Raw genomic sequence first — 57,671 nt, 5'->3', positions numbered from 1 at the left:
GCGCCGGGCGGGTAGGACATCTGCGCTTCGACCTGATCGCGCGGCGGCAGTGTCGCCAATGTCAGGCCCTGGCCGATCTCGCCGCCGCTGCCGCGGGCGATGTCATACCGCCCCGCCACTGCCTGCACCGTGGTCTTGTCGTGATGATAGACCAGGGTCGACCCGCAAATCCCCATCTGCGGGTCTTCGGCCAACCGCGCGCGCAGCGCCTGCAGGCTGTCTGCCAGCACTTCGGTATCGTTGTTGAGCAGCCAGACCGCCTCGATACCCTGATCTGCCAGCGCCAGCCGGATGCACAGGTTGTTGCCACCGGCAAAGCCCAGGTTGCGCTGCGAGGCGATGATGGTGAGATAGTCGCGCGGCGCCGCATCGCCCAGATCGCTCTCCTGCAGCACGCGGAAGGTCCGCCCTGATTGCGCAAGCGCCCCTTGCGCCCAGTCTGCCAGCTTTTCCACCGACCCATCGCCCGAACCGTTGTCGCACACGGTCACCGCAACATCCGGGTCGGCCAGATGCTGCAGCGATTCAAGGCAGGCAATCGTGTCGGCTGCGTTGCGCCAGTTGACGATCGCGATGGCGACGCGCGGCGCAACCGCCATCCGGGCGGCATCGGCGCTCACGCTATTGCCCCTGTCGGCAGCAGGCCCGGCGCAGCGCGCATCAATAAGCCGGCTTCACCGGCGCGCCATCGGCGACATCTGCGAGCAGCATGCGGTATTGGCCCAGTACCTTGTCCCATTCGAAATCCCGGGCATAGCGCGCGCGTGCCGCAGCGCGTGCGGTGTCGGCGGCATCGGGGTTCGCCAGCAGATGCTCCATATGTACCGCGCACTCTGCCACGGTCGAAAAGTAGAACTGGCCTTCGCCCGCGGTCCACAGGTTGAAACGGTTGTTGTGCGCGATCACGGGATTGCCCGCACCCAGCGCCTCGACCAGCGAGGGATTCGTGCCACCCACCTGATGGCCGTGCATATAGGCCAACGTATAGAAACGCAGCGCCGCGAGCCGATCAGCATCATAGATCGCCCCGGGGAAATCGACCTCGGCGCTGGCCGCCGCCTTGACCCGCTGATGATACGCGTTGCCGTCCTCAAGCTTGCCCAGCACCACCAACTTCGCGTTGCGGGGCTTGAGCGAGAACGCCTCGACGATCTCGAGAATCGAATTTTCGGGCTCGATGCGCGCAATCGACACGAAATAACGATTGGGAACCACACCCAGGGGTTCGAGCAGGCGCGCATCGGCACCGATGATCAGATCGGCCCCGTAGGGGATCACCACGGATTTGATACCGCTGACCGAACGCAGGTGATCCGAAATCGACGGGTGGTCGGCAATCGCGACCTGGCTGAGGTACGATCCGGCGCGCTCGTTGAGATAGAACCAGGCCTTGGCGGCAGCCGACCATTTGGCGCGCTTCCACTCGATGCCGTCCATGTTCATCACCACCTTGCGGCGCTTGATGCGGTTCAAGGCCGCAAACACCGCAGTGTTGTAGCCCAGCACCAGATCGACCCCCGGGCGCGACAGCACATCGCGGGTTGCCTTAAGATCGAAGCTGATCGTGCCGACGGGCCCTGTCCGCGCGATCGGGATATGGCGGCGGTGGACGCCCTGCCAGTTATCGTCATGCATCGCCATGTCCGCGCCGGGCGCTACATCCTCTTGGCAATAGACCGTGACGTCCCAACCATGCTTGACCAGATAAGGCGCCAGCCTTGCGGCGAAGGTCTCGAACCCGCCATGCGCTGCGGGCACACCGCGGCAGCCCAGAATGTTGACGCTACGGCGCGCAGATGAGGGGGGAGTGGTGTTCACGGCGGGGCCTTCCGGCACGATCAACGCGCGTTCAGCCGCGCACGTTCCAGTAGCGGCTGCCACCAGCCCTCGTTGGCCAGATACCAGGCCAGCGTTTCGGCAAAGCCCTGCGGGAAATCGCGTGCGGGCTCATAGCCCAGTTCGCTGCGGATCTTGGTCTCGTCGATGGCATAGCGCCGGTCGTGGCCCTTGCGGTCCTCGACATAGGTTTTCAGGCTGGCAGTCGGCTTGCCCTGTGCAGCAGGCGCATCGGGGAAGCGCTGCGCCAGCGAGGGGTCCGCCGCGAACGCCGCATCGACGCCTGCGCAGATTTCCTCGACCACTTGCAGGTTGGGCAGCTCCTGCCCGCCGCCGACATTGTACACTTCGCCGACACGGCCGTTCCTGATGATCAGCTCGATCCCCAGGCAATGGTCTTCGACATGCAGCCAGTCGCGCACGTTCATGCCATCGCCATAGATCGGCAGGCTGCGGCCCGACAAGGCATTGAGCACGAACAGCGGGATCAGCTTTTCGGGAAACTGGTAGGGCCCGTAATTGTTCGAACAGTTGCTCGTCGTCGTCTCAAGCCCAAAGGTATGGTGATAGGCGCGCACCAGATGGTCCGACCCTGCCTTCGACGCCGAATAGGGCGAATTGGGCGCATAGGCCGTGGTTTCGCTGAACGCGGCGTCGTCGGGGCCGAGCGATCCGTAGACCTCATCGGTCGACACATGGTGGAACCGGTGCGGCATGCCGCTGCCTTTGTCGAGCCACGCGGTCTTGGCGGCCTTCAACAGGCTGTGCGTGCCGATGACGTTGGTGGTGACGAACGCGTCGGGCCCGGTGATCGAGCGATCGACATGGCTTTCGGCAGCAAAGTGGACGATGGTGTCGATCGCATGGTCGGCCATCAGCTTCGAGACCAGATCGGTATCGCAGATGTCACCCTCGACCAGTTCGACCCCGTCAAGCCCGTCCAGATTGGCGCGGTTGCCCGCATAAGTCAGCGCATCGAGCACGATAATCGTGTCGGCCGGCGCCACCTTGCGCCAGCGGTGCACGAAATTCGCACCAATGAACCCAGCTCCGCCCGTTACAATCAGATTGGCCATCAGTTGATCTTTCCTGCTTGCGTCAATTTACGGCGGGCAACGGGGATTGCTGCATTGCAGCATGGTCGCCTGCGCTAGCATGTTGCCTAGACAGTCTCAACATCCGTTATCCACGCCCGCCACTGCCGGCTCAGCCATTCGCGGCGATTTCGCCCAGCATCATGCGCAGGTTGGTGCGCCAATGGGGCGAGGGAGCGCCGAGTGCGGAGATGGTCGAGGTCTTGTCGAGCACCGAATAATGCGGGCGGCGCGCCGGCGTAGGGTAGTCGGCGGTGCGGATCGGTATCACCGGAACGGACTGCGTCAGCAGGCCGTTCGCCAGCGCCTCTTCCTGGATCGCGACCGCAAAATCGTACCAGCTCGCCACGCCGCTGTCGGTATAATGATGGATGCCGGTCACGCCGTTGGCGGCCAGCGCCCACAGTGCACGCGCAAGGCCGGGGGCATAAGTGGGGGTGCCGATCTGGTCGGCGACTACGCGCACCTCGGGCCGCTCGGCCATCAGCCGCAGCATCGTGCGGACGAAATTGCCACCGGTCGGCGCATAGACCCAGGCGGTACGCACGATCAGTGCATCGTCGCCTGCGGCCTGCTCGCCCGCCAGCTTGGTGCGGCCATAGGCGCTAACCGGGTTGGGGGTGGCATCGGGTGCATAGGGCACGCCCGAGGTGCCATCGAACACGAAATCGGTCGAGACATGGACGAACCGTGCGCCTGCCTCCCGCGCGGCATCGGCCAGCGTTCCGACCGCGGTGCCATTGACCAGCAGAGCGGCATCCTCGTCGCCTTCGGCCTTGTCGACCGCGGTATAGGCTGCGGCGTTGAACAAGATGTCGGGCCGGACCTGTGCGACACAGGCCCGCAGCGCATCTGCATCGCCGATGTCGAGCGTGTCGATGTCATGGCTGACGATCTGCGCGTCCAATGGCGCTGTTGCAGACAGGCCCCGGCCCAGCTGGCCCTTGCCGCCGACGATGAGGATTTTCATGAATATGCCTTGATCTGATCGAACGCGGTGCCTTCGCGATCCTTTTGCGACAGCTGCGGCGTCATGTCGCCCAACGGCCAGTCGATTCCGACCGTGGGGTCATTCCATTGCAGCGACTGTTCGGAGGCAGGCTCGTAAAGCGAAGTGCACTTGTAGAGGAAATCAGTACCGTCCTCGAGCGTTAGAAAGCCGTGACCGAAGCCCGGCGGCACCCAGAACATGCGCTTGTTGGCAGCAGATAGTTCGATGCCGAACCACTTGCCGTAATACGGCGAGGAGGCGCGCAGATCGACCGCGACGTCCCACACCGCGCCTGCGACCACGCGCACCAATTTGCCCTGCGGATTGGGGTTCTGGAAATGCACTCCGCGCAGCACGCCCTTGGCTGAGCGGCTGTGGTTGTCCTGCACGAAGTTGAGGTCGAGCCCGGCGTCCTTGAAGCGCGCCTCGTTCCAGCTTTCGAGAAAGAAGCCGCGCTCGTCACCGAACACCTTGGGCTCGATCACCAGGGGCCCTGGGATATCGACGGGGTTAATGATCACCAGACCTGCCCCTTGGTGGCGAGCAGCTTGAGCAGATAATCACCATAGCCGCTCTTGCGCAGCGGCGTTGCGATCTTCTCGAGCTGGGCATCGTCGATAAAGCCGTTGCGCCACGCGATTTCCTCGGGGCAGCAGATCTTGAGGCCCTGACGCTCTTCGGTGACGCGAACATACAACGCGGCATCAAGCAGCGAACCATGTGTGCCGGTATCGAGCCAGGCATAGCCGCGGCCCATGATCTCGACCGACAGATCGCCCTGTTCGAGGTAGATGCGGTTGAGATCGGTGATTTCCAGCTCGCCGCGTGGCGAGGGCTTGAGGTCACGCGCCAGCTCGACCGCCCGGCCATCATAAAAATACAGCCCCGTCACCGCGTAGTTCGACTTGGGATGCTCGGGCTTTTCCTCGATGGTTTCGGCCTTGCCGTTGGCATCGAACGAGACCACGCCATAAGCCTTGGCATCGCTGACATGATAGCCAAACACGGTTGCGCCATCGGTGCGCGCATCGGCCGCAGCCAGCAGCTCGACCAGGCCGTGGCCGTAAAAAATATTGTCGCCCAGCACCAGCACCGACGGATCGGTGCCAATAAAGTCCGCGCCGATATGAAACGCCTGTGCAAGGCCGCCGGGGTTGGGCTGGATCGCATAAGTGAGCGCGATTCCCCAATCGCTGCCATCGCCGAGCAGCGCCTTGAACGACGCCTGGTCGTGCGGGGTGGTGATGATCAGGATCTCGCGAATGCCCGCCAGCATCAGCGTCGAGAGCGGGTAATAGATCATCGGCTTGTCATAGACCGGCATGAGCTGCTTGGAGGCAGCCCGGGTCAGCGGATGCAGGCGAGTGCCTGCGCCTCCGGCCAGAATGATGCCTTTTCTATTGCTCACCTTGCCCAAACCTCAATCTCCTCGTCGCATATGTGCGAACCCTCGCCAACGCAGGCCTACCTGACGCCGGGACCAATTCCCCCGTTTCATCATGCTTGCCAATGCTCGCGTTGCTTTGCCTCTCGGCCAGGTCCCTTGATCATTCAGCGCATGTGCGCCGGACTGTTGCCACCCGGTTTGGGCGATCGAGCTATACAGCCATGGCAGGGCCTTGCAAGTGGCCCAAAACCGGCGGGCTTTGGGTGCAAGGCCCGGTTGTTAGCGGACCTTGGCGATGTATTGCCCGCCCCAGGGCAGCACGCGCGCGATCATCTGGCGCAGCTGCAGCGGGGCGATCCACAGCCCGATGCCGGTTGAAACCAGTACCATCAGCGCGCCGATGGCAAGGTTGATGGTCAGCGAAAGCGTGCTGATTTCCGATACCGCAAGGCCCGTCAGCAGCAACGCCATACAGACCAATGTCGACCAGGGCGCCGCGATCTTGTCGGCCACCAGCGACAACAGCACATAATCGACGGCGATCCGGACACTGAACGTGACCGCTGCGCCGACAAGCCCAAAGGTTGTGACGGCAAAGTACAACGCTGGCAGATAGATCGGCAGCTCGGCCAGCAGCACTTTGGTGACCAGATCGGGACGTCCTGTCGCCTGCAACCGCGCATAAGGCACCAAGGCGAGCGAATTGATCCAGTACCCCGCAAGCAGGATCTTGCCGACGAACCCGACCTCGCGGGCGATCTCTGCGCCCACCCAGACCGTCAGGAACGGATCGAGGATGAAGACCCCGGCGACCATCATCGGAGTCATGATCGCAAGGATCGCGGTGATCGCGCTGGCCGACAGGCGGCTAGCCTCCTCGCCGGTCACCGTGGCCAGCCGCGGGAACATCGCGTTGGCCAGCGCCAGCGGGACGACGGTGATCCGCTCGGCCAGCTGGAACACGACGGCATAATAGCCCACGACGACCGCGCCCAGAATGGCACCGATCAGGAACCGGTCCGAGACCACGAGCAGCGGACCGATTATCGAAGTCAGCATCACCCAGCCACCATAGCTGAGCAGCGGCCGCACCAGCTTGCGATCGGGCCGAACCGGCTGGCCCCGCACCAGATCGATCTGGCAACGATACCACAAGACAACCAGCGCAAGCGCCCGCGCACCCAGAGCCGAAAGCAGGACGATCGGTAGATACGGCCCGTAGAGCCAGGCCACTGCCAGTGGCAGCAGTTGGAACAGCGTGGTCGACACGACCGAAATGATATTGACTTCGAGGAAGCGCTCGCGCCCCTGGAGCGCTCCGGTGAGTACGCCCGTGGTCGTCGCGATTGGTACAGCGAGCGCGAGCAGTGGCGCTGCCGCAATGACCTCGGGACGCAGCGCTTCATCCACCCGGAAGAACTCGCCGAACAGATAAGAGGACACCGGCCAGAACAGCAGCGCCCCGACCGCGCCCATCACAACGTTGACGCACAAAGCTGTCCAGAAGGTCGCGGCACGGTCCGACGCCGGCGCATCCCTGAGCGCAGCAATCCGCTGCGACGTGGCACGCCCCAGCCCCAGATCGAAAAGCCCGAAATAGCCGAGCAACAGCCAGGCGATCGCCAGCACGCCATAACGGTCTGGACCGACAAGCTTGAGGTAAACGGGTACCGTTGCGAGCGCGAGCACGATAGGGATGGCAGAACCCACCACATTGTAGGCGGAGTTACGAGCGAGGCTCTTCATTGGTTAAACGTTCCAGCACTGGGGCGACGCGGTGCTCTGTCTAATATCAGCCTGTTGCTCGACCACCCGCTGGTCACAGGCCAAATCATCGTCGAAAACACACGTCTCACAGGGGGTAAGAGCCAATCGCAGACTGAGCCAACTAATCGGCGGCAGTTGAACCGACCGGGTTGCACTGGCCAATACCCCGACCTTGGTGCCCGGACAAGGGCCGCAAAAACCGATTTTGATCAGGAATTCGCTTGTCACTCAAAAGCTTTAGAGGCAAGAAATGCGGAGTTGACTGCAAGCGGTCCATGCTTGCGATACAGCAGCTGGCACGAAGACGTCACATAATTTTTTTGCGCCAATGGCAGCAAATATACGAAATTTAGGGGCAAAATGACCAATAGTTTGTTAAGGAGTAGCCAGCTAGATGGCTACCGCCCGAAATTATAAACTATTGTCATCATGTTGTTTTTTAAGTGGGGGCAAATAGAATGTCATCTTGGTATGCCTTACTTCGTCCTATGTTGATCAAATTCCGAAATAATCGAGCTCAATTGATCAAAGCGCAATTCCCCGAAATCCAACAGTATAATGTGCTCGATTTGGGAGGATCGATACATTTCTGGCAGGAGGTGGGGGATGTTCTCAAGCCTAAATCCGTGACGATAATGAATATCGCAGCAGACCATCAATCAGTGGGCGATGACGCGTCTCATGATCATATCAATTCGATTGTACTTTATGATGGTAAAAACATACCGTACGGCGACAACGAAATCGACCTGTTAATTTGCAATTCAGTGATGGAGCATGTCCCGAAGGATGAAAGATTAGCGCTTGTCAACGAAATTGAACGTGTTTCCAAGCGATATGTTGTGCAGACACCGGCAAAGAGCTTCGTGGTCGAACCCCATTTTGTGATGCCCGTTGTCCACTGGATCCCACGGCCACTAGGACGAGTTATGGTAAACCTGAGTCCGTTAGCTATTTTCAACGGACCACGTTACGCCAAGGCGATGTTTGATGAGGTAAACCTTTTGAACCATCGTGAAATCACCTCGCTCTTTAAACAGAGACGGATTGTTCGTGAAATGTCGCTCGGCATGACGAAGTCATACATGGTCTTCAAGGACTGAACCAAGGTTTCTATGGCAATCATATTTATTGAAGCCGGGGAAGAGATTTCTCGGCCGAACCTCTCGACTTTTGCGAACGCTTTATTTTCCGACCACTGAGACTTTCGTCATCCGCGACAAAACCAATATGGCAAGCCCAGTTTCAGCCGTCGCATGGCGATGCGATTGCAGCATTTATAGGATAGCGCCTTAAAGGGTGTGCACACAAAAATGCCCTCGCGCATTTGCCACTATCCCGGCTATGGAACACCGGAACCGGCGACCGGCCAGAGCAAAACACTGACATGATAGTCGCTTCAGCGGCGGGTGAGTCAGCATGTCAGATGGCCCGGACGATCGCCACGACAGCAGGAACGCATGTTGAATAATTTTGCACCAGGCCGTTATCGAGCCCCCCATCAAGCCCAGCGACCGCAAGAAAAGCATCTGCTTGCGATCGGTGGCAATGCAGCAGCCTATTTGACATTTGCGGCCCTGTGCACGGCCTCGTTTGTCTATGCGTTTTTTGCTGACTTTTTGGGGGGCGCGGGAGAGACCGCTCGTGTTGTTGCGATTGTCAGCACTGCGGGATTGACAATGACAGGCGCTGCAATTTGCCTGTTCAGAGGCTTAATTTTGGCATCACTGATATCTGTTGCCGGCCTCATGTCTGTCTTTCTCTTTTTATACATATTTTCGATCAACTCGGGCGTTCCATTTACCCTTAACTCGGGGGGAGAATACATAGGCCTTACGTTCACCGGTTTATTTGCGCTCACTTTACAGGATCGAACTTATAAGAAGCTTATGAAGTGGTTTTATACGCTTTGTGTTGCATACGCGTTTTTTTACCTTGCCGCTTCTGCTGCGGTGAGAATTGGACTGATAGATACCGGTGGGGTAGCGCGGGCCATTGTGACCGCAGACGACGCCGGTCGTGGGAACCGTCTCCACTCAGCATCCCTGCTGCTTTTGTACGGTACTGGGTATTCGATTGCGAGCCTAAGAGCGAGATTTTCTGTCGGTGTCTTGCTTCTAACGGGATTGTTTACGTTGTGCTGGATAGCCACCGAATCAAGGTCGATTACGTTGCTGGTTCTCCTGACGATGCTTGGGTATGCACTTATAAGGAATGCTGCCCGCCTCGGGCGCATGACATTCATCGTCTTCGCTGCTGGTTTAGCGTTTTCTCTAATGCTGATCATCGACCCCGACTTAAACCCATTTTTATATTTTGGAGATCAGTCAGCATCAGTTCGCACAAATTCCATTGATATTGTCTCCCAATCGATACAGTACTACTGGCTTACCGGGGCGGGTATATCGTTCGGCGTAGAAAATTACAAACCGTTAACGGGAATTACCTACTTCTTTCCTGGCGACATTGGCTTAATAGGTATTTTTTATACCTATGGGGTTTTGGGATTATTGCTATACTCGTGGCTTTGCTATCTAGGTTGCATGAGCTATAGAATGGTGTGCGATGCCATTGGTGATTATACTATCGCTACTGCAGTCGCCTTGACATGCATCGTTTATGCATTGTACAGCCTACAATCTCCGCAATACAACGGAGGATCGTCTGGCTCTGTTTTTGCAATGATGCTGATTGCGTTAGTGCTACACTTACGCCGTGAGAGATCCTTCCGGAAACGACGTTAGTGATTGCAATCGCGGCGAGCGGTTGCGGGTATCACCTGCTCGTCACACGATCTCAGGTCAACCGGTCCAAACGCAGTGAGGCAATCGAAATCTCGGAGGCAGTCTGAGCATCGGGCCCTGCTACGTTAGCGATCAGGCGCATGAGATAGCACCCGGCTGGTATATCGATCAATGCTCCCGAAGCAGCCTGTCCAGGCTGTAGCTGGCTGGGAAATTCACCAAGGGTCGTTGACGCGGTCTCGTTAACGCACTCTGCCTTCCAGCGTAACTGGGCACTCTGCTGGCCTGCAGCGGACCGAAGTTTGTAACTGAACTGATAGCGCGCTGAGGGTGTGACCATAAATGTCCGCTGGGCTGCGCTTCCCGCGGCGAACGGCGAAACCACAATCGTCAGGTTGCCCTGGCGATCAAGCGATGATGATACATCAACCGACTGATTGAACTTCCATGCAAGCGGGCCCATCCGGCTATCTAGATTAACCTTTGACCACCCAGCCCGCTGAAACGCATTCTGGTCGAGGCCCGCAAAAGCCTCGCGGGCAATGGCAAGGGCCTGCGCCCCGTCGCCTCTTGCAGCAAGCCGATATACAATAGATGAAAATGCCTGATCAAACACGCCCCCTGCCATATCTGCAAGGACGGGTCGCACCAGGCTTGCCGCGTTATCCAGATTTGCTCCCGCCGCTGTTCCTACGAACGATGGGGTCCAAGACGCCCCTCGCACGATGTAAGGCCGTACAGCCGCCCGAAATTTTGCGCTCGCAAGCGCCGGGACCATCTGCGGGAACAGCACCTTCTGCAAGTCGGGTCGCACCAGCATCGCTGCGTCATAGTGGACCAGCGCCTTGACCGGATTATCCTGACGCCGATGGTATTCGGCCAGCCACAGTTCGGTGATGCTGTCACGGCGCGAGACGCGGTGGGCCAACTGCATGGAGCCAAACGCCGCCGGGGTCCTTCCGTTGACCTCCTCATGCACGCCCAGGGTTCGCAGCAGGACGCGGTTGAGGGGGTCCTGACGCAGACCCGCGCGGGCGTTGCTGGCATCGTCTGCGCTGGCGTTGAACTGGTTGCGGGCCACCATGCGGTCGGTCATCGCGCCGGCCACTGCGCCCGGATCGGTTGGGCGCGCGCGATAGGCTGCCTCAGGGTTGGCCCGGCGCATGTTGCTCGCCAGCGAATAGTCGAACGCCCCATACGCGAGCACCAGCGCAGCGAACCCTAAGGGCCAGCGCGCGGCCCGCGCTGCGGGCGAGGCAGCCTTAATCACAGGGCCACCATGCTCACTGATCAAGGTCCTTGCGGTCCTGGCCATAGCCATAGCCGTAACCATAGCCATAGCCGTAACCGTAGTTCATCGATCCTTCGCCGACCTTGGTCAGCACGACGCCCGACAGGCGAGCATTGGCCATGACCAGACGCTGGATCGAACTGCGAATGCCGCGCACCGCTGGTCCAACCGATTCGACGACATACACAACGCTCTCGACCGCCTTGGCGATCAGCGGCGCATCGGTCATGCCCAGAACCGGCGGCGCATCGATCACGATGTTGTCGTATTCGGTCAGAGCCTGCGCGATCAGCATCGACAGCCGGTCACCGCTGAGCAATTCAGCCGCACTCGGGGGCGACCGTCCGGTCGAGATGATCGACACGTTCTTGAGCTCGGTCGGCTGGATAAAGCTCCGCCATTCGTCCTCACCCGCGAGATAGTTGCTCAAACCTTTTTCGTTGGTCATCCCCAGCATGCCATGAACCGATGGCGAGCGCAGATCCCCATCGATCAGAAGCACCTTCTTGCCGGTGCGGCCCAGCACAATCGCCAGCGAGAGCGAGGTCGAGCTCTTGCCTTCGCTGGGACGCGTGCTGGTGATGGCCAGCGACTTGGGGAACCCGTGGCTGGTCGAAAACGACAGGTTCGAATGGATCGAGAAATACGCGTCGTAGAGCGCAGACTTGAGATCCTGCATCTCCTCGGCCGCGTTCCTGTCGACCTTCGGGGTGATACCCAGCAGCGGCAGGCCCAGCAGCGCATCGACCTGGGTCGGATCGCGAATGCCTTCATCGATCTGTTCAAGGCCAAAGGCGGTAGCACCGGCCAGCGCGATCCCGAGGAAGGTGGCCACCAACAGGTTCAGCAACAGATTGGGCGAAGACGGTCGATCGGGAATGATGGCGGGCTCGACCACGCTGATGTTGTTGACACCCACCTGGCCGGCAACGCCGATTTCCTTATAACGCTGCAGCAGCGCATCATAGATTTGCCGGTTGGTATCAGCATCGCGCAGGAACGCGGCATATTGGATGTTGGCCTTGTTCTCGGTGTCATAGCCTCGCTTGAGCGATTCGACCTGTGCGCGCAGCTCGGCTTCACGCCGCGATGCTTCGCGATACTCGGACTGGCGCGCGCGCGAAATGCGCTGGGTTTCCTGCGAAATGGCACCGTCGGCAGCCGTCAGCTGCTGCCGCAATTCCTGGACCGTCGGGTGTCCGTCTTCGAGCTGGACCCGCCTTCTGGCATATTCTGCCGCGATCGTTGAACGCTGCGATCGCAAATTGGAGAGCGTAGTGCTGGTAACGGACTCTGTGGTCGATTCACCGGCTGATGCACTGCGCGATTCTGCCGCAATCCGCGCCGCAGTGGCCTCGTTCAGCGCGGTTGCCATTTCTGCGAGCTGCGATCCTGCCAGTGTCTGGTTGGAAATTGTGCGCCCCTCGCTGTCCTTGGTCTCACCCAGCGTCACGATGCCGTAGCGCGAGGCATAATCGACCGCCAGCTTTTCGGATTCGTCGAGCCGCTGCCGGAGCGTAACCAGCCGCTCTTCGAGAAACTTGCGCGCATCGGCAGTGGACGCATACTGACGGTCCATGCTGGTCGAGATGAACGCAGCAGCCCATTCATTGGCAATCCGCGATGACAAAGCGGCGTCACGGCTGGTATATTGAACGTTGACCAGCTTAGAGTTGCGAATTGGGACAGTTTCCACATTATCGAGCAGCAGCTTGACGATCAGGCTCCTGTTTTTATCCCTGATCTGCTGCGCGGACAGGCCTGGCGCCTTTTCGGTCAGAACATCGCCATCGATACCATGAGCGGTCAGGAACGTCTCGTTTTCGTAAAGCGCCAGGGAGGCAGCAACACGCTCGGCCAGCGGCCGCGCGGTCAGCAGGTTGTACTGCGTCGCATAGAACTCCTGGTCCTGCGGCGTCGTCTGGGCCTCAATGCCCTCGACCATCGTGATCTGCTTTTGCTGGCGATCGACCTGGATCTGGACCTGCGCGGTGTACTGCGGTGACATGAACAATGTCGCGACCACACTCAGGACGATGCACCCCAGGATGATGCCGAGCATCAGCCAGCGCCACCGCATCACGGTATACCAATATTGCAGCAGCATCGGCGGCACCGAAGGACCGGTGCCGGTACCCGCGTTCGGATAGCCCTGCTGCGATTCTAGAGCGCCAAAATTTTCTGTGTTTTGCATGTCTTATCCAGCGCTTGCGTCAGTTTTGGCCGAGCAGGAAGATCAAGGGACCGACGATGGGCGGTACCACCGTGAAGAGGTCCTTCATGTTGCGCCGCGCCTGCGAATCGCCGACAACGACCGTATCATTGGGAAACAGTTCGGGGTCGGCATACTGGCCGCGCTCGATGGCCTTGGCATCGTACAACGCAGCATATTGCTGGCCGCCGACCTTGCGGAACACCAGCACCTCGCGCTTTTTGGAGAACTCGGTCCATCCTTCGGCCCGGGCGATCGCCTTGAGCAGGGTCATGTCCCCAACAATGGGATAGACGCCGGGCCTCTTGATCTCACCGCTGATCGCGACCACCTGGCTTGAGGTTTCCTTGAGGTTCACGGTGACCTGCGGATTGCGCAGATACCGGCCCTTGAGCATGGCTTCCATCGTCCGAGCGGCTTCGCCCGGGGTTTTACCGGCCACTTCGACTGTTCCGATCAGCGGGAATGTGATCCGGCCACCTGCGTCTACCTGGATTTCCTCCAGCCGCAGATCCTCGTTGCCGAACACGTCGATGCTCAGCATGTCATAGGGGCCGATGATGAACGCACGCGGCGATGCGGCGTAATCTGCCGCGCTGGGCACCGGCAGCGAATCCGCCTGAACCATCGAGAGGTTGGTAGCCCCGCCAACCTCTACCGGGCCGCCAGTCGCGCACGCTGCGCACGCAAGCGATGCGAGCGCCGGGATGAAAATCTTACGGGCACGTTCAAACATTGGCTTTTCTGCCCTTAACTTCGCGAATTGCGTGATTTGGCCGACAAGACCACACTGTCGCCAGTGCAAAAACCGCCGCCATGATGGGTGTCCTTAGCGGATAATCAACAGTGCTCGCAATGGCCAAAACCAGTACCATGATCAGCCCCAGACGGTTGAACTTGCTCTGTGTTCCCCGCGCTCCTCGGCAGCGCCAGACCGCGACGACAAACATGACCAGCGCAGCAGCGAGCAGAGCGGCACCCGGGACACCCGCCATCAGCGCCACTTCCAGCCAATCGTTGTGCACGTGGTTGGAATAGCTCGCGCTCAACAATGCGCTGGGTTCGTGAATCTGGTAGACCTCGGCATAGCTGCCGACACCCGACCCCCAGGGCAGATAGCCCGGCAGGAACGCCATAACCTCTTCCCAGACCGAATAGCGCAGATCCTCGTTGATCAGCGCCAACCGCTCGACCGCGACATTGCGCGACATGGTCACACCGATCACGCCGATCCCAGCGATGACCGCAGCAATCGCGGCCCCCGCCACGATTTTGGAACGCGAGCCCGAGCGGAACCAGCGCGACGGCAAAAGCCCCAGCTGCATCGCTGCGACGCTCAGAACCGCTACACCCGATACAACAAGCCCCATCCGCGACCCGGTGACAAACACGAGCGGTACAACAGCGATGGCCAGAGCGGCCGTCAGAATCCGAAGAAAACCGCCATCGAAACCGAAGCGGTCACCTGTTGCCGCGATCAGTGCCAGCATCGGAAAGAGCATCGCCAGCAGAGCTGCCTGATGGTTGCGGTTGGCAAACAGGCCCGGTGGGGTATCCGACATGATCGCATAGAGTTGGACATTGATACCGGCAGCCTGCATCACGCCGACCAACCCGCTGAGCAATGCTAGGCCCGTCAGCGCGACCAGCATCCAGAACGTATCCCGGTCATCGAGCTGAACGGCCAGGAAGAACACCGCAATCGGCGCGAACAGGGCATAGAAGGCATTCCACGCACCCCCTGGCACCATCGCCAGCGGCAACCAGATATCGGGCTGACCGGCGAGCGTTTCGATATCCAGGATGATGCCGCGCCCCGCCAGCGTTTGCCAGACCGATGGAGGCAACGGGACGAGATGGGCGATCGTCAGCACGACGATCGCCGCCATCATCACCAACGGTGCCCGATAGGTTCGCCATTGTTCAGCCGTGGTCGTCGCGATCGCGTAGAATGCCACGAGGATCGAGATCGGCCTCAGCAACAGCAGGCCCGGAATTTCCTTGCGCGAGCTGCCGCCGAGCAGAAACACCAGCGCCAGGAACGCCAACAACACCCAGAACGCACGGCTTCTGCGGTTACCGCGCTGCGGGGTCTTGGTTCTCGACAGTGACTTGGATTTGTAACGCCGACCATCGGCGCCGATCTTGGTCGTCGCCGGTTTCTTGAGAAAATCGAATGCCATCAGCGCGAAATCCCCGCGCTTGCGATGATCTTGCCACGTGTCCGAAGCCAAAGCACGGTGGCTGCAAAAACCAGAAGGGATCTTTCGGGCTGATCCGACGATAAGGCGGCGCGATTGCTGTGAAACTCGATTGCCACTGCGTGCTAAACTTTCTCAACCGGGTTACGCAACCTGTCACCAGCGACCGCCGGTCGCATATCGCTACGGCTTTGCTGGGAAGCATGGTTTTGCGCAAGTTTTTTGTCGTTAACGCCTGTGCCAATGCCCCATTGCCCCCGGGTCGGCGCCATAGTCACACGCTGGGCAAACCCGCTTGCCCAAATCGACAAGCCGTTTTCTCGTCGGGATCAAACGCATACACCGCGACCGATCCGCCACCCAGCCTTCCGTTGACGTGGCCCTGCCAACCAGGGTTGGTATTCATCGCCGCTTCGCCAAAGCTGCGGCCCGGGCTGCGCATGGCATAGCCGGCAACCAGGCCTGCTGAGTTGACAGCGACAATATGGTCGAACTGGCTTGCCGTGCCGCGCAGCATCCCACCGATCCGCCAGCCGCCATCGGGCAGCGCTACCGGCAGTCCGACCGCGCCCGAACAGCTGCGATCGCGCAGGTTGAAACCCGCAGGCATCGGCTTGCCCAGCAGCGCCGCCCATTCCGGGTGGAACGGCGCAAGCCTGCTGCGGCGCAGAAAGTCGAACGTGTTCAGCGTCGTGGCATCCGGCTCCAGCATGATGACGCGCAGCGCAGCGATATCTAGCGTACTCGACAGGATAGCGGTCCGCGCGCCCACCCGGTCGGCCTGATGGCCGCCGCCAAGGAACTGCTCACCCGACTTGCCGGTTGCCACCGGAGAGAGCCCGGGGCTGACGATCATCGCCTTGACAATGAAGGGCTGGCTGGCAGCGATGACCAGGCCGAACAGCAAGGTGCCGATTGCCGGGATTTGCCGCGCCCATGGACGATCCACCAGCGGCAAAGCCCCTACCAGCAGCACGATGGTCATCCAGAACATGTCTGCAGATGTGCCGTAGCGGCTGGTTGCTGCCGAATAGACCGGGCACTCGACGCCGCGGCCATACGCGGTGACCGCAGCCGTTCCGACCAGAAAGGCAAGCAGCGCCATCAGGAAGCCGACGATCGGTCGCTGCCGCTGCTGCGGATCGAACAATGCCCGCAATGACAGGAACGCGCCGACGAGCAGCCCTGTATACCCCAGCACGCCGGTGACAATCAGCGTCGCATCGGTGAAGCTGGCGGTACGAAAAACGATCCGCGCGATCGGCGCGCCCAGATAGACCCCAAGATACCCCAGCATCGATCCGATGCTCTGCAACGACAGATAGCTCTGCGCCTTTTGCGTGTCGTACACATCGGTGCACAGCACGTCCTCGCTGCCGGTTGCCAGCAGCAAGTAGACGCCGATGATCGCAGCGCCGCCGATCGCGGCCGTTGCAATCGCTTTGCCCGGCCGGCCCAGAATGAAAGCGAGCGGTGCCAGCAGAAACCCAGCCAGAATTCCGTTGGCCATGGTGAAACCGGCGGTCGCGGCGATGGCAATCGACAGCCACAACCCCTTGCTCCCCTTGGCGAACGCCATCGCGGCAAAGGCGAAGGTCGCCAAAACGAACACCCCGACGATCTGGACGTTAAACGCGCTCATGAAATTGGCCACCGGATAGGCCCAAAGCAGCATGATCACAGCAAAGCCCTGATACACCCACGACAGCCCCGACTTGCGGCAGACCCAGACGAGGAGCCACGCATCGGCGACCAGCAGCAGCACCGTCATACCCATGCTCAGCGCTGATGAACCCGACGCCAGCCAGATATCGGCCGCATAAATCAGCCGCGGTGCCATGCTGACATGCCCGTTAAGCGAATCGAAGAAGCCGCCGAGAACCTGTTGATTGGTTAGCAGCCCCCAGCTGTCCCAATGGGGAACGCCGATATACGTCCGCACAACCAACAGAATGAGAAGCAGCCCGGTGAAAGCTCCAACTCCAAACCAGGCCAACCGCACCAGTGAAAGCCAATTGCTCTCTTTATGGAAACGCCCCTTGAATAGTGAAACTTGCATCACTGCCCAACCAAACTTGTATAAAACCGCATAATCCACCCATGAATTCGATTTGCCGCCCCATGACTAGAGGCAAAATCGCTCGAACCGTTTAGCGTTCCAAACAAGCTACCTCACATATTAGGCGGTTGCCATGCATTGACGTTGCTCGCCCAGGGGCGGTGCGATGGCACCTTTGGCAAGCCAGATCTGGACCTTACCCGAGGAGGCAACAGGTCGGTACTGCTCTGCCAAAAAGTCGTCCAGAATACCAACACCACTGCTGCGCGCGCTGGCATTAGGCTCGGCGACGTCATCGAAGCTTGAATCACGCACCACCCATCTCACCCGATTCCTCCGCAAATCGGCAATCACCTGGCGCTGGATATCCGCCCGGGTCTGAAGGCCTGGATCAAAATGATGCCAGTGGGTTCCGGGCAGTCTGTCTGCTGCGTGATACAAGATCATGGGGTTAATGAATATCTTGTCGTGACGATTGAGGCCGACAAATATCTTTTCACTTTCGCGAGAATGAGCCCGTATATAACGACCCGTGCGTATATAGTCAGCGTTCAAACGTACCGCTGCGGAAGCTTGGAAGGTCGAGCAGTCCCCCGGCTCTTCAGGTGCTCCAACCACCCATCCTATGAAAGTTCGGTCAGGATGTACAAGGTCCATCACCAGTTCACGACCCAAGCCAAGCGCCGGGATGGCGCCCACGATCAAGAACACTGCAACCGTAGCCTTCCCCGCCCCTTTCACAACAGCACGTTCAACCAGTATCCCGAACAAAACTGTGGCAGGGATAATGGACATGAACATGTGTGACGTGCTCACGCGTACCATTCCTTTGTAATAAAGGATCACAGTCATGGTAAGCATCAACACTAGGACCGGAAATTGCTTTTGATCGAGCGCTTCGGAATTTTTCCAAGGACGGCTTCGAGCCATATCGACCAGCGCGATTGCGACCACAAAAACTGGGAAATAAACTGCCAATTGCTCCGGATTGGTGCTTAAAATCTTAAACCCAGGAAAGGGCAAACTCCGCATATCAGAGTAATATCGCAACGGATAGTGAATGATATCGTGATAGAAATCTGCAAAGTTTGCAACACCAAGATATACTGCCGCAAATGGCAGAAAAAAAACTGCGGACATTGCGCCGTAGACAAAAACTTTCTGAAGCGCGTTATTGATACGCTCACTTATCGATTGACCCTGTGCAAGCAATAGGATTGCTACGCAGTGAGAAACCAATATAAAAAAGCCGCCATCATAACGGAACAGCGCAGCAGCACCAGCACATAGACCCGCTAGAGCCGAACCCAGCAAGGTGGGTGATCGCTCATTCCATAGCAAAAAGACCGCACCGACCAATGCCAGAAGAATGACGGGGTAAATCGGATACAAATGGGACTGGAAGGCGATCAAAAATGCCAAGCATGCTATTAGAGATACGGTGATCGCAATAATACCTGCCCGCTTGAACTGGACCAGATAGACACAGACCACGATCGCTGACATAACCGATACGCTGTAAAGTCTCGGAAATATCGGATTTTCGCTGACGTAATTTAATATTGCTGCTACTAGATAATTCTGGCCCGGCCCGTAAGTCGAATAGTAATCTCGATGAGGGATTTCCCCATTCAAGGTCCTCATTGCACCAGTGAAAATAATTCCTTCATCGTATACATTCAGATCGCGCACCATCAATCCGAGCAGTGCCAAAAACGATACAAAAAATACGATAATTGTGGAGCGCCATGGTGAATTCGCAAAGAAAAACTGCATGTCGCCAATGTAACGGCTTTGTGGCGTTGCATGCATCATTGGTTCGCGTTCCTGCGCCATGGTTTCATCGGTCGCTACACTGGACGGGCCACGGATGGAACGCCTTTCTTTCTGAGCGTTGAAGCCCTTCCCGCTTCCTTGTTGCACTGCACCCAAAGCATGCCTAATGGTCCCACGCTGCTAAAAGGGCGTCATTCGCCCAGAGGATGTGACGCGTGGACAAGAAGATAGTGATCACCGGGGGCGCGGGGTTGGTTGGACAGAACCTGGTCGCCAAGCTCAAGCAGCGTGGCTACACCCGGATCGTTTCAATCGACAAGGCCGCGAACAACTGCGCGATCCTGCGCGAGCAGCACCCCGATATCGAGGTGATCGTCGCCGATCTGGCGCGCGAGGACGGCTGGCAACACGTGCTGGCCGATTGCGACGCACTGGTCCACGGCCACGCCCAGATCGGTGGGCTGGTGCCGCAGGAATTCGTCGACAACAACATTCTGGCCAGCGAACGCGTGATGGCAGCGGCAAAGGCGCACGACGTGGCTTATGTGGTCAACATCTCGTCCTCGGTGGTCAATTCGCTCGCGGTGGATGACTATACCGAAACCAAGAAAGCGCAGGAAAAGTTGGTCGCAGAAACCGGCATCACCCAGATCGTGCTGCGGCCGACATTGATGTTCGGCTGGTTCGACCGCAAGCATGTCGGCTGGCTGGCGCGCTTCATGGAAAAGGTGCCGGTGTTCCCGATTCCCGGCGACGGCAAGTATCTGCGCCAGCCGCTGTATGTCGGCGATTTCTGCGATGTCATCGTCTCGGCGATCGAGAAGAAGATGACCGGCGCGTACAACATCACCGGGCAGGAGCGGATCGACTATGTCGACCTGATCTGCGCAATGAAGCGCGCGACCGGGGCCAAGGCGATGATCGTCAAGATACCCTATGGCCTGTTCGCGATGCTGCTGCGAACCTATGCAGTGTTCAGCAAGAACCCTCCGTTCACCGAGAAGCAGCTCAAGGCATTGTCGACCCCGGACGTGTTCGAGATCATCGACTGGCCCGGGATCTTCGGCGTGCGCGCCACCCCGCTCGACGAGGCGCTGGCCGAGACCTTCGGCCATCCGGTGTACTCGAAGATTGCACTGCAGTTCTGATCACGGCTAATTGCCGGACCGGGCCTGCCCGATCATGTTGAGGCTTGCCAAAGCGCACGCCGGGAGAATTGGATGTCACGTGTCGTCGTAATCGGTGCCGGAGCCATGGGGCTGGCCGCAGGCTATCATGCTGCCAAGGCGGGGCACACGGTCGAGGTGATCGAGGCTTCGCCCGATGCCGGCGGAATGGCGGCACATTTCGACTTCGCCGGAATGTCGATCGAGCGCTTCTATCACTTCGTCTGCAAGACCGACCAGCCGACCTTCGACCTGATGGCCGACATTGGCCTTGGCGATGCGATGCGCTGGCGCGACACCTCGATGGGCTACTTCTCGGGCGGAGCCTTGCACAAATGGGGCGATCCGGTCTCGCTACTGACCTATCCGCACCTCAGCCTCATCGAGAAGTTCCGCTATGGCCTGCTCGCCTTCGTCTCGACCAAGCGCGACCGCTGGGATGCGCTCGAGACGCAGAGCGCGCGCGAGTGGATCACCCGCTGGTCGGGCAAGAGCGTCTACGACAAGCTCTGGAAGCCATTGTTTGATCTCAAGTTCTTCCAGTACGCCGACAATGTTTCTGCGGCGTGGATCTGGACGCGGGTCAAGCGCACCGGTCGCTCGCGCAAGTCGATCTTCCAGGAGCAGCTGGGCTATATCGAGGGCGGCAGCCAGACCCTGGTCGACCGGCTGGTCGAGCGGATCGAGGCGCTGGGCGGCAAGGTGTCGCTGGGCAACCCGGTAAGCCAGGTCGTCAGCGAAAACGGCAAGGTTACAGGTGTTCAGGCTGCCGACGGGTTCCACCCCGCCGATCATGTCATCTCCACCGTGCCGACGCCGCTCGTCTCCGACATGATCCCAGACATGCCAGCCGACTGGAAGGCGAAGTACGACGCGATCGAGAATATCGGCGTGTGCTGCCTGCTGTTCCGCCTGAAGAAGCCGGTGACGCCCCACTTCTGGGTCAACATCATCGAACCCGACATCGAGATCCCCGGGATTATCGAGTTTTCGAACCTGCGCCCCGCACCTGACGGCGAAGCGGTGGTCTATGTGCCGTATTACATGCCGGTCACCCATCCCAAATTCTCGTGGGACGACCAGAGACTGGTCGACGAGGCGTTTTCGTATATCCAGCGGATCAATCCCGGTATCACCCGCGAGGACATCCGCGCGACCAAGGTCGGCCGCCTGCGCCATGCCCAGCCGATTTGCGAGCCGGGCTTTGCCGCGAAGATCCCACCTGTGCAGACCCCGATCGCAGGGCTGCAGGTGGCAGACACCTGCTTCTATTATCCCGAGGATCGCGGCATCTCCGAAAGTGCGCGGCTTGCCAAGGAAATGGTGGAGCATATCAGCGCATGACCAGCCTGTCGGACAAGGTGACGCCCGATGCGGCACCCGGCAGCGGTGAAGGAAAGCGCTTTGCCAGCTTCATCGTCACCGGGGGCATCGCGGCGCTGGTCAACCTGGCCTCGCGCTGGCTGCTCAGCCATGTGATGCCCTATGAGGCCGCGGTTTCGGTCGCCTATCTGTTCGGCATGACCACCGCCTTCCTGCTCGCGCGATTGTTCGTGTTCAACGCCAGCGGCGACAGCTGGCTGGCCGAATATGGCCGCTTTGCCGTGGTCAACGCGTTCAGCTTCCTCGTCGTGCTGGGCGTCAGCGCAGGCATGCTGCGGCTGGTGCTGCCCTTTATTGGCTGGGACTGGCAGGCCGAGGAAATCGCGCATCTGGTGGGCGTGGTCAGCCCGATCGTGCTGAGCTATTACGCGCACAAGCATTATTCCTTTGGCGAGAAGACCAAGCCGTGATCGATCAGCAGATGCAACAGGGCGCCTCAGCCGACCGGACCCCGCTGGTCGTCGATGTTGACGGCACGCTGATTCGCACCGACCTGCTGTTCGAGGCGGCGCTGCAATTGATCGCCACCCAGCCGTGGAACGCGTGGAAGCTGCTCAGCTGGCTGGCGGGCGGCAAGGCCTCGCTCAAAAAGAACCTGGTCGATACCGTCGATCCGCACATCAGCAGTATGCCGCTGCGCGACGAAACCGTGGCGGCGATCTCTGCTGCCAAGGCACAGGGCCGCGAGGTCTGGTTGGCGTCCGCGTCCGATCACCGTTGGGTCGAGCAGATCGCCGCGCGGATCGATGGCGTCGATGGCGTGATGGGGTCGGACGGTATCACCAATCTGGCCGGACCCAACAAGGCCGCCGCGTTGGTCGAGCGGTTTGGCCACAAGGGTTTCGACTATATCGGCGACCACATGGTCGATATGCCCGTCTGGGATGCGGCACGGCACGCGATCCTGATCGCGCACACCGGCGGGCTCGAGCGCGCGGTCAAGCGCCGCTTCCCCGATGTTGAGGTCATCGCTCGGCCCCGGACACCGATCCGCCCTTATTTAAAGGCGATGCGGCCCTATCAATGGGCCAAGAACACGCTGGTGTTCCTGCCCGCGATTGCAGGACACAGCATCGGTGATTTTGCGGTGCTGCTTGCTGCGTTCATGGCATTCTGGGCATTCAGCTTTGCTGCATCGAGCGCTTATATCATCAACGACCTGCTCGATCTGCCGGGTGACCGCGACCATCATCGCAAGTCCAGGCGGCCGTTTGCGGCTGCGCAGATATCGATCCCTCGTGGCATCGTGATGGCCATCGGCCTGATGGCGGTGGCGATCGGCATCGCCGCGCTGCTGCCGCTCGAGTTTCTCGCGATCCTGCTCGGCTATGTCGCGCTCACGCTTGGCTATTCGCTGTTCCTTAAGCGCCAGATGCTGGTCGACGTCATCATCCTGGGCGGGCTTTACACCATCCGGGTGCTCGGCGGGATTGCGGCAACGGGCGAGGAAAAGTCGCAATGGCTGCTGATGTTCTGCCTGTTCTTCTTCCTCAGCCTGGCGATCGTCAAACGCTGTTCGGAGCTGGTGGCGCGGCGTGATGCCGGAAAGTCCTCCCCTCCGGGGCGCGGCTATGCCATCAACGATCTGGCGATGCTGCTACCGCTGGGCGCGGCGGCGGGCTATGCCTCGGTGATGGTTGTGATGCTGTACCTCAGCAGCCCCCAAATCACCTCGCTTTATGCGCATCCGTTGCGGATGTGGCTGATCTGCCCGTTGCTGATCTACTGGATCAGCCGCGCGCTGATGTTGTCCAACCGCAACGAGATGCACGATGATCCGATCATCTTTGCGATAACCGACAAGGTCAGCTGGCTGACCGGCGTTGTCGCCGCCGTGATCATCGCGATCTCGATCTGATGCCGTATCGGGCACCTCTCGCCGGATGGGGCCGCTATCCGGTGCGCGAGTGCACCGTATGGCAGCCGATCACGACCCAGGCGCTGCATGAAACGCTGATGCCTTTACCCAGCGTCATCGCGCGCGGCAACGGCCGCTCGTATGGCGACGCCAGCATGAACGTCGATGCCACCATCGACATGCGCAGGCTCGACCGGCTGATTACATTCGACGAGGCGACCGGCGTTTTGGTGTGCGAGGCGGGCGTGCTACTTTCTGATCTGGTCGCATCCTTGGTTCCGCGCGGCTGGTTCCCTCCGGTGACTCCCGGCACACGGATGGTCACCATCGGCGGGATGATCGCCAGCGACGTGCACGGCAAGAACCATCATGCGGCTGGATCGTTCTGCGACCATGTCGACTGGTTCGACCTCGATCTCGGCGATGGCCGGGTGATGCGATGCTCGCCGTCCGAGAATGCCGATCTGTTCGCCGCGACCTGCGGCGGCATGGGGTTGACCGGGATCATCGTGCGCGTCTCGTTCCGCATGCTGAAGATCGAGACCGCGTTCGTGCGTCAGCGCACCATCCGCGTGCCCGATCTTGACGAAGCACTGGCGCTGTTCGAACAATCGCACGGATCGACCTATTCGGTCGCGTGGATCGACTGCATGGCGACAGGAAAGAGCCTCGGCCGGTCGGCGATCCTGCTGGGCGAACATGCAAAGCTCACCGATCTAGACCCGGCACGGCTTGCCGCACCGCTGGTCCGGCGATCACGCAAGCCCAAGACGATTCCGATCGATTTCCCGAACTTTGCCTTGAGCGGCTTCAACGTACGGATGTTCAACCATCTGTATTATGCGATGCAGCGTCCGGGCGACGCAGTGGTCGATGTCGACCCGTACTTCTATCCGCTCGATGCGATCTTCGAGTGGAACCGGATCTATGGCCGCCAGGGCTTTTTGCAGTATCAATCCGTGCTGCCACTCGCCGAAAGCGCCAAAGGCATGCGCCGTCTGCTCGAGGCGATCTCCGCCGCAGGCGCAGGCTCGTTCCTCGCGGTCCTGAAGCGCATGGGACCTGGGTCGTTCGGCATGCTGAGCTTTCCGATGGAAGGCTATACGCTCGCGCTCGATTTCCCCGCTACGTCTGACAATTTCGCACTGCTCGAGCGGCTCGATGCGATCACCGCCGATCATGGCGGACGCGTGTATCTCACCAAGGACGCTCGGGTCTCGCCCGAACGCTTTGCCGCCGGCTATCCCAGGCTTGACGAATTTCGTAACCTTCGTGCGCAATATGGGCTCGACCGGCGCTTCTCCTCGCTGCTTTCACAAAGATTGGGTCTGTAAATGCTCGCTTCCCCCGTCCTTATTCTGGGTGCCCGTTCGGATATCGGCCGCGCGCTTGCCAAGGCCTATGCCGCCAAGGGCTGCGAGGTCATTCTGGCCGCGCGCGGCGACATCAGCGCCGATGCGACCGATCTTGCCCTGCGCACCGAGGCCAAGGTGCGCTCGGTGAGCGTCGATATCACCGATGGCGCTGCAGATGCGTTCTTTGATTCGCTGGGCGTGGTGCCCGGCACTGTGGTGATGGTCGCAGGGCTTCTGGGCGATCAGGCTGAATCGGCAGCGAACGACGAAACCGCAGCGCGCGTGATGGACAGCAACTACAACGGCCCGGCGCGCTATCTGCTCGCCGCCGCACGCCGCATGGCGAATGTTCCCGATGCCTGCATCATCGGTATCAGCTCGGTCGCGGGCGATCGCGGCCGCGCCTCCAACTTCATCTATGGTTCGGCCAAGGCGGGTTTCACCGCGTTTCTTTCGGGTCTACGCAACGCGCATGCCAAGACCGGGCTGCATGTGATGACGGTCAAGCCCGGCTTTGTCCGCACCCAGATGACCGCGGGCATGAAGCTCTCCCCGGTGATGACCGCCGAGCCCGAGCAGGTCGCCGATGCGATCATCAAGGCGCAGGACAAGAAGAGCGACGTCATCTACACATTGGGCCGCTGGCGCCTGGTGATGACCATCATTCGCGCGATCCCCGAGCCGATCTTCAAGAAACTCTCTCTTTGACCTCAAGGCACCGCCCATGAACGGCCTGCTCGCGCATCTTGCGGACTTCATGGTCGATCACCGCTGGCTTGCCGGGCCGGTGTTCGGGCTGATCGCATTTGGCGAATCGCTGGCGGTCATCGGCGTGTTCATTCCCGCGACGCCGATCCTGTTCATGGTCGGGGTGCTGGCGGGAAGTGGCCGGGTCGATGCGACATCGGTGGTGCTGTTCGGGATTGCAGGCGCGATCGCCGGTTACTGGCTGTCCTGGTTGGCGGGCGATCGGATGGGTCACCGCGTCTGGCATCTGCCGTCGATTGCCCGCCATCGCCGTGGAGTTGCCCGAGCCCGGTTGTTCTTCCGTCGCTGGGGCGGGATTTCACTGGTCGCAGGCCGCTATGTGCTCGGCCCCTTCCAATCGATGCTGCCGCTGGTGGCGGGAGTCGCCCGGATGGACGCACATCGCTTCCACCGCTGGAACGTGCTTTCGGGTGTGCTCTGGGTGGTGCTGGTGCTCTCGCCGGGCTTTCTGGTCGGTCGCGGGATCGAGATCGCCGGGTTCGACAAAGCGTGGCAGGACCAGATCCTGACCGTGCTGATGATCGTCAGTTGCGCCCTGATCATGGCAGTTGTGTTTGCAGGCACCATCAAGAAAATATTTGAATAACAGTCCCTGTTTCTGCCATGCGCACAATCGAGGGTACATCGCTGCGCAAGCATAGCACCTCATCGCAAGCCTGTATCCTTCCGGTTCAGGGTCATGTCTGCAACCTGTGCCGCTTGATCGGGCCAAATTTTTCCGGAACCTCCCGCTTGATGACTTCGGAATGGCACCTAGGGTTTGAAGCTGTGCGCTTGACGGGACCAGCACGTTCACGGAGATGGTTCTGATGGATCCGATGATACTCCCTATGAAGCTGGCGATGCGTCAGGTGGTCAAACCATGGGGCAGAGCCGATGTGCCCGCCCCCTTCCATAATCCGGGTCCCGAACGAATCGGCGAAATCTGGTTCGAGGTGGACGGCTCCGCGTCACCGAGCCTTCCTCCACTGGCGCTCCTGATCAAATATCTTTTCACCAGCGAGCGCCTGTCGATCCAGGTGCATCCCAGCGACACCGAAGCACAGGCGATGGGATTGGCCAGCGGCAAGGAAGAATGCTGGCTGGTGCTTGACGCCGAACCCGGAGCGACACTGGGGATCGGCACCGTGCGGGCGATGTCGGGCGTAGAGCTCAGGTCCGCCGCGCTCGATGGGTCTATCGAGCAACTGCTCGACTGGCGACCGGTCGAACGCGGCGATTTCTTCTACATCCCGGCAGGAACCGTCCACGCCATCGGTGCAGGCGTATGCCTGATCGAAATCCAGCAGAACGCCGATATCACCTATCGATTGTACGATTATGGCCGCCCGCGCGAACTGCACCTCGACCGTGGCGTCGCAGTGTCGAAAGCCGAGCCCTACAGCCATCCGCTGCGGAAGCGGGTCGATTTGAGCGTCGACCAGACTCTGGTCGATGGTCCGTTGTTTAAAGTTCTTCTCACGGGCGATGCACCTCAAACGCTTGCGGGCAGCGGCCCCCTTTTCGTGATCCCGCTCGAAGGCCACGCATCGGCGCAATCCGATAGCGGACTTCTCACCGCCGCTGCAGGCGAGTGTCTCGCGGTCAATCCGGATGCCGCATACCAAGCCAGCAGTGGAGCGCGCCTGTTGCTCGCCCGCGCAAACCAGATTGGCCAGACTGCATGAGCAAGATCGTCCCCGTCATCCTCTCCGGCGGCTCGGGCACGCGGCTATGGCCCCTGTCGGTCGCAGAGCGGCCCAAGCAGTTTCTCCCGTTGGTGTCGCAGCAATCGATGTTCGCTGACACGCTGGCGCGCACCGGGGATGCCGTACGCTTTGGCCCTGCGCTGATCATCGGTGCCGAGCGCCACAGCGCGATGATGGAGGCCGAGCTTGCCGGCGCAGCGCTTGCCGATGCGCGGATCATTCTCGAGCCCAGCGCGCGCAACACTGCGCCGGCTATCGCGCTTGCCGCGCTGGCTGCAGGCGCGGGGGACACGGTGTTGCTGGTGATGCCCAGCGATCATGTCATCGCTGATCTGCCGACGTTTCTGGCGGCGGTCGATGCCGCACGTCCCGCAGCCGAGGCCGGCTGGCTGGTCACCTTCGGGATCGAGCCGACCCGGCCCGAAACCGGCTTTGGCTACATCCAGATGGCCGAACTGCTCGAAGACGCGCCCGGGGTCCGCAAGGTTGCGCGATTCATCGAGAAGCCGCCACGCAAAAAGGCCGAGGCGATGCTCGCCGAGGGCGGCCATGCCTGGAACGCCGGGATCTTCCTGATGCGCGCTGACCGCTATCTTGCGGAACTGGCGGCTTATGCGCCCGAGATGCTCGATGCCGCGCGCGCGTCGCTCGACGGCGTTGCTCTCGACACCCGGCTGATCCGGCCGCTGCCCGATCGGTTCGCCGCCTGTCCGTCGGATTCGATCGATTATGCGGTGATGGAGCGCGCCGAGCGCGTGGCGATCGTCCCGGTTTCGTGCGGCTGGTCCGATGTCGGCAGCTGGGATGCGCTGGCAGAGATCGCCCGGCCCGATGCAGACGGCAACACGATCTGCGGTGAGGTGATCGCGCTCGATTGCGCCAACGCGCATATCCATGCCGACGGGATCACCGTCACCGCATCGGGGATCAGCGATCTGATCGTCATCGCCAACGGCACGCATGTGATGATTGTGCCCAAGGGCCGGTCGCAGGATGTGAAGAAGATTGTCGAGGCAATGCAATCAGGAAAGGCATAGTCTGCACGCCCCCCGATGATTCATCACTGACCGGGTGCCTAGCTCTCTGACGTCGCTGCAATCGAATCCGGGTGCGGGGCCTCATAAGTCGCCCAATCACTCGCTTGCGACGCCTTGGGCGGCTGTCCTGCGGGGCCAACGATATCCTGTTTCGCATGTGTGCGCAGATGGTGCAGGTGAACCTTGGCGATCATGTTGGCTGAAATCGGCGCGGTGATGAACAGGAACAGCGAGATCAGCAGTTCGTGCAGCGCCCAAACTCCGGCATTGAACTGGAAATACAGCATCGATCCGACGAGAATCCCGCCCAGGCCAAGCGTTGTCGCCTTGGTGGGACCATGCAGCCGCTCCATCAGAGTCGGCAGCCTGACCATGCCCCAGCTGCCGATCAGCGCAAAACTTGCGCCCAGGACAATCAGCGCGCTGATCACGATATCGCTGAGGATGCCGGACCCGGTCATTCGACGATGTCCCCGCGCAGCAGGAACTTGCAATAGGCAACCGTCCCGATGAACCCGACCATGGCCAGCAGCAGTGCCGCCTCGTAATAAGTGTCGTTCACGGTCGCGATCCCGATCAGGATGATTGCCGCGATCGCATTGATCACCATGGTATCGAGCGCGACGATCCGGTCCCCTACCGTGGGCCCCTTGAGCAGCCGCCACAGGTTGAGCGTCAGCGCCAGCGACAGGCACACAAAGGCGAAGATGACGGCATAACCGATCATTTGAAAACCCTCTTCAAACGCGCCTCGTACCGCGCCTTGATCCGCACGATTTCGGCCTGGGGATCGGGCGCGTGCAGCGCATGGACCAGCAGATAGTTGCCGCAGGCCGATACGTCCGACGATACGGTACCGGGGGTCAGGCTGATGGTGCCTGCAAACACGGTAATGGCTTCAGGCGTATCGAGCTCCATCGGGATCGAGAGCCAGGCGGGCCGCAGATCGCGGTTGCGGCGGAACAGGATGATCACCGCAATCTCGAAATTGGCAATGATGATATCCCACAGCACCAGCAGGAGATACGCAACCCCTGCGCGGTAATTGACATCGGGCCGACCCGGCCAGAACGGTGCGGTAAAGATCGGCAGCAATATGCCCACGATGATGCCGATCAGCAGGCCGCCGACAGTGATGGCGTTGGCCATCAGCAGCCAGACGATGACCAGCAGTACGGAAAGTCCAGGATGCGGGATCAGGCGGCGCATGTCACGGCTCCCCCAGAACAGCGCGGACGGCAGATGCGGTATCGAGGATCTGGCTGGCTGCGGCTGTCGCATAAGCAGTCGCGGGTCCGGCGCCGATCGACCAGGCGGCGAGCAGCGCGATCGTGATTGTCGGCGCTGCCATGTCGGCCTTCGATACCACCTTCGAAAGCGCCTTCGAGTCGGTCGTGGAGAGCGCACCGTCGGCCGGCTGCACCGACTTCCAGAAGATCGCGCTGCCGGTGCGGGCAAAGCCGATCACGCCGATCAGCGTCGTGGCGAGGATCGCGCCCCATGCCCAGCCCCAGGCATCACCCCAGCCGGGCACATCGACCACCGATTCGAGGATCAGCAATTTGCCGATGAACCCCGACAAGGGCGGCAGACCGGTGGCTGCAATCGCCGCAGCCATGAACAAAAGCCCAGCCAGTTCGCGCTGGCCGAAAACAGGTCCAGCGCTTGCGCTATCGGCAAAGCTTGCCCTGCGCCGCGCGACGACATCGGCGACCAGGAACAGCGCGGCGCCCGCCAGTGTCGAATGCACCAGATAATAGATCGCCGCCGTCAACGTGTCGGTCTGCCATCCCGCCACCGCGATCAGCAGCGTGCCGGTCGATCCGATCACCGCATAAGCGGCCTGTTCTGACAGATCGCGCGCGACGAACACGCCTGCAAAGCCGACAATCGCCGTCAGCATCGCGGCGGGCAGCAGATAGGGGGCAGGTGCCCAGGCGGCCGCACCGGCATCGTCGCCAAAGATCTGCGGGACCACGCGGATGATCGAATATACGCCAACCTTGGTCATGATCGCAAAAAGCGCCGCAACCGCAGGTGTCGTCACAGCATAGGTCCGTGGCAACCAGAGGTGCAATGGAACGACTGCGGCCTTGAGCGCGAACACGCTGACCAGCAGCAATGCCGCCACCCGCAGCAGCCCCTGATCATCGGGTCCGATTTCGGCGACCCGCAAGCCCATATCGGCCATGTTGAGTGTGCCGGTCAAGGCATAGAGCAGTCCCAGCGCGATCAGGAACAGCGACGATCCGACGATGTTGACGACTACATACTGAACGCCTGCCTTCAGCCTGGCAGGCCCCTGCCCGTGCAGCATCAGTCCATAAGATGCGATCAGCAGCACCTCGAAGAACACGAACAGGTTGAACAGGTCACCGGTCAGGAACGCCCCGTTGAGCCCCAGCATCTGGAACTGGAACAATGGATGGAAATGCCAGCCCTTGCGATCTGCCTGCGTGATCACCGCATGGCCCAGCGCGATCAGCGATACCGTGGCAGCCAGCGTCAGCATGATCGCCGACAGCCGGTCGACCACGAGCACGATGCCGAAGGGTGCAGGCCAGTTGCCCAGCTCGTACGTACGGATGGTGCCATCGGCCGATGCGTTGAGCAGCACCAGAGCGGCCACCAGCATCGCCGCGCACGAGAGGAGCGAGATCGCGATGCCCAGCCGACGCTTGCGGCGCATCACCAACAAAGCGATCGGCGCGGCCAGCGCCGGGATCACGACAGGCGCGATCGCCAGATGCGCGGTCAAGCTCATGTGTGCGGCTCTGGCGTGGCGTCAGCTTTTGCCTGTTCGTCCAGCGTGCAAGGCGCATCATCGCCATCGACCTGGTCGCTGCCAGTTTCCAGAAAGCTGCGCAGCGCCAGCACGACGATGAACGCGGTCATCCCGAAGGTGATCACGATCGCGGTCAGCACCAGCGCCTGGGGCAGGGGATCGGCATATTCGGTGACCGTCTTCGACCAGATCGGCGGACGATCCAGCGTCAGTCGGCCCGCTGCGAACAGGAACAGGTTCACCGCATAGGAAAACAGCGTAAGGCCTAGCACCACCTGAAAGGTGCGACCGCGCAGCGCCAGATAGATCCCGCCGGCGACCAGAATGCCGATCGCGCTTGCCACCAGAAATTCCAGCGTCATGGCTCGCTCCCCTGCTGCTGCGCCTCGACCTGGGCGGCATGCGCTCGCGCGGCGCGCTGCGATATCTGGCTGAGCTGCGCCAGCGCCTGCATCACCGCGCCGAACACGACCGCGAAGACGCCGATATCGAACAGCAAGGCGGTCGCCAGTTCCACTTCACCGACCAAAGGCACCTGAAAATAGCCGAACGAGCTGGTCAGGAAATTGGCACCGAACACAAGCGAGCCCAGTCCCGTCGCCATCGCCACCAGCACGCCTGACGCGATCAGCAGATGTTCACCCACCCGGCGGCGGGCATCGGTCCAGTCGAAGCCCGAGGCGAGGTACTGCAGCAGGAACGCGATCGCGACCACCAAAGCGGCGATAAACCCGCCGCCTGGCTGATTGTGCCCACGCAGGAAGATATAGATCCCCACCGCCAGCACCAGCGGCAGCAGGATGCGGGTTGCCATGACAAACATCAAAGGGTGGCGCTCGGGCGAGTGCGGCATGTCCTCCTGCCACGAGCGCAGCCGCGCGCCTGCAGCCCCTCGCGAGGTGGTGTCGAGCAGCGCGAAGATAGCAAGCCCCGCGATCCCCAGCACGATGATCTCGCCCAGCGTATCGAACGCGCGGAAATCAACCAGGGTTACGTTGACGACATTGGTGCCGCCGCCGCCCGAATAGCTGTTGGCCAGATGGAAGCTGGAAATCGGATCGTTGGGATTGCGGGTCAGCATTGCCCACGCCGCGCCGCCGATGCCAAGACCGCCACCGATCGCCAGCAACGCATCGCGATACCGCCGCGGCTGGCTCGAGAGCAAGGGCGGGGTCTTGGGCAGCAGGTTGAGCGCCAGCAGCAGCAGCAGAATGGTGACCACCTCGACCGAAATCTGGGTCAGCGCAAGATCGGGCGCGGAGAAATGGACAAAGGCCAGCGTGATGATCAGCCCGATGACGCTGATATAGATCAGCACCAGAAAGCGCTGGCGCTGCGCCCGCACCACCGCGATCGTGGCTGCGATCAGCAGGCCCCAGGCGATGATCGCGACCGCCGATGCGGGCTGGCCTGCGCGCGCTCCGGTGAGGGTTCCGCCGCCGGTGAGCGCGCCCTCTGCGACCAATGCGACGATGACTGCAAAGCTAGCAAACAGCATCCGCTGCAGCGAGGGGCTGTGTGTCGCAACGATCAGCTTGCGTACCTCGCGATCGGCCGCGCCCAATGTGCGATCAAACAGCGCCTTGGCATCGAGGTGCCGCATCGCCTCATACCCGCGCAGCAGCCCTGCATGCCGCCACAGCAGCAGCGCGCCGATCGCGACCGCCGCCAGGCTCATCCCCAGCGCAACGTTGACGCCGTGCCACAGCGCAAGGCCCAACGGCGGAGCCGCATTACCGATCACAGCGCCTGCTACCGAGGACACGAGAGGCCCTGCCAGCGCCATCGGAACCAGGCCGAGCAGCACCGCGAGGATCACCAGAAATGCAGGCGACGCCCACATCCCTGCGCCCGGATCGTGCGCGCGGGCATGAGGTTCAGCTTCGCGCGGCTTGCCGAAGAACAGATGCACCGCAAGCCGCAGCGAATATGCCACCGACAATGTTGCTGCGATCGTCGCCACCACCGGCACCAGCCAGGATATGCCGAACAGGCCGACATGCAGCGTCTCGTCCAGCATCATCTCCTTCGAGATGAAACCGCCCAGCGGCGGCAGGCCCGCCATCGCGGCAGCGGCCAGAGTGGCAACGATCGCGGTGATCGGCATGACCTTCGCAAGGCCGCCCAGCCGGCGGATGTCACGCGTTCCGGTCTCGTGATCGACAATCCCTGCCGACATGAACAACGCCGCCTTGAAAGCGGCATGGTTGAGGATGTGAAGCACCGCGGCGACCGCCGCCATCTCGAGCGAGAACCCCAGCAGCATCACCAGCAGGCCAAGCTGGCTGATCGTCGAATAGGCCAGGATGCCCTTGAGGTCGTGCTTGAACAGAGCCACCCAGGCACCCATCAGCATCGTGATCAGCCCGACGCTGGTAACGATGACGGTGTAGAGCTCGGTCCCCGAAAGCACCGGCCACAACCGCGCGAGCAGGAAGACGCCAGCCTTCACCATCGTTGCCGAATGCAGATATGCGCTGACCGGGGTGGGCGCTGCCATCGCGTGCGGCAACCAGAAGTGGAACGGGAACTGCGCCGATTTGGTAAAGCAGCCGATAAGGATCAGCACCAACATCACCGGGTACAAAGGCGAGGCCTGGATGATGTCGCCGCGCTCAAGGATCGTCATCAGATCGAAGCTTCCGGCGATCGTGCCAAGCAGCACCATCCCTGCGATCAGCACCAACCCGCCTCCACCGGTAACCGCAAGCGCCATCCGCGCGCCCTGGCGGGCCTCTGCCTTGTCGCGCCAAAACCCGATCAGCAGGAACGACGACAGGCTGGTCAGCTCCCAGAACACCAGCAGCAGCAGCACATTGCCCGACAGGACGATGCCCAGCATCGCACCCTGAAACAGCATCAGGCTGGCAAAGAACCGTCCGGTCGCCTCATCGCTGGCAAGATAGAAATGCCCGAAGATCACCACCAGAAGGCCGATCCCCAGGATGAGCCCTGCAAACATCAACCCCAGCGGATCGATCATCAGCGAAAAATCAAGGCCGATGACGGGCACCCAGGGCACCGAGACCGCAAGCACGTCACCGCCGATGACGCGTCCGGCGATGCCAAGGATAAGCGCGAGGCCAAGCGCGCTTCCCGCCGCCGCCAGACCACTGTGCAGCGCACGCCCATGACTGCTGCCGATCGCGATCAGCAACGCAGCCAGGAACGGAAGAATAACAAGCGTGTATAGCATCAATGGGACTGCCATTGCGTGGCCGTTATGCTCCTGTGGGGATATTGCCAACGGACGATGGCGATATCGTTGCAATACCGTCCTAGCCTCAGGGGGTTGCGACAAACAAGGAAAAGTGGCTCGCGAAGGTCAAACCGGCTGCGGGAATTTGCCGCCCACCTTGATCGCCATGCAGCCCGGGCGGCCTTCTTAACCACGAGTTTTCCGAATGAGATTGCGCGTTCATCACGCTGATATCGAAGTTTATTGGCCGCAAGCGCAATATTGCAAACGGCTCTCCGGACAGTCGCAAGGTCGAGGTGTCCTGTGACCCAAATGCTGCAACCCGTCACGAAACGGATGCCCAAACCTATGTTAATGGATCTTTCTGCGGTTTCGCGCATTTACTGCCCCTGATGCCGCCTACGCCTGTCGGTCCAAAAATCAGGATTTTTGATGCCTTTGCGTGTTTGTGCGGCGGTCTGTGTTTTGATAACCGCACAGGGGTGGATACCATCGGCCTCCGCGCTGCAGGCACCAGGCCAGACCACTCCTCAGACTCCTCCCCAGACCACTCCCAGCCGCCCGCAACCAGGCAACGCAGCCACCGAACCGATCATCACCGATGAGGAGTTCGATGCGACCATTCCGACACTCGATGCTGATCCCAACGCGCCTTTGGGAACGATCGAGGAATGGGATGCCGAGCAGACGCGCCTCGAGCAGAACGCTTCGCCCGATCGTGCCATCACCGGCGACCCGCTCAGTGCGCCGATGGAGCTTGATCCTGAACTCGATGCCCCGCTCGGGCCGATCGGCAGCTTCGATGTCGAACCTTTTGACGAGAGCCAGTATACGCAGGCGGCCGAGGACGATGCCACCAGGGCGGTGCGTTATACCTACCGCATCGAGGGCCTGACCGCGCGGCCCGCGCCAGACGCGTCGGAGACACCGGCGCTGTCCGATGTCTCCGATAAGGCGCGCAAGGCGGTCGATCCTGACGATATCCGCGCGCGGTTCAGGGAGCTCTCCGCGCTCGACGATGGCGACGGACGCGCGGCCAATGGCGCGATGGTCTCGGCGCGCATGATCGAGGACCAGCAGCTTCTCGCCGACCTGTTGATCGGCCAATGCTTCTTCGATGCGACTGTCAACGGTGCGGTCGAAATGCCAGAAAGCGGCGAAGGCCCGATGGTCGTGGTGCTGACCGCGTCACCCGGGCCATGCTATCGGTTCGACTCGATCACATTCACAGCGCCGCCCGTCGAGCCCGAAGACCTGATCACGCGCAGCTTCGTGCCCGCGATCGGCGAACCTGTCGATGCCGATCGTGTGCTCGCCGCCGAAGCGAACATCGCAGTCGCGCTGCCGCAATATGGCTATCCGTTTGCCCAGGTCGGTCAGCGCGACGTCCTGCTCGACCCTGCAACAGATTCGGCGGACTATACCCTGCCCGTTACCCCGGGTGCGCGCAGCAGCTTCGGCGATATCGTCACCAGCGGCACCAGCGTTTTCGAAGCCGATCACATCGCCACGCTGGCCCGGTTCGACAAGGGTGATCTGTATGACAGCCGTCTGGTCGATGACCTGCGCAAGGCCCTGGTCGCCACCGGCCTGTACTCGGTGGTCGCGGTCAAGCCCGAGCCTACCGGCGAGGTTGCACCCGATGGAACGCAATATGCCGCGCTTGCGGTCGAACAGGAAGCCGGCCCGGCACGCACGCTGGCCGCCAATGCCGGCTATGGCACCGGGCAGGGGATCCGTGCGCAGGGCAGCTGGACGCACCGCAACCTGTTTCCACCCGAAGGCGCGCTGATCGCGAGCATCATTGCCGGAACGCAGGAGCAGGGTGCGTCGGGCACCTTCCGCCGCTCGAACGCCGGGCGCCGCGACCGCTCGGTCGAGCTGAGCCTTTCGGCTCTGCGCAGCGATTTTGCCGCGTTCGAAGCGTTCACCGGCAGGCTGGCCGGACGCATATCCTATTCGAGCACCCCGATCTGGCAAAAGCCGATCACCTATAGCTATGGCTTCGAATTGCTGGGCACCAACGAGCAGGATTTCAATTTCGACCTGGGACGCCGCGACCGGCGGACCTATTATGTCGCTGCGCTGCCCGGCCAGATCACCTGGGACAGGTCGAATGACCTGCTCGACCCCACCACCGGGTTCAGGCTGTCGGCGCAGGTCTCGCCCGAGGCTTCCTTGGGCAGCGGCACGCAGTTTTACGGTCGCGGCCTGGTCGAGGCGACCGGCTATTTCCCGTTCGGTGACAGCATCGTGCTTGCCGGACGCGCCCGGGTGGGATCGATCTTCGGCGCTGACCGGCCCGATATCGCGCCATCGCGGCGATATTACGCCGGTGGCGGCGGATCGGTGCGCGGGTTCGGGTTTCAGGAACTCGGCCCCAAGGATCCGGACAACCGGCCCATCGGCGGGCGCAGCTTGGTCGAAGGCGCAGCCGAAGTGCGCTATCGCTTCGGCAACTATGGCATCGTCGGCTTTGTCGATGCAGGCCAGGTGTCGATCAGCTCCACCCCCGGTTTTGATGATCTGCGCTTCGGCGCTGGTCTTGGCGGGCGGTTCTATACCAATTTCGGGCCGATGCGGCTTGATGTCGCCACGCCGATTGGCCGTCGCCCCGGCGAATCGCGTGTCTCGATCTATATCTCGATCGGGCAGGCATTCTGATGACCGATCCCGTCGCACCCCCGCAGGACCCCGCAGCCCCGCCGGAAGCATTCGATCCCGAGCCGCGCCCAACGCGTGCATCATGGCCGCGCCGCATCGCCATCGGCATCGCCGTGCTGCTGGGTGCGATCATTGCCTTGCTGGCGATTGGATATGTCTGGCTCGACAGCAGCAGCGGCAAGCGTTTCGTTGCCAAACAGATCTCCGGGATGGAGTTCGAGAACGGGCTGGTCATCGATGTGGGGGGAATCGAGGGTTCGCTCTACGGGCAGATGCGGCTGCGCGATCTGAAGCTGCGCGACCCGCAGGGCGTGTTCGCCTCATCGCCGCTGGTCAACGTCGACTGGCGGCCCTTCGCGTTCATCGGCAGCCATGTCGATATCCGCTCTTTGGTGGTGCCGCAGATGCGCGTGCTGCGCCTGCCCGCGTTCAACGAAACACCTGTGACCGACGAGCCGCTGCTGCCTGATCTGGATATCGACATCGCCGACATGCAGCTGCGCCGGATCGACATCGACCCTGCGGTTACCGGCCAGCGCCATCGCGCGTCGCTTGCCGGCAAGGTCCATATCGCCGACCGCACTGCTGTCATCAACGCGCGCGCTGGCACCAGCGCAGGCAGGGGCTTTGCCGGTGGCGAGACGATCGTTCTCGATTTGCGCGCCATCCCAGAGAGCAACACGCTCGATGTCACCTTCGATCTCGATGCACCCGCGCAGGGGCTGATCGCCGGACTCACGGGGGTGGCACAGCCGATGCAGCTGGGTCTGCGCGGCACGGGTGACTGGGCCGCGTGGAACGGCGCGTTGACCGGTCGCCTCGGCGCGCAGTCGCTCGCCGACCTCGCGCTCACCGCGCGCAATGGCACCTTTACGGTGCGTGGGGATTCGCGGCCCGGTCTGCTGCTTACGGGCCAGGCGGCGCGGCTGTTCGAGCCGGTTACATCGATCGACCTCACCACCACGGCCGATGACCGAAGGTTCGATATCGCCGCCAGGATCGGTAACGGCAGCTTCGCGTTCGACGCCGACGGGCTGGTCGATCTGGGCTCGAGCACGATGCGCGATCTCGCCATCGGTTTCCGGCTGTTGCAGCCGGGCACGATCGCCGAAAACCTCACCGGCAGCGGGATCAATGCGGCACTGACGCTCAACGGCGCGTTTTCATCGCCGCAGATCGCCTATGAAATAGCGGCTGCACAGCTGGGCTTTGGCGAGACGAACATCATCGGCCTGCGCGCCACTGGCGCTGCCCGGCTCGACAAGGACAGCTGGCTGATCCCGGTTAGCGCGCGCGCGCGGCGGATTGCAGGATTGAATGCCGCCGCCGGGGACTTGCTCAACAACGTCCGCCTCGACGGCGACCTGGCTTATTCGAACGCGCGGCTGATGTCGGACAATATGCGGATCCGGTCCGACCGGATCGATGGCACCGCGATCCTGCTCGCCGATCTCAATACTGGTCTCTACACCGGGGCATTGAATGGACGGGTCAACGGCTACCGCGTCGAGAGCGTCGGCATCTTCAATCTTGAGACCGACATCGATTTGGAAAGCAATGCCAACGGAGCCTTCCGTCTGGCCGGCACGGTGCGTGCCCGCTCGAGCCAGATCCTCAACGATGGCCTGCGTGAATTTCTGGGCGGCAATTCGCTGATCAACGCGAATGTCAGCTATGGTAGCGACGGCATCGGGCGGATCAGCAGGCTGACCGTGGCCGCGCCATCGTTCCGCCTGTCGGACGGAAGCGGCTCTTATTCCACCGATGGACAAATCCGCTTTGATGCGCGCGGCTCGTCCAACCAATATGGCCCGCTTGCGGTCAACGTGACTGGCTCGGTGGCACGGCCTGTCGCCCGAATTGAAGCGGCGCGCCCGGGCCTGGGTGTCGGCATGACCAACGTTATCGCCTCCATAACCGGTGACGGCGCAGGCTATGCCGTGACCGGCGGCGGCGATACCGATTACGGGCCTTTTGCTGCCGACCTCAAAATCCTGATGGGCGATGGGCCCCTGGTGGTCGCGGTCAACAGCGGAACGCGGTTTGCCGATATCGGCATCACTGGACGCATCAGCCAGACCGCCGCAGGTCCGTTTGCCGGGCGGTTGCTCGCCGATGGCGCAGGGATCACCGGCAGCGTCGATCTTGGCGCCCAAGGCGCGTTCCAGCGCGCCCAGATCGCGCTCAACGCCTTCGATGCGCGTCTTCCGGGTCCGGCGGATGTCTCGATCGGTCGTGCGATCATTCTGGCGGACGTGACCCTGACCGAACAGCCGCAACTGCTCGCCGATGTCCAGCTTGCCAATGCCCGGATGGGCCAGCTCCAGATCGCATCGGCGCGCAGCAAGATCGATTATCGGGGCGGCCAGGGCAGCGCAAAGATTATGGCCGAAGGGCGCAACGGCTTCCCGTTCCGGTTTGCCGCCAACGCGGCGCTGCAGCCCGATCTGTGGCGGGTCGCGCTCGATGGCCGCGCCAACGGCATCGATTTCAAGACGCGCAATCCGGCAAGGATCATCCCAGAAAGTGCGCAGTACCGGCTGATGCCGACGACGATCGACCTGTCGCAGGGCTCGATCCAGCTTGCCGGAGCCTATGGCGAAGGGATGACGATCGAATCGCGTCTGGACAACGTCAATCTGGCGCTGGTCAATCCGCTGATGCCGGGCCTCGGGCTTGGCGGCACTGCAACGGGCAGCCTCGACTTCCGCCAGGCGGATGCAAACGCGTTCCCGCAGGCCGATGCCCGGCTCAGAATCGATAATTTCACCCGCACCAGCCTGGCCTCGGTGTCGCAGGCGGTCGATATCAGTGTCGTCGGTCGCTTGCAGCCCGATGGCGGCATCGCCCGGGCCGTCATCCGGCGGCGCGGCGCGGTGATCGGACGGATGAACGTCGATCTGACCCCGCTTGCACCCGGCGCGGGCAGCTGGACCACCCGGCTGCTGGCAGCACCCTTAAGCGGAGGCCTGCGCTACAATGGCCCTGCCGACACGTTGTTCTCGCTCGCCGCGCTACCCGACCAAAGCCTCAGAGGCGCGATCGGCGTGGCGGCTGACTTTACCGGACGTGTCCAGCAACCCCAGCTCTCCGGCATCGTGCGCGCCAATAACCTGATCTATGAAAACGACCAGTATGGCACCCGGCTGACCAATCTGAGGGTCCGCGGCAGCTTCACCGGAGACCGGCTTGATGTCGAGCAGCTGACCGCGACCGCAGGCAGCGGTACGATCAGCGGCTCGGGCTTCGTATCGCTGAGCTCGGCCGATGGCTTCCCGATCCAGCTCGCGCTCGATCTCGACAATGCGCAGCTCGCCGATGGCGGCGATCTGGCCGCGACCGCGTCCGGACAGCTTCGCATCGTCAACAGCGCATCGGAACCCACGCTGATTTCAGGCACCATCCAGTTGCCCGAAACCCGCTATCGTATCGTCCGCCAGGGATCGGCGCAGGTCGCCAAGCTGACCGGTGTCAGGCGCCGCCCCGCGCTGGGCCGCGAACGCATCACCGGCGATCCCGAAGCGATCTCGGGCGTTCCCAGCACGTGGCGGCTCGATGTCCGGGTCGTCGCCGACAACCAGGTCTATGTCTCGGGCATGGGGCTCGATTCGGAATGGTCGGCCGATATCCGGATCGCCGGAACCACCGGCAACCCCCGGATCACCGGCGGGATCGATCTGGTGCGTGGAACGCTGGGCTTTGCCGGCCGGTCGTTCGATCTGGAAGAGGGGCGCCTGCGCTTCGATGGCGGAAGCGCGACTAACCCTGTCATCACGATGCGCGCAAGCGGTGAGGCCGATGACGTGACGGTCAACATCAACGTCACCGGAACCGGCGAGAACCCCGATATCGCGTTCTCCTCGACCCCGGCGCTGCCGCAGGACGAGATCATGGCGCGGATCCTGTTCGGCAATTCGATCGGTGAACTTTCGCCCATCCAGGCGGTCCAGCTGGCCGCATCGCTCAACAGCCTGCGCGGCGGCAGCGGCGGGCTCAATCCGCTGGGCGTCCTGCAATCGGCATCGGGAATCGACCGGCTGCGCATTCTGGGTGCCGACGAGGACACCGGACGCGGCACATCGCTTGCGGTCGGCCAGTACATCTCGAACGATGTCTATGTCGAAATCATCACCGATACCCGCGGCTTTACCGCGACCCAGCTCGAGATCAGCCTGAGCAGGGCGCTGTCGGTGCTGAGCCAGGTCGGCAGCTTTGGCGGGTCGAACGTCAACGTCCAGTATCGGAAGGATTACTGATGCGGCGGCAGATGTTCGTCACAGGCGCAGCGATGATACTGCTGGCTGGCTGCCAGGCCGAACCGGGGTTCGACGAAAAGTTCGAACAGCGTTCGCGCGAACTGTCGCAACAGGCCAAGACAATCGAAGCCGATGCCAATGCGCAGCTGGCCGCCGCGCGCGAAGCCGAACAGGCGAATGCCGAGCTGAACCCGCCTGTGGGTGGCCAGGGCCGATGACCGAGCCGGGTCCCGTCCAGCCACCGGTTGCCAACGACGTGATCGACAAGGCCCCGGCTGAGCTTGCCGATGCGCTGGCGCACGAGGTCCCCGGCGGCACCGCGACCTCGCCGCTGCAGATGCCCCGCAGCGCGTGGTGGGCGATTGCCAAGCGCATCTATGTGATGAACGACTTCCACAACCTCGCGCTGCTCGCAGCCGGGGTCGCGTTCTTTGCTTTCCTCGCGTTCGTGCCGCTGATCGCAGTCATCGTGCTGCTCTATGGCCTGATCGCCGATCCGGCGACGGTCACCAACAGCCTCGATCTTCTGACCGGCGTCGTTCCGTCCGAGGTACTGACGATCCTGCGCGAGCAGCTGCTCCAGATCGTCACCGCCAACACCACGCAGCAGGGGCTCGGGCTGGTGATCGCGCTGCTGTTTTCGACCTATGGCGCGATGCGGGCGGCGACCGCGATGATGCGCGCGCTCAACATCATCTATCAGGAACACGAGACTCGCGGCGTCGTCAAAACCACCTGGGTGGCGGTGACGATCACATTGGGGATGGCAGGCATCGCGATCGTCGGGCTGGTCTCGATTTCGCTGTTCACCTACGCGCGCAACTTTCTTGCAGGCTATATCGGCGGCGGCGCATTGTTGCTGGTGCAGATCATGACCTGGGCGGTGGCCGCGATGCTGGTGAGCGTCACCTTCGCGATCTTCTTTCGCTATGCGCCCGATCGCCGCGCCGCAAAATGGCGCTGGCTGTCGCTGGGCTCGGTCGCCTCAACGCTGTTATGGCTTTTGATCACCGTAGGGTTCGGGTTCTACGCGTCCAATATCAGCGACTATAACGCGACCTATGGTTCGCTCGCCGCGATCGTCATCTTCCTGATGTGGCTGTTCCTTTCGGCCTATGCCGTGCTGATCGGCGCCGAGATCAATGCCGAAACCGAGCGCCAGACCTTCCGCGATTCAACGGTCGGCGCCGACCGCCCGATCGGACAGCGTGGCGCGGTACTGGCGGACACGGTTGCCCTGGACGATGCCTCGCGTGCCATCCTCGACAAACGGCGGCAACGACATGCCAGCCAGGATGCGACCTGAGCTGCGTCTGGAACCCAGCCCCGACCGGCACGTAAGGTTCATATTCCCCGGCAATGAACCTATGAGAGTGGAGCGCAAGTGACCCGATTGCATGATGACTTCTGGAATTTCCGTGGCGATTTTAAGATCGCAAAGATCATCAATCTCGGTACCCATATCTCGCTTGTCCGCCGCACAAACGGGCGCTTCGTTGTCCTCGACAGCTACGATCTCGATGACAAGGATCGCGCCGATCTGCTCGCACTGACCGATGGCGGCAGCCAGGTCGAAGCGATCGTCAACGTCCATCCCTTTCACACGCTGCACTGCGCCGCGTTGCACCGCATTCTGCCCGCTGCCCGCCTGATCGGGACGCGGCGTCACCTGTCCAAGGCGCCGGAACTGCCTTGGGAGCAGGCGGTCATCGAGGATCCCGAAACCCAGCGCGAGTTTGCCGAGGATTTCGCATTTTCGGTCCCACTAGGGGTCGATTTCGTGAGTTCGGATGACAGCGTCCATGTCGCATCGGTGCTCGTTCGCCACCGCGCGAGCGGGATCGTCCATGTCGATGACACGATCAATGTACTCGAACCCCCGGGCATCCTGCGTCCAATCCTTCCCGAGCCGCGCCTGCGCTTCCACCCGATGCTGTCCAAGGCGCTCGAAACGCGCAAGGGCGCGGCCGACGATTATGCCCGCTGGGCGCAGGAGATCGCGCGCGACTGGGCCGGTACCCGGACGGTGTGCACCGCACATTCGGCCGTCCGGCACCTCGAACCCGGCGGCTGGCAAGCCGAAATCACGCATGCGCTGAGTGACGTCGAGAAAACGCTCGACAGTCACCGCGCCGAATATGGCTGATCTGCTGACCGATCTGGCCTCACCCCCAACCCATATCCGGAGATTTACATGACTAACCGCAACTTCCAGACGATCAACCCGCTGACCGAGCAACCGATCGAGACTTATCACTACATGAATGACGACGAAGCGATGGGCGTCGTTGAGGCCAGCCACAAGGCGTTCCTCGATTGGCGCCTGCAGAGCCTCGAGGAACGCGCCAAGGTGATCGCACAGATTGCCGACGAGCTGCGATCTTCAAAGGAGGAGTTCGCGCAGTTGATGACCCGCGAGGTCGGCAAGCTGATGCGCGACAGCCTGCAGGAGGTCGATCTGTGCGCGGCGATCTGCGATTATACTGCCAAACAAGGCCCCAAGGTGCTGGCTGACCAAAAGCGCGAAACCGACAATGGCGATGGCTTTGTCTCGCACGCGCCCCTGGGAGTCATATATGGCATCCAGCCGTGGAATTTCCCGGCATACCAGGCGATCCGCTATTCGGTTGCCAGCCTGATGGGGGGCAACGGCGTGTTGCTCAAGCATGCCGAAAACTGCACCGGAAGCGGCCAATACCTGCGTGATCTGTACGAGCGCGCCGGCCTTCCCAAAGGGCTGTTCGGGGTTCTGGTGATCGATCACGATCAGTCCGACAAGGTGATCGAGCACAAGCTCGTGCGCGGTGTCACGCTCACCGGCAGCGATAAGGCGGGCCGTACCGTCGGTGCCAAGGCTGCCTCGGTTGCCAAGAAGACCGTGCTCGAGCTTGGATCAAACGACGCGTATCTGGTGCTCGGCGATGCCGATCTCGACCTTGCGATCAAGACCTGCGTCCAGGGACGCATCTACAACAATGGCCAGACATGCGTGAACGCCAAGCGCTTCATCGTTACCGAGGCCAATTATGATGCGTTCGTGAAGGGCTATGTCGAGCAGTTCGAAGGCCTTCAGATGGGTGATCCGAGCGACGATGCGTCACAGCTCGGCCCGCTGGTATCCAAGCGCCAGCGTGATTCGCTGCACGATCAGGTCGAAAAGAGCGTCGCCAAGGGCGCGCGCGTTCTCACCGGCGGTGAGATCCCCGATCGCACCGGGTGGTTCTATCCCCCCACCGTACTGGTCGATGTCGCGCCTGGCCAGCCGGCCTATGACGACGAGCTGTTTGGGCCGGCGGCATCGATCATCCGAGCCAAGGATGACGAGGATGCGATGCGGATCGCCAATGACAGCCGCTATGGCCTGGGTGGAGGCATCTTCAGCAGGGATACCGAACGCGCCAAGGAACTGGCGGCCAAATATTTCGATACCGGAATGGTGTTCATCAACAATTTCAACGTCGCATCGCCCGATATGCCCTTCGGCGGGGTGAAGAATTCGGGCTATGGCCGTGAGCACGGCCCCGAAGGCCTGAAGGAATTCGTCAACGCCAAGGCTATCCTCGTCGGATGAACGACGCAGAAACGCTGCGCTGCGACGTTGCGGTAATCGGGGCCGGCACTGCCGGCCTCGCTGCCGAACGCGCGGCGCGCAGCAACGGCGCATCGACGCTGCTGATCGACCCTGCCTTTGACGGCACCACCTGCGCCACGGTCGGGTGCATGCCGTCCAAATTGCTGATCGCAGCGGCAAAGGCCCGGCATGCCGTCGATCTGGCCGATACCTTCGGGATACGCGTCGGTGATGTCCGCATCGATGGTACTGCCGTGCTTGAGCGTGTCCGGCACGAGCGCGACCGGTTTGCCGAATCGACGCGCAAATCGATCGCCAATATCCCCAAGAGCATCCGCATAACCTCCAAAGCACGTTTTGCGGCTCCGGACCGGCTGCTGCTCGATGACGGACGCACCATCGCGGCACGCGCGATCGTCATCGCAACAGGGTCGCGCCCGGTGATGCCGGGGCCTTTCGCAGCGCTCGGCGACCTTGCGTTGACCAACGAGAATGTTTTCGAGCTCAAAAAGCTGCCCGGGAGGCTTGCGGTGGTCGGATCGGGTGCGATCGGGCTCGAGCTGGCCCAGGCCTTCGCCCGGCTCGGCGTCAAGGTCGCGCTGTTCGACAAGGCCGATCGGATGGCAAAGCTGCGCTGCCCGCGCGTCCACGCGGCGCTGCAGGAGATCATCGAGCGCGATGTCGATCTGCACCTGGGAGTCGAGGTGACGCCTCACAAGCAGGGCGACCAGGTGCGCATCGGCTGGACCGGAGCCAGCGAGGGCGATGCCCTGTTCGACCATGTGCTGGTCGCGGTCGGGCGGCCGCCGATGCTGGACGGTCTCAATATCGAGAACGCAGGGCTCGAGCTGGATGACAAGGGCGTCCCGTGTCACGACCGGGCGACGATGCGCTGCGGCGACAGTTCCGTGTTCATCGCGGGCGATGTTGCCGCCGATCTGCCGTTGCTCCACGAGGCCTCGCACGAGGGCGCCATCGCCGGGCGCAATGCGGCAGCCTGGCCCGCGCCGGTGCGCATCGATCGCTATGTGCCGTTCAGCATCACCTTTACCGACCCCCCTGTCGTCAGCATCGGGGAGGCCGAAGAGGACGGCGCGATCAGCGGAACCACCGATTTCACCGACCAGGGCCGCGCCCGCGTGGAGGCGCGCAACGAAGGCGCACTGACGCTGTATGCCGCAGCCCCCGATGGCGTATTGATCGGCGCGGATCTCGTCGCTCCGGCAGGCGAGCATCTGGGTCATCTTCTGGCCTGGGCGATCCAGCAAAAGATGACCGCGACGCAGTTGCTCAAGATGCCCTTCTACCATCCAACGATGGAGGAGGGGCTGAAGACCGCGCTGCGCACCGTATGTGGTGCGACACCGATCGCGCTTCCTGCGAACCATGATTCGGGCTCACCCTCGGGCGCCTGAACGGCCAAGGGCGCGTGCCCTGCAGGAAAACCCGCCGTGCCGGCGGAGGTCGGGGGCTCGGGTTGCAATCTGACGCAGGCCATCTGCCCCAAACCCATCCCTCGGCGCCGGTGTGCCATCAGTTTGATCGGGCAAAGGGCAATAGACGCGTTACACCCGTTGCGAAAAAGATGACAAAGCGCGTTAAACCCGTTCGCGCTGCACCCATATGCGATACGATCGGGGTTGCAGCCCTCTTCAAGACGACCTGCCGAGCAAAAGGCCCCAGGATGTGCGCAACCTCGATTTCAGTTCATGGCAAAATATCATCATCACGCTGACCCTGCTGGCGCTGATCACCGTCATCGGGGTCGCGGTGCGGGTGCTGATCATGATGACGGTCCAGCAGCGCCGCGAGCGCGCCAACCGCCAGATCAACGAACGCCTCAAGACACTGATCGCCGCCTATCGGGTTCTGGGCGGATCGTTCACCGGTGATCTGGCGGTTGATCCGCGCCATTTGCGTGACCTGCAACTGCGATCCACACACGAACCCGGCCAATCGGATGCAGGAGGGATTGATCTGTCCTCAGAAGCAGTAAGCGGTTCGGACCGCCGCCGACGCATCCGCGATGCGGTCGAAGCGGCGTTATCGGATATCATCCTGCTGGGGACCCAAGAACTGGTTCAGCTTGCCGAACGCGCCGCGAACGACCTTGTCGCTGGACGGCTGGTGCACACGCACGATCTCGTCGTAGCACTGCGCAATTTCATCCGTTCGGCCCTCGACCTCGAACCGATCTCGCCCGGTCTGGCAATCCCGATGCAGGGGCCAACACGTCCATCATCGACTGGCGGTCGTGGCAAGTCAGATGCCGGCGACGGGCGTGGTGGCGGTGGTACAGGTGGAGCAGGAGGTGGCGGAGGCGGCGCAGGTGCCCCGTCTGGTGTCAGCGGAGCGCCTGAGCAGCCTCTGCCCTGATCGTCAGCGCGCCCTGCGCACCAGCCAGACAGTGTTCGCATTGTCATCGACGACAAAGACCGAGCCATCGGTCCGTGTCCTGACGCTGACCGGGCGGCCATACACGGTGCCTTCGCGCTCATCGGCGATAAACCCCGTCAGGAACGGTTGCGGATTGGCGGTCGGCTTGCCGTTGGCCATGGGAACGTAAAGCACGTCATAGCCCGCCAGATCTGCCCGGTTCCATGATCCGTGACGGGCGATATAGCCGAACTGCTTGCCATCCTCGGGCCGCGACAGCGCAAAGCCCAGCGCAGCAGCATGCGGGCCAGCAGCTATGTCGGGGAGCAAAGTCGTTTCGAGCAGCTCGCGCTTGGTGTTGGCATGCCGCGGATCCTGCTTGCCCCAATAGCTGTAGGGCCAGCCGTAAAAGCCGCCTTCCTGAACGCTCGTCACATAATCGGGCGAGATATTGTCACCAAAATCGTCGCGCTCGTTGACCGCAGTCCACAGCGTGCCGTCTGCCGCGACGTCCATACCCACCGGATTGCGCAGCCCGGATGCATATATCCGTTCACGACCGGTGGTCAGATCGACCGCCAGAATGGCCGCGCGCCGTTCTTCCTCCTCCATGCCGTATTCGCCGACATTGCTCGCCGACCCCACCGACACGAAGAGCGTGCGTTGATCGGGGCTGAGCTGCAGATTGCGGGTCCAGTGGTTGTTATAGCCTCCCGCTGGCAGCGCTATCAGCTTGCGCGGCGCAGCGGTGATCCGGGTCTGGCCTGGCGTAAACGGATAGCTCACCACCGCATCTGTGTTCGCGACATACAGACGCCCGCCCGCGAGCGCCATTCCGAACGGCTGGTTGAGATTTTCGAGCACAACGAAAGTCTGGTCGGCGACGCCATCCTTGTCGGTATCGCGCAGCAGCGTAATCCGATTGGCGGAATAGCCCGTCACATTTGAACGTGCAAAGCCCCGCGCGGTTTCGGGGTCGGCATCGAGCTTGGGCTTCTGGCGTGCCTCGGACACCAGAACGTCACCATTGGGAAGCTCGAGAAGTTGGCGCGGGTTTTCCAGATCACCTGCAAACTTCACGACGTCCCAACCCCTTGGTGCGCGCGGGGTTTTGCCTTCGGGCCAGCCGATCACCACCGGATGGTTGATCACGGCAGGCGTCGCATAAGGCTTGTCCTGATCGGGAACTCCCAGCTGCACTTGGGTTTGCGCGATGGCAGCGCCCGAGGTGACAATGGCCGCAAGGGCAATAAGACGTATGCGCATGAACTGGTCCCTTCGATCTGGATTTGCTCATCGTACGCAGCGACAGCCGATTGGTTCACCCGCCAGTGTCCGCCGAGATGTGTCGTTCGTGCGACCAGCAGCTTCTAGATAAAGGGGCGCGGAGGCGCGTCAATTCGGCCGTCCGGGCAACGATCACCCGCTCAAATGGTTGATGGCCTGTGCAGGTGACAGGCCCGACGGGAGATCAAATGAATATCACTACCAATCCGGAATGGCAGCAGCTGGCAATCTACGCGGTCGGCGCAGCGGTTGTTCTGATCGTGCTGTTCAACATTCCGTTCGTCGGTCGGATCTTCCGATCGCTATTTTCGGTCGCCTTGCTGGCGCTGTGTCTTTTCGTCCTGTTTCAGCAGGCCCCGTTCGACCCCAATCTTTCGCGGCTGTCGGCCAAGCTTGGCCTCGACAGCCAGACCGTTGAGGGCGATGAGGTCCGGCTGCGCATGGCAAGCGATGGCCATTTCTGGGCGCAAGCCTCGATCAATGGGATTGAACGGCGGATGCTGGTCGATAGTGGCGCGACCGTGACCGCGCTGTCACAGGCGACCGCTGACGAGGCCGCTGTCGGGCGAGACGCAAGCCTGCTGCCCGTGGTGCTGCGCACCGCCAATGGCAACGTGCAGGCGCAGACCGGCACGGTCGAGCGGCTTGGGCTTGGCAGCATCGAGGCCCGAAACCTCAAGGTCGTGGTGTCGCCCGCGCTGGGTGATGTCGATGTGCTGGGAATGAACTTCCTGTCGCAGCTCGAATCCTGGCGAGTCGAGGGCCGCGTGCTCGTACTGGTACCCCAGCAACAGGTCCCGAGCGGTACTGACACTACGAACTGACGTATTCTACGGGCCGACTTGAGGGCCGATAGCGCGCGGATGGATTGAGCGATGGGCGTTCTTCCGCACCCACCTGTACGGAACCTGCGTCAAGGCCCGGACGTTATTCGGTCACGTTGATCGCCCACATCGATGCCCAACGCGGAGTGACGCATGACAGCCCGTAATCATACCCACCACCCGATTGGCGCAGACACGTGAGCCAGGCATCTGCGCTTTCGGTTTCCACCCGCGAGTTCCTGCGCCAGCCCAATCTCGTCGGCTCGGCGTTCCCGGCCTCTCGCTATCTGGTCGAAGCGCTGCTCGATCCGATCGATTGGGCCAAATTGAGGGTAGTCGTTGAATTCGGACCAGGTACCGGTCCGTTGACCCGCGCCATTCTTGAGCGGATGGTACCTGGCAGCTGTCTGGTCGCAATCGATCTCAGTCCCCATTTCACGCGCCACCTCCAAGAGACAATCGACGATCCGCGCTTGCTGGCGGTCACCGCCTCGGCTGAATCGGTCGTTGATATCCTTGAAGAGCATGCACTGGCGCAAGCCGATATGATCGTGACCGGAATTCCGTTTTCCACCATGTCCGCAGATCAAGGCAACCGGATTCTCGATGCCAGCGCCGACGTTCTGCAAGGCGATGGCGCCCTTCTGGCCTACCAGATGCGCTCGACCATTGCGCCGATGCTGGCCCTGCGTTTTGGCGATGTCCAATGCGCTTATGTCTGGCGTAACCTGCCCCCCTGCCATCTTTACTGGGCGCGGCGCCCTTTGAAGCACGGGGACTAGGGCGAAGGGCGAAGGGCGAAGTCTTCACCTGCCGGCGCATTTGGCAAGCCGACTGGGTTTTTCGGTCAGCTTGGAACGGGAAGGTCGCTTTCCCGTATTCCTTGCTGATGCCGCAGTTTCAGTCGAGTGAGGGAATAGCAAAAGATGGTCTCCGGGGCATCATTAGCGGAGCCATATTGCGGATTGAGCTCCGCTGACCGCTGGCTGACCAGCTGGAATCTTGACCCTGTCGTGCTCGGTGCAATCGGCGTCGCGCTGGTCTTGACGATGCGCGGGGATCCGCGACTTCGTCGGCAGCGCCTGGCTGGATGTGGCCTGATGGGGCTTTTGTGGGTATCCCCATTGTGTGCCGCATCGGCCAGCCTCTTGTCGGTGCGGATGGCCCATCACATGATCACGATGCTGCTTCTCGCCCCCGCGTTGGCGCTGGGGTGGCCCAAGGTCCGTATCGGCGACCCGATCGGCTGGGCCGTCCTTGCCGCGCTTGCGCTGACGGCCTGGTTCGTTCCTGCAGCCTACAGCTTTGCCTGGGACTGGACGGCAGGCTATTGGCTGCTTCAGCTGGCGATGCTGGGCACGGCCTGGCAGTTTTGGGCGACCTGGTTCGATCCGGCCACCCAGACCAAGCCGCTGGTGATGACCGCAGCGCCTGCCCTGCTGGCGATGGTCATGGGCTTTGTCGGTGCGTTGCTGACCTTCGCGCCACGCCCGCTGTTTGCCGAGCATATCTTTACCACCGTGCTGTTTGATGTGTCGCCGCTGTGGGACCAGCAGCTTGCCGGCCTTGTGATGTGGACCACCGGCATGGTGCCGATGGTGCTGCTGGCATTCGTGCATTTGCGGTCGGTTGCGATAGCGTCTGCCGCCGGTGCGCGCGGCTGATGGAATGGTCGGTCCTCATCTTAAAGGCGATGCACGTCTCGACGATATCCTTATGGGCGGCAGGGCTGATCATCCTGCCCCTATTGTACCGGGGTTATCGCAAACAGTTCAGCGACGCGGAATATGCGCGGTTTCGCAAGGTGACCCATTACAGCTATGTGGGGTTCCTGACGCCGACGGCGGTGATCGCGGTGGGCTCAGGCATCGCCCTCATCATGATGCGCGACATTTACGAACCGTGGCTGTTTGCCAAGCTTGCGCTGGTATCGGCCCTCGCCATCCTCCACGCGTATATGGGCCATATGATCGTGCTGACCGCCGAGACACGAGGATCGGCCAATCTTCCGCCGCCAATCCTGGTACTCGTGCCGGTCCTGCTGGTTCTGACAGGCATATTGGGGCTGGTGCTCGCCAAGCCCGTGATCGTGATCGACTGGCCGCAATGGATGACCGAACCTCAGTCCTTCGATATGCCGCGCTGGGTGCCGATTTGATAGTCAAACACCAATTTGCCGCCATGCCAACCGGTGAGCCCGGTCATCAGCATGCACAGGGTCGACAACAGGATGCCGTAGGGCAGGATGGCGGCTGCCGGATCGTCGAGCCGCAGCCCCCAGTTGCCACCCATGACCGACAGCAGCGTCATGGCGAGAATGAAGTGGGTCCAGCTCGAAGCGCGAATCCGGATACCGGGGACCGAGAGCAGCTCGATGGTGCCCGCGATTCCCGCCAGTACCCCGAAAATGAAACCCGAGCCGGTCGCCCACAATGCCGCACGCGCCCAGAACTCGTCACCGCTCATCCAGTAGAAGACATCGCACCCCAAGGTGCCGAACGCTGCTGCGATCGGGAAGGCAACCATCATCGCGTGGATCGGGTGGCTGGCCACGGCGATCCGCGATTCGGTCTCGTTGAAATGCCGTCCCGACAGGATGGGATCGTGCCGCAGCGCTTCGGTTTTGTCGGTCATGGCGCTGGCTTTTCCTTTTCGTCGTTCCTTTCGGTAATGCGCGCGCTGGTAATCGGTTCCATTTCGCTGCTTGTTGCCGGGTGTGCCGGACCGCTCTCGACGCTCGATCCTGTCGGTCCTCAGGCACGATCGGTGTTCTATTTCGCCTCTGCGATGACGCTGGTGGCCAGCGCCGTGCTCATCTTCGTCCTCATTCTGTTCGCCCGCGCCTTCGGCCGACGCCGCCGCAAGGATGCGCCCGATCCCGGTACCGGTGCCGAGCGCACATGGATCGTGTGGCTGGGAATCGCGTTCCCGATGAGCGTTCTGAGCGTCCTGCTGGCAGCGACCTTATGGGTTGGCGAAGGCCAGTTCGTCCGTCAGGACGCACCAACCTGGCGTGCCACGGCATCGCAATGGCAATGGACGTTCGCGCAGGTCAACGCCGCAGGCGAGACTGGCCCCAGCACCGATCGCCTGGTCATCCCGGCAGGTCAGCCCGTCATCATCGAGATCACCGCGACCGATGTGATCCACAGTTTCTGGGTTCCGCGGCTTGCAGGCAAGATGGATGCTGTTCCTGGCAAGCTCAACCGTCACCTGATCCAGGCCGATGCGCCTGGCACTTATCTGGGTGTCTGCGCGGAATATTGCGGGATCGGGCATGACCGGATGCGTTTTGAAGTGGTTGCAACCGCCGATCCGCGCCCGCAGGCCATAAGGGCACCACGATGACACAAAGCACGGCTTCAGATCAGCCGCACGATCCTGCCGCGCTCCACGCCGAGCTCGACACGGTATGGAAGGCGCTGCCTGGCTGGCGCGGATTTGTGTCCGAGGTCAACCATGGTGCGATCGGGCTGCGCTTCATGATCACCGCGATCATCTATTTTGCGATCGGCGGGGTGCTGGCAATGCTGATCCGCGTCCAGCTGGCCAGCCCGCGCGCGGCGTTCGTCGGCCCCGACATCTACAACCAGCTGTTCACGATGCACGGGACGATCATGATGTTCCTGTTCGCCATTCCGATGCTCGAGGGGCTGGCGCTGTATCTGCTGCCCAAGGTCATGGGTGCGCGCGACATGGCCTATCCCAGGCTCTCGGCTCTGGGCTGGTGGTGCTATGCGCTGGGCGGCGCGATCCTCTTGGTGGCGATGCTGGCAGGCGTTGCGCCCGATGGTGGCTGGTTCATGTACACGCCGCTCTCGGACAAGGTGCACACCCCCGGAATCAATGCCGATGTGTGGTTGCTAGGGGTCACCTTCGTCGAGATATCGGCGATTTGCGCAGCTGTGGAGATCACCGTATCGATCCTCAAGGTGCGCGCCGAAGGTATGTCGCTGGTGCGGCTGCCGCTGTTTGCCTGGTATATGCTGGGCACCGCTGCGATGATGCTGATCGGCTTTCCGCCGCTGATTCTCGGCTCGATCCTGCTCGAGGTGCAGCGGGCCTTCGACTGGGCGTTCTTCGATCCGATGCGCGGCGGCGACCCCATTCTCTGGCAGCATCTGTTCTGGCTCTTCGGACACCCTGAGGTGTACATTATCTTCCTGCCCGCTGCAGGCGCGCTATCGATGATGATCGCGACCTTCGCGCGCCAGCCATTGATCGGCCATGCGATGATCGTCGCGGCGATCTGGGCGATGGTGTTCCTGAGCTTCGGCCTGTGGGTGCACCACATGTTCACCATCGGCATCCCGCATCTGGCGCTGGCATTCTTCTCGGCCGCCTCGATGCTGGTCGCGGTACCGACATCGATCCAGATCTTCGCCTGGATCGGGACATTGTGGAGCGGCAGGCCGCGCTGGTCGCTGCCGATGCTTTACATCGCCGGGTTTTTCCTGACCTTCGTGCTGGGGGGCCTCACCGGTGTGATGCTGGCGGCGGTGCCGTTCAACTGGCAGGCGCATGACACCGCCTTCGTGACCGCGCACCTGCATTATGTGCTGATCGGCGGGTTCGTGTTCCCGATGCTGGCAGCGATCACCTACTGGATGCCGCACTTCACCGGGCGGCGCGCGGTGCCTGGAATGAGCGCAGCTGCGTTCTGGATGATCCTCATCGGCGTCCACGGCACATTCCTGGTGATGCACCTCACCGGACTGCTGGGCATGCCGCGCCGCGTCAGCATCTATCCCGACAACCCTGAATGGGAGCTGCTCAACCTCATCTCCTCGGTGGGCGGGTTCATCATGACCGCAGGCTTTGCGCTGTTCGCTGCCGATATGGGTCTGCAGTTCCTGATGGGACGGCGCACCCGCCGCAATCCGTGGCGGGCGACCAGCCTCGACTGGGCAATGCGGCTTCCGCCGCCATCGTACAACCTCGCCTCATTGCCCCGCGCCGACATGGAGACCGACGAGCGCAAGCTGTCGCCCGCACGGCTCGATACCTTGGCGACAACATTGGCGATGGGCGAAGGCCTGCTCCCCGGTGCGCCGCGCGGCGTGCGAGAGACACTGATCGTCGATGCGATCAGCGGCAGGTCCGAAGCGGTCGCGGTGCTTCCATCAAACACGATGCGACCGATGGTCACCGCGCTGACCATCGGCGTGTTCTTCCTGGCGATGCTGGCCGGGCTGTACTGGGTCGCAGCAGCCGTCATCGTGCTGATTGCAGCGGTCTGCGCAAGCTGGATCCGTCTGGTGGCTCCGGCGCACGCCGGATATGCGCCCGTACCCGACCGGATCGAGAGCCTGCCCGCCAGCCCATCCTATCCGCACGCATTGGGCTGGTGGGGATCTGCAGTGCTGTTGACGGCGAATGCCAGCCTGTTTGGCTCGCTGCTGTTTGCGGTTGCCTTTCTGGCGGTGGTCGCGCCGGGCTGGAACAATCTTCCTGCGGATGACGGTCCGGGGTTTGTCAGGCTGGCAGCCTTGCTGGTGATGGGAACAGGCGGCGCACTGCTGCTCTGGGCCGCACTGCGGTCACGTCACGCAGGTCACGGCGGGCACCAGGTTGTTATCGGCGCAGGCGTGCTTGCGGTGACCGCAGGCGCGCTGGGCGTCGGCTGGACAATGAATGGATCGCCGACCGAGCACGCGCGCTTTGCAGTGCAGGGGGCCATCCTTGCCTATCTGATCGCGCACACGCTGATCCTGGTGACCATGCATCTGGCCGCCGCGCGTGGACACCGGATCGGGGTGAAGAAGATCGCCATCGGGGGCGTGCTGGCGCAATGGCACGGCTATACCGGCGCGGTCACGCTGATCGGCGCACTTGCTCTGGCAGTGTCGCGGCTATGACCCGGAGCTCTGACATGTTTAAAGCATCGGTCGTCTTGCTGTCCGGCCTGCTGCTCTGGGCCGCATGGTTCGTGATCGCATATGCGCTCCACGGCGCGCAATGTGCGGGCGGTTTCGCGCTTTACCGCACGAGCGGACAGATTGCGCAGATCGGTTTATGGGTGGTTTCGCTGGGCGTGATCGTGCTGCAGGCCCGGTTCGTGCAGCGGTGGGGCGTTCGCCACGATCTGGCCCCCCGGCTGATGCGCTCAGCGCGCTATCTCCAGATCACCGCCATTGCAGCGACGGTCTTTGTCGGACTCCCGGTGCTGGTCCTTGCGCCCTGCTGACGGGGCGCGTTGGAACACCCTGTAGTGAGGCTGACCTGCGTGGGGGACGGGCTTGTCCGGTTCAAGACCTGCGGTCCGACATGCCCCCGGCTGCGGTATGATCCCACCCGCCATCCCCATCGTCCGCGCTTTGCGCGCGCACCGCGCACAGTTTGGCGCTTTGGCTCACCCGCCCGTCGGGACGCCATTGGCCTCGTACCAGCTTTCGGGATCACGCAGCAGCGCGGCGATCATCGCGGGCAGCGTATCGAGCAGCCGGTGGCGCGGGCTCCAGCCGATCAGCTCGCGCGCACGGGAGATATCGAGCGCATAATGATCATCGGCCATTGCCACCATGAATGGCTTGATGAACGGCTCCTCGCCCTTGTCGATGGCATCGGGAATGATCGGCTCAAGCTTGTCCTGCGCCCATGCGCCCGCCGCGGCGAGCGGCTTGGGAACGCGCAACGTCGTCCAGCCGTCGCTGCCGTGGATCAGCGCGCCGATACGGTCCTGCAGCGTGGCATAGCCCACCGCCTCGGCCTCGCCGACCAGCAGCGCGACATCGTTGCTCAGTTCCGCGCGGCAAGCCACGGTGCGGCGGATCGCATCGACCAGATCATTGCGGTGGAGCATCGCCTGCCCAGCCTCGCCGTCGCCCGAATACAAATGGCTCTGGACGTTTTTTTCGCGAATGCGGGCGATCTGGTGCGCCAGCGTCGGCACCATCGTCTCCTCGTCGTAAAGCCCTGCGAGCCGCAGGATGACCACCGGCATGCCCCCGGCTTCCTCGCGCAGCACCGCCTCGGCCTGCGCCTTCGAGCGCGGATAGACCCATTGCGGGTCGATGGCGCGGTCCTCATCGATCTGCTCGCCCGCGCGGCCAGGGGCGTGAACCAGCATCGTGCTGGCATAAACGAACTGTTCGACATCGAAGCTTTGCAGCGCGCGCATCAGGTGGCGGGTGCCTTCGACATTGAGCGACTTGTAGAGGGGGTGGTCCTCACCGGTAAAATCGAAATAGGCGGCCAGATGGATGACGCTCGCCAGCCGCTCGCCATGGGTCGCGCGCACCTGCTTCAGCGCGGCATCGACACAGGCAGCCGAGCTGAGATCCGCCGCGATGATCCGCGCATCGTCGCCCGCTTCGCGGTCAAGGCCCACGACCGTATAGTCTTGCTCCAGCGCCGCGATGATCGAGCGACCGATGTTACCTTCCGCCCCGGTGATAACCACCACCGGGCGCGCGCGCTCGCCGCTCATGCGGGAGTCTCCAGACGGGCTTGACTATGAGGGCGAAGGGATAGGACGGTCATCGGTCGGGCTCCTGCGATGGAAAGGGGTGGTTTTGACAAGAACGGGGCAGCGTGGCCGACGTTCCGCAGTTTGCCGGGCCATCCGTCCGATCAGCACGTCACCGGAACGGGTCAGGGCGAATGCTGAAAAGGCCATGCTCAAGGTAATGCCGCACCGGTCACTTTCCCCTGCCCTGCCCACCACCTGCCGCATACTATGACGGTGTTCTGTCAGCCTCGGACTTGCCCAGGGTGCCGTGGCCAAAGGTGATGGCAAGCGCAAGCGCTGCGCCGCCTGCAATGTTGCCCAGAGTGCTGAACACAAGGTTGGTCACGGCACCGGCGAGATTGGGCGGGGCCGAGGTATCTGCCAGCCAACCAAGCGGCAGGATCGACATATTGGCGATCGAATGCTCAAGCCCCGCAGCCACGAAGATCGTTACTGGACCCAGGATGACGAGGATCTTGGCCGGGATCGTCGGTGCCGCCATCGCCATCCAGACAGCCAGGCACACAAGGATGTTGGCGAGAATTCCCGAACAGAACACCGTGAGTGCCGACTTTTCGAGCTTGCCATCCGCGAGCGAAACCGCCGCCTCGCCGACACCATCGGTCAGCCCGCCAGCGGCGAAGAA

49 protein-coding genes (2 of these 49 cut by a window edge) are annotated in these 57,671 nt (G+C 61.8%); 26 read left to right on the top strand and 23 right to left on the bottom strand.

What is annotated here, in order from left to right; all coding sequences use genetic code 11:
• From IEW00_RS03945 to IEW00_RS03915, 7 genes are all read right to left on the bottom strand, one after another.
• Window positions 1-620 carry the 5' portion of a glycosyltransferase family 2 protein gene (locus IEW00_RS03945; protein WP_188513011.1) on the bottom strand. The gene continues 433 nt to the left of window position 1, outside the view, so the window shows 620 of its 1,053 coding nt (coding positions 1-620); the start codon lies at window positions 618-620; its stop codon lies off the left edge, out of view.
• Between the two features lie 40 nt (window positions 621-660).
• Window positions 661-1,818: a DUF1972 domain-containing protein gene (locus IEW00_RS03940; RefSeq protein ID WP_188513010.1), complete on the bottom strand. Its 1,158-nt coding sequence runs from the start codon at window positions 1,816-1,818 to the stop codon at window positions 661-663.
• Window positions 1,819-1,838: 20 nt separating this feature from the next.
• Complete coding sequence (gene rfbB, locus IEW00_RS03935) at window positions 1,839-2,912, bottom strand: dTDP-glucose 4,6-dehydratase (protein WP_188513009.1); 1,074 nt, start codon at window positions 2,910-2,912, stop codon at window positions 1,839-1,841.
• A gap of 130 nt (window positions 2,913-3,042) precedes the next feature.
• Entirely contained in the window at window positions 3,043-3,900 is an 858-nt protein-coding gene (gene rfbD / locus IEW00_RS03930; protein ID WP_188513008.1) for a dTDP-4-dehydrorhamnose reductase, read from the bottom strand.
• Window positions 3,897-4,439 carry a dTDP-4-dehydrorhamnose 3,5-epimerase gene (rfbC, locus tag IEW00_RS03925; RefSeq protein WP_373282578.1) on the bottom strand — a complete coding sequence of 181 codons (543 nt, stop codon included), beginning with the start codon at window positions 4,437-4,439 and terminating at the stop codon, window positions 3,897-3,899. The genes rfbD and rfbC overlap by 4 nt, the downstream gene beginning before the upstream one ends.
• Window positions 4,439-5,329, bottom strand: coding sequence for a glucose-1-phosphate thymidylyltransferase RfbA (gene rfbA, locus IEW00_RS03920; protein ID WP_229736791.1), 891 nt, complete (start codon window positions 5,327-5,329; stop codon window positions 4,439-4,441). The genes rfbC and rfbA overlap by 1 nt, the downstream gene beginning before the upstream one ends.
• A gap of 258 nt (window positions 5,330-5,587) precedes the next feature.
• Window positions 5,588-7,054: a flippase gene (locus tag IEW00_RS03915; protein ID WP_188513007.1), complete on the bottom strand. Its 1,467-nt coding sequence runs from the start codon at window positions 7,052-7,054 to the stop codon at window positions 5,588-5,590.
• Window positions 7,055-7,563: 509 nt separating this feature from the next.
• On the opposite strand from IEW00_RS03915, the gene IEW00_RS03910 reads away from it, so the two are divergent.
• Both IEW00_RS03910 and IEW00_RS03905 read left to right on the top strand, forming a co-directional pair.
• The gene (locus IEW00_RS03910; protein ID WP_188513006.1) at window positions 7,564-8,178 is read left to right on the top strand and encodes a class I SAM-dependent methyltransferase; all 615 of its coding nucleotides are present in this window, start codon (window positions 7,564-7,566) and stop codon (window positions 8,176-8,178) included.
• A gap of 357 nt (window positions 8,179-8,535) precedes the next feature.
• Window positions 8,536-9,819, top strand: a complete 1,284-nt coding sequence (locus IEW00_RS03905; protein ID WP_188513005.1) for an O-antigen ligase family protein — start codon at window positions 8,536-8,538, stop codon at window positions 9,817-9,819.
• 52 nt (window positions 9,820-9,871) lie between these two features.
• Here IEW00_RS03905 and IEW00_RS03900 read toward each other — a convergent pair whose 3' ends face one another.
• The 6 genes from IEW00_RS03900 to IEW00_RS03875 all read right to left on the bottom strand — a co-directional run bounded on the left by IEW00_RS03900 (window position 9,872) and on the right by IEW00_RS03875 (window position 19,505).
• Complete coding sequence (locus IEW00_RS03900) at window positions 9,872-10,984, bottom strand: hypothetical protein (RefSeq protein WP_188513004.1); 1,113 nt, start codon at window positions 10,982-10,984, stop codon at window positions 9,872-9,874.
• A 118-nt stretch (window positions 10,985-11,102) separates the two neighbouring features.
• The gene (locus IEW00_RS03895) at window positions 11,103-13,304 is read right to left on the bottom strand and encodes a GumC family protein (RefSeq protein ID WP_188513003.1); all 2,202 of its coding nucleotides are present in this window, start codon (window positions 13,302-13,304) and stop codon (window positions 11,103-11,105) included.
• Window positions 13,305-13,323: 19 nt separating this feature from the next.
• Window positions 13,324-14,058, bottom strand: a complete 735-nt coding sequence (locus IEW00_RS03890) for a polysaccharide biosynthesis/export family protein (RefSeq protein ID WP_188513002.1) — start codon at window positions 14,056-14,058, stop codon at window positions 13,324-13,326.
• The gene (locus tag IEW00_RS03885; RefSeq protein ID WP_188513001.1) at window positions 14,051-15,505 is read right to left on the bottom strand and encodes an O-antigen ligase family protein; all 1,455 of its coding nucleotides are present in this window, start codon (window positions 15,503-15,505) and stop codon (window positions 14,051-14,053) included. Before IEW00_RS03885 ends, IEW00_RS03890 begins: the two co-directional genes overlap by 8 nt.
• A 292-nt stretch (window positions 15,506-15,797) precedes the next feature.
• A complete protein-coding gene (locus IEW00_RS03880) occupies window positions 15,798-17,465 on the bottom strand; it encodes a hypothetical protein (RefSeq protein WP_188513000.1) in 1,668 nt (555 codons plus the stop codon).
• A gap of 237 nt (window positions 17,466-17,702) precedes the next feature.
• Window positions 17,703-19,505 (bottom strand): hypothetical protein, encoded by a 1,803-nt coding sequence (locus IEW00_RS03875; RefSeq protein ID WP_188512999.1) that lies wholly within the window; start codon window positions 19,503-19,505, stop codon window positions 17,703-17,705.
• A gap of 68 nt (window positions 19,506-19,573) precedes the next feature.
• Here IEW00_RS03875 and IEW00_RS03870 point away from each other — a divergent pair, with 68 nt between their 5' ends.
• From IEW00_RS03870 to IEW00_RS03830, 9 genes are all read left to right on the top strand, one after another.
• Entirely contained in the window at window positions 19,574-20,506 is a 933-nt protein-coding gene (locus tag IEW00_RS03870; protein ID WP_188512998.1) for an NAD-dependent epimerase/dehydratase family protein, read from the top strand.
• 72 nt (window positions 20,507-20,578) lie between these two features.
• Window positions 20,579-21,868 (top strand): NAD(P)/FAD-dependent oxidoreductase, encoded by a 1,290-nt coding sequence (locus IEW00_RS03865; protein WP_188512997.1) that lies wholly within the window; start codon window positions 20,579-20,581, stop codon window positions 21,866-21,868.
• The gene (locus tag IEW00_RS03860) at window positions 21,865-22,317 is read left to right on the top strand and encodes a GtrA family protein (protein ID WP_188512996.1); all 453 of its coding nucleotides are present in this window, start codon (window positions 21,865-21,867) and stop codon (window positions 22,315-22,317) included. Before IEW00_RS03865 ends, IEW00_RS03860 begins: the two co-directional genes overlap by 4 nt.
• Window positions 22,314-23,765 (top strand): UbiA family prenyltransferase, encoded by a 1,452-nt coding sequence (locus tag IEW00_RS03855; protein ID WP_188512995.1) that lies wholly within the window; start codon window positions 22,314-22,316, stop codon window positions 23,763-23,765. Before IEW00_RS03860 ends, IEW00_RS03855 begins: the two co-directional genes overlap by 4 nt.
• Complete coding sequence (locus IEW00_RS03850; RefSeq protein WP_188512994.1) at window positions 23,765-25,099, top strand: FAD-binding oxidoreductase; 1,335 nt, start codon at window positions 23,765-23,767, stop codon at window positions 25,097-25,099. Before IEW00_RS03855 ends, IEW00_RS03850 begins: the two co-directional genes overlap by 1 nt.
• On the top strand, window positions 25,100-25,828 hold the full coding sequence (locus IEW00_RS03845) for an SDR family oxidoreductase (protein ID WP_188512993.1): 729 nt from the start codon (window positions 25,100-25,102) through the stop codon (window positions 25,826-25,828).
• Window positions 25,829-25,844: 16 nt separating this feature from the next.
• The gene (locus tag IEW00_RS03840; RefSeq protein WP_188512992.1) at window positions 25,845-26,474 is read left to right on the top strand and encodes a DedA family protein; all 630 of its coding nucleotides are present in this window, start codon (window positions 25,845-25,847) and stop codon (window positions 26,472-26,474) included.
• Window positions 26,475-26,697: 223 nt separating this feature from the next.
• On the top strand, window positions 26,698-27,555 hold the full coding sequence (locus tag IEW00_RS03835; RefSeq protein WP_373282568.1) for a class I mannose-6-phosphate isomerase: 858 nt from the start codon (window positions 26,698-26,700) through the stop codon (window positions 27,553-27,555).
• Window positions 27,552-28,613, top strand: a complete 1,062-nt coding sequence (locus tag IEW00_RS03830) for a mannose-1-phosphate guanylyltransferase/mannose-6-phosphate isomerase (protein ID WP_188512991.1) — start codon at window positions 27,552-27,554, stop codon at window positions 28,611-28,613. The genes IEW00_RS03835 and IEW00_RS03830 overlap by 4 nt, the downstream gene beginning before the upstream one ends.
• A 38-nt stretch (window positions 28,614-28,651) precedes the next feature.
• Here IEW00_RS03830 and IEW00_RS03825 read toward each other — a convergent pair whose 3' ends face one another.
• The 6 genes from IEW00_RS03825 to IEW00_RS03800 are packed head-to-tail and all read right to left on the bottom strand — an operon-like array spanning window position 28,652 to window position 34,609.
• Window positions 28,652-29,074 (bottom strand): Na+/H+ antiporter subunit G, encoded by a 423-nt coding sequence (locus IEW00_RS03825; RefSeq protein ID WP_188512990.1) that lies wholly within the window; start codon window positions 29,072-29,074, stop codon window positions 28,652-28,654.
• Entirely contained in the window at window positions 29,071-29,340 is a 270-nt protein-coding gene (locus IEW00_RS03820; protein ID WP_188512989.1) for a K+/H+ antiporter subunit F, read from the bottom strand. Before IEW00_RS03820 ends, IEW00_RS03825 begins: the two co-directional genes overlap by 4 nt.
• Window positions 29,337-29,822, bottom strand: a complete 486-nt coding sequence (locus IEW00_RS03815) for a Na+/H+ antiporter subunit E (RefSeq protein ID WP_188512988.1) — start codon at window positions 29,820-29,822, stop codon at window positions 29,337-29,339. Before IEW00_RS03815 ends, IEW00_RS03820 begins: the two co-directional genes overlap by 4 nt.
• A 1-nt stretch (window position 29,823) precedes the next feature.
• Window positions 29,824-31,377 carry a monovalent cation/H+ antiporter subunit D gene (locus IEW00_RS03810; RefSeq protein WP_188512987.1) on the bottom strand — a complete coding sequence of 518 codons (1,554 nt, stop codon included), beginning with the start codon at window positions 31,375-31,377 and terminating at the stop codon, window positions 29,824-29,826.
• Window positions 31,374-31,760, bottom strand: coding sequence for a Na+/H+ antiporter subunit C (locus IEW00_RS03805; protein ID WP_188512986.1), 387 nt, complete (start codon window positions 31,758-31,760; stop codon window positions 31,374-31,376). Before IEW00_RS03805 ends, IEW00_RS03810 begins: the two co-directional genes overlap by 4 nt.
• Complete coding sequence (locus IEW00_RS03800; protein ID WP_229736790.1) at window positions 31,757-34,609, bottom strand: monovalent cation/H+ antiporter subunit A; 2,853 nt, start codon at window positions 34,607-34,609, stop codon at window positions 31,757-31,759. Before IEW00_RS03800 ends, IEW00_RS03805 begins: the two co-directional genes overlap by 4 nt.
• A 453-nt stretch (window positions 34,610-35,062) precedes the next feature.
• On the opposite strand from IEW00_RS03800, the gene IEW00_RS03795 reads away from it, so the two are divergent.
• From IEW00_RS03795 to IEW00_RS03760, 8 genes are all read left to right on the top strand, one after another.
• Window positions 35,063-37,261 (top strand): autotransporter assembly complex protein TamA, encoded by a 2,199-nt coding sequence (locus IEW00_RS03795; protein ID WP_229736789.1) that lies wholly within the window; start codon window positions 35,063-35,065, stop codon window positions 37,259-37,261.
• On the top strand, window positions 37,261-41,517 hold the full coding sequence (locus tag IEW00_RS03790) for a translocation/assembly module TamB domain-containing protein (protein ID WP_188512984.1): 4,257 nt from the start codon (window positions 37,261-37,263) through the stop codon (window positions 41,515-41,517). Before IEW00_RS03795 ends, IEW00_RS03790 begins: the two co-directional genes overlap by 1 nt.
• On the top strand, window positions 41,517-41,735 hold the full coding sequence (locus IEW00_RS03785) for a hypothetical protein (RefSeq protein ID WP_188512983.1): 219 nt from the start codon (window positions 41,517-41,519) through the stop codon (window positions 41,733-41,735). Before IEW00_RS03790 ends, IEW00_RS03785 begins: the two co-directional genes overlap by 1 nt.
• A complete protein-coding gene (locus tag IEW00_RS03780) occupies window positions 41,732-42,823 on the top strand; it encodes a YihY/virulence factor BrkB family protein (protein ID WP_188512982.1) in 1,092 nt (363 codons plus the stop codon). The genes IEW00_RS03785 and IEW00_RS03780 overlap by 4 nt, the downstream gene beginning before the upstream one ends.
• 78 nt (window positions 42,824-42,901) lie before the next feature.
• Complete coding sequence (locus tag IEW00_RS03775; RefSeq protein WP_188512981.1) at window positions 42,902-43,663, top strand: hypothetical protein; 762 nt, start codon at window positions 42,902-42,904, stop codon at window positions 43,661-43,663.
• Between the two features lie 48 nt (window positions 43,664-43,711).
• Window positions 43,712-45,088 carry an NAD-dependent succinate-semialdehyde dehydrogenase gene (locus IEW00_RS03770; RefSeq protein ID WP_188512980.1) on the top strand — a complete coding sequence of 459 codons (1,377 nt, stop codon included), beginning with the start codon at window positions 43,712-43,714 and terminating at the stop codon, window positions 45,086-45,088.
• Window positions 45,085-46,503, top strand: coding sequence for a dihydrolipoyl dehydrogenase (locus IEW00_RS03765; RefSeq protein WP_188512979.1), 1,419 nt, complete (start codon window positions 45,085-45,087; stop codon window positions 46,501-46,503). Before IEW00_RS03770 ends, IEW00_RS03765 begins: the two co-directional genes overlap by 4 nt.
• Window positions 46,504-46,774: 271 nt before the next feature.
• Window positions 46,775-47,464, top strand: coding sequence for a hypothetical protein (locus IEW00_RS03760; protein WP_188512978.1), 690 nt, complete (start codon window positions 46,775-46,777; stop codon window positions 47,462-47,464).
• A gap of 3 nt (window positions 47,465-47,467) precedes the next feature.
• On the opposite strand, the gene IEW00_RS03755 is transcribed toward IEW00_RS03760, so the two are convergent.
• Window positions 47,468-48,730 carry a PQQ-dependent sugar dehydrogenase gene (locus tag IEW00_RS03755; RefSeq protein ID WP_229736788.1) on the bottom strand — a complete coding sequence of 421 codons (1,263 nt, stop codon included), beginning with the start codon at window positions 48,728-48,730 and terminating at the stop codon, window positions 47,468-47,470.
• Between the two features lie 209 nt (window positions 48,731-48,939).
• On the opposite strand from IEW00_RS03755, the gene IEW00_RS03750 reads away from it, so the two are divergent.
• The 4 genes from IEW00_RS03750 (at window position 48,940) to IEW00_RS03735 (ending at window position 51,733) form a co-directional block, all read left to right on the top strand.
• Window positions 48,940-49,575 carry a retropepsin-like aspartic protease family protein gene (locus IEW00_RS03750; RefSeq protein ID WP_188512977.1) on the top strand — a complete coding sequence of 212 codons (636 nt, stop codon included), beginning with the start codon at window positions 48,940-48,942 and terminating at the stop codon, window positions 49,573-49,575.
• Window positions 49,576-49,772: 197 nt separating this feature from the next.
• Window positions 49,773-50,357, top strand: a complete 585-nt coding sequence (locus IEW00_RS03745) for a class I SAM-dependent methyltransferase (protein ID WP_188512976.1) — start codon at window positions 49,773-49,775, stop codon at window positions 50,355-50,357.
• A gap of 183 nt (window positions 50,358-50,540) precedes the next feature.
• A complete protein-coding gene (locus IEW00_RS03740) occupies window positions 50,541-51,239 on the top strand; it encodes a cytochrome c oxidase assembly protein (RefSeq protein ID WP_188512975.1) in 699 nt (232 codons plus the stop codon).
• A complete protein-coding gene (locus IEW00_RS03735) occupies window positions 51,239-51,733 on the top strand; it encodes a CopD family protein (RefSeq protein ID WP_188512974.1) in 495 nt (164 codons plus the stop codon). The genes IEW00_RS03740 and IEW00_RS03735 overlap by 1 nt, the downstream gene beginning before the upstream one ends.
• Here the strand turns inward: IEW00_RS03735 and IEW00_RS03730 are convergent.
• The gene (locus tag IEW00_RS03730; RefSeq protein ID WP_188512973.1) at window positions 51,697-52,209 is read right to left on the bottom strand and encodes a DUF2231 domain-containing protein; all 513 of its coding nucleotides are present in this window, start codon (window positions 52,207-52,209) and stop codon (window positions 51,697-51,699) included. The genes IEW00_RS03735 and IEW00_RS03730 overlap by 37 nt on opposite strands.
• A gap of 36 nt (window positions 52,210-52,245) precedes the next feature.
• On the opposite strand from IEW00_RS03730, the gene IEW00_RS03725 reads away from it, so the two are divergent.
• From IEW00_RS03725 to IEW00_RS03715, 3 genes are read left to right on the top strand one after another with little or no spacing between them, the layout of a single operon-like run.
• Window positions 52,246-52,923: a cytochrome c oxidase subunit II gene (locus tag IEW00_RS03725; protein WP_188512972.1), complete on the top strand. Its 678-nt coding sequence runs from the start codon at window positions 52,246-52,248 to the stop codon at window positions 52,921-52,923.
• Window positions 52,920-55,433: a cytochrome c oxidase subunit I gene (locus IEW00_RS03720; protein ID WP_188512971.1), complete on the top strand. Its 2,514-nt coding sequence runs from the start codon at window positions 52,920-52,922 to the stop codon at window positions 55,431-55,433. Before IEW00_RS03725 ends, IEW00_RS03720 begins: the two co-directional genes overlap by 4 nt.
• Window positions 55,434-55,447: 14 nt before the next feature.
• Entirely contained in the window at window positions 55,448-55,762 is a 315-nt protein-coding gene (locus IEW00_RS03715; RefSeq protein ID WP_188512970.1) for a hypothetical protein, read from the top strand.
• 165 nt (window positions 55,763-55,927) lie between these two features.
• Here IEW00_RS03715 and IEW00_RS03710 read toward each other — a convergent pair whose 3' ends face one another.
• Both IEW00_RS03710 and IEW00_RS03705 read right to left on the bottom strand, forming a co-directional pair.
• A complete protein-coding gene (locus tag IEW00_RS03710) occupies window positions 55,928-57,004 on the bottom strand; it encodes an NAD-dependent epimerase/dehydratase family protein (protein WP_188512969.1) in 1,077 nt (358 codons plus the stop codon).
• Between the two features lie 247 nt (window positions 57,005-57,251).
• Window positions 57,252-57,671: the 3' portion of a formate/nitrite transporter family protein gene (locus IEW00_RS03705; protein ID WP_229736787.1), read on the bottom strand. 372 nt of this gene lie beyond the right edge of the window; only the last 420 of its 792 coding nucleotides appear in the window; its start codon lies off the right edge, out of view — the gene reads right to left on this strand; its stop codon occupies window positions 57,252-57,254.

It is taken from the genome of Blastomonas aquatica (assembly GCF_014639875.1).
Classification (GTDB): Bacteria; Pseudomonadota; Alphaproteobacteria; order Sphingomonadales; family Sphingomonadaceae; genus Blastomonas; species Blastomonas aquatica.
The sequence above is the reverse complement of the archived record's forward strand: the minus strand, read 5'-3'. Positions and strand labels throughout refer to the sequence as shown.

What these genes read in the sequence shown, in the direction of transcription:
- IEW00_RS03900 (WP_188513004.1), bottom strand. Translation starts at nt 10,984, where the DNA reads ATGCGCCGGGCCAACCCTGAGGCAGCCTATCGCGCGCGCCCAACCGAT.
- IEW00_RS03850 (WP_188512994.1), top strand. Translation starts at nt 23,765, where the DNA reads ATGCCGTATCGGGCACCTCTCGCCGGATGGGGCCGCTATCCGGTGCGC.
- IEW00_RS03720 (WP_188512971.1), top strand. Translation starts at nt 52,920, where the DNA reads ATGACACAAAGCACGGCTTCAGATCAGCCGCACGATCCTGCCGCGCTC.
- IEW00_RS03890 (WP_188513002.1), bottom strand. Translation starts at nt 14,058, where the DNA reads ATGTTTGAACGTGCCCGTAAGATTTTCATCCCGGCGCTCGCATCGCTT.
- IEW00_RS03715 (WP_188512970.1), top strand. Translation starts at nt 55,448, where the DNA reads ATGTTTAAAGCATCGGTCGTCTTGCTGTCCGGCCTGCTGCTCTGGGCC.
- IEW00_RS03835 (WP_373282568.1), top strand. Translation starts at nt 26,698, where the DNA reads ATGGATCCGATGATACTCCCTATGAAGCTGGCGATGCGTCAGGTGGTC.
- IEW00_RS03800 (WP_229736790.1), bottom strand. Translation starts at nt 34,609, where the DNA reads ATGGCAGTCCCATTGATGCTATACACGCTTGTTATTCTTCCGTTCCTG.
- IEW00_RS03730 (WP_188512973.1), bottom strand. Translation starts at nt 52,209, where the DNA reads ATGACCGACAAAACCGAAGCGCTGCGGCACGATCCCATCCTGTCGGGA.
- IEW00_RS03755 (WP_229736788.1), bottom strand. Translation starts at nt 48,730, where the DNA reads ATGCGCATACGTCTTATTGCCCTTGCGGCCATTGTCACCTCGGGCGCT.
- IEW00_RS03825 (WP_188512990.1), bottom strand. Translation starts at nt 29,074, where the DNA reads ATGACCGGGTCCGGCATCCTCAGCGATATCGTGATCAGCGCGCTGATT.
- IEW00_RS03885 (WP_188513001.1), bottom strand. Translation starts at nt 15,505, where the DNA reads ATGGCATTCGATTTTCTCAAGAAACCGGCGACGACCAAGATCGGCGCC.
- rfbD (WP_188513008.1), bottom strand. Translation starts at nt 3,900, where the DNA reads ATGAAAATCCTCATCGTCGGCGGCAAGGGCCAGCTGGGCCGGGGCCTG.
- IEW00_RS03765 (WP_188512979.1), top strand. Translation starts at nt 45,085, where the DNA reads ATGAACGACGCAGAAACGCTGCGCTGCGACGTTGCGGTAATCGGGGCC.
- IEW00_RS03905 (WP_188513005.1), top strand. Translation starts at nt 8,536, where the DNA reads ATGTTGAATAATTTTGCACCAGGCCGTTATCGAGCCCCCCATCAAGCC.
- IEW00_RS03785 (WP_188512983.1), top strand. Translation starts at nt 41,517, where the DNA reads ATGCGGCGGCAGATGTTCGTCACAGGCGCAGCGATGATACTGCTGGCT.
- IEW00_RS03735 (WP_188512974.1), top strand. Translation starts at nt 51,239, where the DNA reads ATGGAATGGTCGGTCCTCATCTTAAAGGCGATGCACGTCTCGACGATA.
- IEW00_RS03790 (WP_188512984.1), top strand. Translation starts at nt 37,261, where the DNA reads ATGACCGATCCCGTCGCACCCCCGCAGGACCCCGCAGCCCCGCCGGAA.
- IEW00_RS03910 (WP_188513006.1), top strand. Translation starts at nt 7,564, where the DNA reads ATGTTGATCAAATTCCGAAATAATCGAGCTCAATTGATCAAAGCGCAA.
- IEW00_RS03805 (WP_188512986.1), bottom strand. Translation starts at nt 31,760, where the DNA reads ATGACGCTGGAATTTCTGGTGGCAAGCGCGATCGGCATTCTGGTCGCC.
- IEW00_RS03750 (WP_188512977.1), top strand. Translation starts at nt 48,940, where the DNA reads ATGAATATCACTACCAATCCGGAATGGCAGCAGCTGGCAATCTACGCG.
- IEW00_RS03915 (WP_188513007.1), bottom strand. Translation starts at nt 7,054, where the DNA reads ATGAAGAGCCTCGCTCGTAACTCCGCCTACAATGTGGTGGGTTCTGCC.
- IEW00_RS03865 (WP_188512997.1), top strand. Translation starts at nt 20,579, where the DNA reads ATGTCACGTGTCGTCGTAATCGGTGCCGGAGCCATGGGGCTGGCCGCA.
- IEW00_RS03780 (WP_188512982.1), top strand. Translation starts at nt 41,732, where the DNA reads ATGACCGAGCCGGGTCCCGTCCAGCCACCGGTTGCCAACGACGTGATC.
- IEW00_RS03710 (WP_188512969.1), bottom strand. Translation starts at nt 57,004, where the DNA reads ATGAGCGGCGAGCGCGCGCGCCCGGTGGTGGTTATCACCGGGGCGGAA.
- IEW00_RS03830 (WP_188512991.1), top strand. Translation starts at nt 27,552, where the DNA reads ATGAGCAAGATCGTCCCCGTCATCCTCTCCGGCGGCTCGGGCACGCGG.
- rfbB (WP_188513009.1), bottom strand. Translation starts at nt 2,912, where the DNA reads ATGGCCAATCTGATTGTAACGGGCGGAGCTGGGTTCATTGGTGCGAAT.
- IEW00_RS03820 (WP_188512989.1), bottom strand. Translation starts at nt 29,340, where the DNA reads ATGATCGGTTATGCCGTCATCTTCGCCTTTGTGTGCCTGTCGCTGGCG.
- IEW00_RS03810 (WP_188512987.1), bottom strand. Translation starts at nt 31,377, where the DNA reads ATGAGCTTGACCGCGCATCTGGCGATCGCGCCTGTCGTGATCCCGGCG.
- IEW00_RS03815 (WP_188512988.1), bottom strand. Translation starts at nt 29,822, where the DNA reads ATGCGCCGCCTGATCCCGCATCCTGGACTTTCCGTACTGCTGGTCATC.
- IEW00_RS03895 (WP_188513003.1), bottom strand. Translation starts at nt 13,304, where the DNA reads ATGCAAAACACAGAAAATTTTGGCGCTCTAGAATCGCAGCAGGGCTAT.
- IEW00_RS03840 (WP_188512992.1), top strand. Translation starts at nt 25,845, where the DNA reads ATGAACGGCCTGCTCGCGCATCTTGCGGACTTCATGGTCGATCACCGC.
- IEW00_RS03725 (WP_188512972.1), top strand. Translation starts at nt 52,246, where the DNA reads ATGCGCGCGCTGGTAATCGGTTCCATTTCGCTGCTTGTTGCCGGGTGT.
- IEW00_RS03845 (WP_188512993.1), top strand. Translation starts at nt 25,100, where the DNA reads ATGCTCGCTTCCCCCGTCCTTATTCTGGGTGCCCGTTCGGATATCGGC.
- IEW00_RS03860 (WP_188512996.1), top strand. Translation starts at nt 21,865, where the DNA reads ATGACCAGCCTGTCGGACAAGGTGACGCCCGATGCGGCACCCGGCAGC.
- IEW00_RS03770 (WP_188512980.1), top strand. Translation starts at nt 43,712, where the DNA reads ATGACTAACCGCAACTTCCAGACGATCAACCCGCTGACCGAGCAACCG.